67 protein-coding genes, 1 tRNA gene, 1 riboswitch and 1 other annotated feature (1 of these 70 only partly in view) are annotated in these 56889 nt (G+C 37.6%); of the genes, 16 read left to right on the top strand and 52 right to left on the bottom strand.

Annotation, left to right across the window (positions count from 1 at the left end; translation table 11 throughout):
• The 6 genes from mraY to IGI87_RS03990 all read right to left on the bottom strand — a co-directional run.
• A protein-coding gene (mraY, locus tag IGI87_RS04015) for a phospho-N-acetylmuramoyl-pentapeptide-transferase (protein ID WP_002368238.1) crosses the window boundary here: on the bottom strand, positions 1–191 show its 5' portion. It extends 775 nt beyond the left edge of the window; 191 of the gene's 966 nt are visible here — the first part of the coding sequence; the start codon lies at positions 189–191; its stop codon lies beyond the left edge, outside the window.
• A 27-nt stretch (positions 192–218) separates the two neighbouring features.
• The gene (locus tag IGI87_RS04010) at positions 219–2447 is read right to left on the bottom strand and encodes a penicillin-binding protein (RefSeq protein ID WP_113795023.1); all 2229 of its coding nucleotides are present in this window, start codon (positions 2445–2447) and stop codon (positions 219–221) included.
• Positions 2447–2854, bottom strand: a complete 408-nt coding sequence (ftsL, locus tag IGI87_RS04005; protein WP_438736298.1) for a cell division protein FtsL — start codon at positions 2852–2854, stop codon at positions 2447–2449. The genes IGI87_RS04010 and ftsL overlap by 1 nt, the downstream gene beginning before the upstream one ends.
• Positions 2855–2870: 16 nt before the next feature.
• The gene (rsmH, locus tag IGI87_RS04000; RefSeq protein WP_010710705.1) at positions 2871–3827 is read right to left on the bottom strand and encodes a 16S rRNA (cytosine(1402)-N(4))-methyltransferase RsmH; all 957 of its coding nucleotides are present in this window, start codon (positions 3825–3827) and stop codon (positions 2871–2873) included.
• Between the two features lie 14 nt (positions 3828–3841).
• Entirely contained in the window at positions 3842–4327 is a 486-nt protein-coding gene (gene mraZ / locus IGI87_RS03995; protein WP_002383402.1) for a division/cell wall cluster transcriptional repressor MraZ, read from the bottom strand.
• 233 nt (positions 4328–4560) lie between these two features.
• Positions 4561–4953: a DUF3397 domain-containing protein gene (locus IGI87_RS03990; RefSeq protein WP_002383401.1), complete on the bottom strand. Its 393-nt coding sequence runs from the start codon at positions 4951–4953 to the stop codon at positions 4561–4563.
• A 245-nt stretch (positions 4954–5198) separates the two neighbouring features.
• On the opposite strand from IGI87_RS03990, the gene IGI87_RS03985 reads away from it, so the two are divergent.
• Together IGI87_RS03985 and IGI87_RS03980 are read left to right on the top strand one after the other, a co-directional pair.
• Positions 5199–6164, top strand: a complete 966-nt coding sequence (locus IGI87_RS03985; RefSeq protein WP_113795022.1) for a magnesium transporter CorA family protein — start codon at positions 5199–5201, stop codon at positions 6162–6164.
• 67 nt (positions 6165–6231) lie between these two features.
• The gene (locus IGI87_RS03980; protein WP_002383399.1) at positions 6232–6342 is read left to right on the top strand and encodes a DUF4044 domain-containing protein; all 111 of its coding nucleotides are present in this window, start codon (positions 6232–6234) and stop codon (positions 6340–6342) included.
• A gap of 90 nt (positions 6343–6432) precedes the next feature.
• Here the strand turns inward: IGI87_RS03980 and recN are convergent, their stop codons facing one another.
• From recN to IGI87_RS03915, 13 genes are all read right to left on the bottom strand, one after another.
• Positions 6433–8106, bottom strand: a complete 1674-nt coding sequence (gene recN / locus IGI87_RS03975) for a DNA repair protein RecN (protein WP_438736297.1) — start codon at positions 8104–8106, stop codon at positions 6433–6435.
• 17 nt (positions 8107–8123) lie between these two features.
• Entirely contained in the window at positions 8124–8573 is a 450-nt protein-coding gene (locus tag IGI87_RS03970; protein WP_002358881.1) for an arginine repressor, read from the bottom strand.
• 131 nt (positions 8574–8704) lie between these two features.
• On the bottom strand, positions 8705–9505 hold the full coding sequence (locus IGI87_RS03965) for a hypothetical protein (protein ID WP_113795019.1): 801 nt from the start codon (positions 9503–9505) through the stop codon (positions 8705–8707).
• Between the two features lie 63 nt (positions 9506–9568).
• Positions 9569–10078, bottom strand: coding sequence for a matrixin family metalloprotease (locus IGI87_RS03960; RefSeq protein WP_438736296.1), 510 nt, complete (start codon positions 10076–10078; stop codon positions 9569–9571).
• A gap of 411 nt (positions 10079–10489) precedes the next feature.
• Complete coding sequence (locus IGI87_RS03955; protein ID WP_438736295.1) at positions 10490–11305, bottom strand: TlyA family RNA methyltransferase; 816 nt, start codon at positions 11303–11305, stop codon at positions 10490–10492.
• A 13-nt stretch (positions 11306–11318) separates the two neighbouring features.
• Positions 11319–12200, bottom strand: coding sequence for a polyprenyl synthetase family protein (locus IGI87_RS03950; RefSeq protein WP_317095592.1), 882 nt, complete (start codon positions 12198–12200; stop codon positions 11319–11321).
• Positions 12200–12430: an exodeoxyribonuclease VII small subunit gene (locus IGI87_RS03945; RefSeq protein ID WP_002355878.1), complete on the bottom strand. Its 231-nt coding sequence runs from the start codon at positions 12428–12430 to the stop codon at positions 12200–12202. Before IGI87_RS03945 ends, IGI87_RS03950 begins: the two co-directional genes overlap by 1 nt.
• A gap of 1 nt (position 12431) precedes the next feature.
• On the bottom strand, positions 12432–13778 hold the full coding sequence (xseA, locus tag IGI87_RS03940; RefSeq protein WP_002355877.1) for an exodeoxyribonuclease VII large subunit: 1347 nt from the start codon (positions 13776–13778) through the stop codon (positions 12432–12434).
• Between the two features lie 9 nt (positions 13779–13787).
• A complete protein-coding gene (locus IGI87_RS03935; protein ID WP_104854501.1) occupies positions 13788–14633 on the bottom strand; it encodes a bifunctional methylenetetrahydrofolate dehydrogenase/methenyltetrahydrofolate cyclohydrolase in 846 nt (281 codons plus the stop codon).
• Between the two features lie 103 nt (positions 14634–14736).
• A complete protein-coding gene (gene nusB / locus IGI87_RS03930) occupies positions 14737–15189 on the bottom strand; it encodes a transcription antitermination factor NusB (protein WP_162782643.1) in 453 nt (150 codons plus the stop codon).
• On the bottom strand, positions 15182–15613 hold the full coding sequence (locus IGI87_RS03925; RefSeq protein ID WP_113795017.1) for an Asp23/Gls24 family envelope stress response protein: 432 nt from the start codon (positions 15611–15613) through the stop codon (positions 15182–15184). Before IGI87_RS03925 ends, nusB begins: the two co-directional genes overlap by 8 nt.
• A gap of 332 nt (positions 15614–15945) precedes the next feature.
• Entirely contained in the window at positions 15946–16266 is a 321-nt protein-coding gene (locus IGI87_RS03920) for a MazG nucleotide pyrophosphohydrolase domain-containing protein (protein WP_104854503.1), read from the bottom strand.
• Positions 16267–16279: 13 nt separating this feature from the next.
• Positions 16280–17344, bottom strand: coding sequence for a M24 family metallopeptidase (locus IGI87_RS03915; RefSeq protein ID WP_002390179.1), 1065 nt, complete (start codon positions 17342–17344; stop codon positions 16280–16282).
• A gap of 171 nt (positions 17345–17515) precedes the next feature.
• Here IGI87_RS03915 and IGI87_RS03910 point away from each other — a divergent pair, with 171 nt between their 5' ends.
• Positions 17516–18331, top strand: coding sequence for a metallophosphoesterase (locus tag IGI87_RS03910; protein WP_113795015.1), 816 nt, complete (start codon positions 17516–17518; stop codon positions 18329–18331).
• 71 nt (positions 18332–18402) lie between these two features.
• On the opposite strand, the gene psiE is transcribed toward IGI87_RS03910, so the two are convergent.
• The 4 genes from psiE to rplU all read right to left on the bottom strand — a co-directional run bounded on the left by psiE (position 18403) and on the right by rplU (position 20040).
• Positions 18403–18855, bottom strand: a complete 453-nt coding sequence (gene psiE, locus IGI87_RS03905; RefSeq protein ID WP_002355869.1) for a phosphate-starvation-inducible protein PsiE — start codon at positions 18853–18855, stop codon at positions 18403–18405.
• Between the two features lie 199 nt (positions 18856–19054).
• Entirely contained in the window at positions 19055–19342 is a 288-nt protein-coding gene (gene rpmA / locus IGI87_RS03900) for a 50S ribosomal protein L27 (protein ID WP_002355868.1), read from the bottom strand.
• Between the two features lie 12 nt (positions 19343–19354).
• Positions 19355–19699 (bottom strand): ribosomal-processing cysteine protease Prp, encoded by a 345-nt coding sequence (locus IGI87_RS03895; RefSeq protein WP_002355867.1) that lies wholly within the window; start codon positions 19697–19699, stop codon positions 19355–19357.
• A 32-nt stretch (positions 19700–19731) separates the two neighbouring features.
• Positions 19732–20040, bottom strand: coding sequence for a 50S ribosomal protein L21 (rplU, locus tag IGI87_RS03890; protein ID WP_002355866.1), 309 nt, complete (start codon positions 20038–20040; stop codon positions 19732–19734).
• Between the two features lie 19 nt (positions 20041–20059).
• Positions 20060–20135, bottom strand: a sequence feature (ribosomal protein L21 leader region).
• Positions 20136–20307: 172 nt separating this feature from the next.
• Here rplU and IGI87_RS03885 point away from each other — a divergent pair.
• Positions 20308–20381 (top strand) — tRNA-Arg (locus IGI87_RS03885).
• 48 nt (positions 20382–20429) lie between these two features.
• Here the strand turns inward: IGI87_RS03885 and IGI87_RS03880 are convergent.
• From IGI87_RS03880 to IGI87_RS03825, 12 genes are all read right to left on the bottom strand, one after another.
• Positions 20430–20735, bottom strand: coding sequence for a hypothetical protein (locus tag IGI87_RS03880; RefSeq protein ID WP_085442986.1), 306 nt, complete (start codon positions 20733–20735; stop codon positions 20430–20432).
• Between the two features lie 7 nt (positions 20736–20742).
• Positions 20743–21027: a hypothetical protein gene (locus IGI87_RS03875; RefSeq protein ID WP_438736293.1), complete on the bottom strand. Its 285-nt coding sequence runs from the start codon at positions 21025–21027 to the stop codon at positions 20743–20745.
• 19 nt (positions 21028–21046) lie between these two features.
• Positions 21047–22603 (bottom strand): cutinase family protein, encoded by a 1557-nt coding sequence (locus tag IGI87_RS03870; protein ID WP_438736292.1) that lies wholly within the window; start codon positions 22601–22603, stop codon positions 21047–21049.
• Positions 22590–22988, bottom strand: coding sequence for a hypothetical protein (locus IGI87_RS03865; protein WP_438736291.1), 399 nt, complete (start codon positions 22986–22988; stop codon positions 22590–22592). The genes IGI87_RS03870 and IGI87_RS03865 overlap by 14 nt, the downstream gene beginning before the upstream one ends.
• Before the next feature lie 63 nt (positions 22989–23051).
• Complete coding sequence (locus tag IGI87_RS03860) at positions 23052–23336, bottom strand: hypothetical protein (protein ID WP_438736290.1); 285 nt, start codon at positions 23334–23336, stop codon at positions 23052–23054.
• Positions 23337–23360: 24 nt separating this feature from the next.
• Positions 23361–23756 carry a hypothetical protein gene (locus tag IGI87_RS03855; RefSeq protein WP_048738194.1) on the bottom strand — a complete coding sequence of 132 codons (396 nt, stop codon included), beginning with the start codon at positions 23754–23756 and terminating at the stop codon, positions 23361–23363.
• 35 nt (positions 23757–23791) lie between these two features.
• The gene (locus IGI87_RS03850; RefSeq protein ID WP_438737392.1) at positions 23792–24007 is read right to left on the bottom strand and encodes a hypothetical protein; all 216 of its coding nucleotides are present in this window, start codon (positions 24005–24007) and stop codon (positions 23792–23794) included.
• Positions 24008–24052: 45 nt separating this feature from the next.
• Entirely contained in the window at positions 24053–24436 is a 384-nt protein-coding gene (locus IGI87_RS03845; protein WP_438736289.1) for a hypothetical protein, read from the bottom strand.
• A 306-nt stretch (positions 24437–24742) separates the two neighbouring features.
• On the bottom strand, positions 24743–25174 hold the full coding sequence (locus IGI87_RS03840) for a VOC family protein (protein WP_202524493.1): 432 nt from the start codon (positions 25172–25174) through the stop codon (positions 24743–24745).
• 144 nt (positions 25175–25318) lie between these two features.
• The gene (locus IGI87_RS03835; protein WP_240214336.1) at positions 25319–25636 is read right to left on the bottom strand and encodes a nucleotide pyrophosphohydrolase; all 318 of its coding nucleotides are present in this window, start codon (positions 25634–25636) and stop codon (positions 25319–25321) included.
• The gene (locus tag IGI87_RS03830) at positions 25629–25928 is read right to left on the bottom strand and encodes a hypothetical protein (protein WP_438736287.1); all 300 of its coding nucleotides are present in this window, start codon (positions 25926–25928) and stop codon (positions 25629–25631) included. Before IGI87_RS03830 ends, IGI87_RS03835 begins: the two co-directional genes overlap by 8 nt.
• Complete coding sequence (locus tag IGI87_RS03825) at positions 25909–26871, bottom strand: helix-turn-helix domain-containing protein (protein WP_438736285.1); 963 nt, start codon at positions 26869–26871, stop codon at positions 25909–25911. Before IGI87_RS03825 ends, IGI87_RS03830 begins: the two co-directional genes overlap by 20 nt.
• A gap of 125 nt (positions 26872–26996) precedes the next feature.
• Here IGI87_RS03825 and proC point away from each other — a divergent pair, with 125 nt between their 5' ends.
• Positions 26997–27812, top strand: a complete 816-nt coding sequence (proC, locus tag IGI87_RS03820) for a pyrroline-5-carboxylate reductase (RefSeq protein ID WP_438736284.1) — start codon at positions 26997–26999, stop codon at positions 27810–27812.
• A 59-nt stretch (positions 27813–27871) separates the two neighbouring features.
• Here proC and mapP read toward each other — a convergent pair whose 3' ends face one another.
• Entirely contained in the window at positions 27872–28696 is an 825-nt protein-coding gene (gene mapP / locus IGI87_RS03815) for a maltose 6'-phosphate phosphatase (protein WP_113795010.1), read from the bottom strand.
• 71 nt (positions 28697–28767) lie between these two features.
• A complete protein-coding gene (locus IGI87_RS03810; protein ID WP_113795009.1) occupies positions 28768–30936 on the bottom strand; it encodes a PTS transporter subunit IIBC in 2169 nt (722 codons plus the stop codon).
• A gap of 280 nt (positions 30937–31216) precedes the next feature.
• Between IGI87_RS03810 and IGI87_RS03805 the strand changes: the two genes are divergently transcribed.
• Genes IGI87_RS03805 through bopD form a run of 4 tightly spaced genes read left to right on the top strand, consistent with a single transcriptional unit; the run spans position 31217 to position 36203 of the window.
• Positions 31217–33511 carry a glycoside hydrolase family 65 protein gene (locus IGI87_RS03805; protein ID WP_438736283.1) on the top strand — a complete coding sequence of 765 codons (2295 nt, stop codon included), beginning with the start codon at positions 31217–31219 and terminating at the stop codon, positions 33509–33511.
• Complete coding sequence (gene pgmB / locus IGI87_RS03800) at positions 33504–34172, top strand: beta-phosphoglucomutase (RefSeq protein WP_438736282.1); 669 nt, start codon at positions 33504–33506, stop codon at positions 34170–34172. The genes IGI87_RS03805 and pgmB overlap by 8 nt, the downstream gene beginning before the upstream one ends.
• Entirely contained in the window at positions 34162–35169 is a 1008-nt protein-coding gene (locus IGI87_RS03795) for an aldose epimerase family protein (protein WP_438736281.1), read from the top strand. The genes pgmB and IGI87_RS03795 overlap by 11 nt, the downstream gene beginning before the upstream one ends.
• A gap of 23 nt (positions 35170–35192) precedes the next feature.
• Positions 35193–36203, top strand: a complete 1011-nt coding sequence (gene bopD / locus IGI87_RS03790) for a LacI family transcriptional regulator BopD (protein WP_438736280.1) — start codon at positions 35193–35195, stop codon at positions 36201–36203.
• Positions 36204–36276: 73 nt separating this feature from the next.
• Here bopD and IGI87_RS03785 read toward each other — a convergent pair whose 3' ends face one another.
• The 5 genes from IGI87_RS03785 to IGI87_RS03765 form a co-directional block, all read right to left on the bottom strand.
• Positions 36277–36486, bottom strand: a complete 210-nt coding sequence (locus IGI87_RS03785; RefSeq protein ID WP_002355840.1) for a hypothetical protein — start codon at positions 36484–36486, stop codon at positions 36277–36279.
• A 169-nt stretch (positions 36487–36655) separates the two neighbouring features.
• Positions 36656–37177: a GNAT family N-acetyltransferase gene (locus IGI87_RS03780; protein ID WP_104854524.1), complete on the bottom strand. Its 522-nt coding sequence runs from the start codon at positions 37175–37177 to the stop codon at positions 36656–36658.
• Positions 37170–37664 (bottom strand): tRNA (adenosine(37)-N6)-threonylcarbamoyltransferase complex ATPase subunit type 1 TsaE, encoded by a 495-nt coding sequence (gene tsaE / locus IGI87_RS03775; RefSeq protein WP_162782641.1) that lies wholly within the window; start codon positions 37662–37664, stop codon positions 37170–37172. Before tsaE ends, IGI87_RS03780 begins: the two co-directional genes overlap by 8 nt.
• Positions 37665–37805: 141 nt before the next feature.
• Positions 37806–38789 (bottom strand): phosphate acetyltransferase, encoded by a 984-nt coding sequence (gene pta / locus IGI87_RS03770; protein WP_002355836.1) that lies wholly within the window; start codon positions 38787–38789, stop codon positions 37806–37808.
• A 155-nt stretch (positions 38790–38944) separates the two neighbouring features.
• Positions 38945–39625: a uracil-DNA glycosylase gene (locus tag IGI87_RS03765; protein ID WP_104854527.1), complete on the bottom strand. Its 681-nt coding sequence runs from the start codon at positions 39623–39625 to the stop codon at positions 38945–38947.
• Positions 39626–39758: 133 nt separating this feature from the next.
• On the opposite strand from IGI87_RS03765, the gene IGI87_RS03760 reads away from it, so the two are divergent.
• Together IGI87_RS03760 and IGI87_RS03755 are read left to right on the top strand one after the other, a co-directional pair.
• A complete protein-coding gene (locus tag IGI87_RS03760; protein WP_438736279.1) occupies positions 39759–40628 on the top strand; it encodes a Cof-type HAD-IIB family hydrolase in 870 nt (289 codons plus the stop codon).
• A 51-nt stretch (positions 40629–40679) separates the two neighbouring features.
• Positions 40680–41204, top strand: coding sequence for an LURP-one-related/scramblase family protein (locus IGI87_RS03755; protein WP_280211917.1), 525 nt, complete (start codon positions 40680–40682; stop codon positions 41202–41204).
• Between the two features lie 45 nt (positions 41205–41249).
• Here the strand turns inward: IGI87_RS03755 and IGI87_RS03750 are convergent, their stop codons facing one another.
• The 3 genes from IGI87_RS03750 to IGI87_RS03740 all read right to left on the bottom strand — a co-directional run bounded on the left by IGI87_RS03750 (position 41250) and on the right by IGI87_RS03740 (position 44146).
• Entirely contained in the window at positions 41250–41813 is a 564-nt protein-coding gene (locus IGI87_RS03750; RefSeq protein ID WP_002355832.1) for a GNAT family N-acetyltransferase, read from the bottom strand.
• A gap of 96 nt (positions 41814–41909) precedes the next feature.
• On the bottom strand, positions 41910–43130 hold the full coding sequence (locus IGI87_RS03745; protein ID WP_438736278.1) for a 3D domain-containing protein: 1221 nt from the start codon (positions 43128–43130) through the stop codon (positions 41910–41912).
• Between the two features lie 248 nt (positions 43131–43378).
• On the bottom strand, positions 43379–44146 hold the full coding sequence (locus IGI87_RS03740; RefSeq protein ID WP_164982959.1) for a putative ABC transporter permease: 768 nt from the start codon (positions 44144–44146) through the stop codon (positions 43379–43381).
• Positions 44147–44271: 125 nt separating this feature from the next.
• On the opposite strand from IGI87_RS03740, the gene IGI87_RS03735 reads away from it, so the two are divergent.
• Both IGI87_RS03735 and IGI87_RS03730 read left to right on the top strand, forming a co-directional pair.
• Positions 44272–45999, top strand: a complete 1728-nt coding sequence (locus tag IGI87_RS03735) for an ABC transporter ATP-binding protein (protein WP_002397937.1) — start codon at positions 44272–44274, stop codon at positions 45997–45999.
• Positions 45989–47755, top strand: coding sequence for an ABC transporter ATP-binding protein (locus IGI87_RS03730; protein WP_129317367.1), 1767 nt, complete (start codon positions 45989–45991; stop codon positions 47753–47755). The genes IGI87_RS03735 and IGI87_RS03730 overlap by 11 nt, the downstream gene beginning before the upstream one ends.
• 51 nt (positions 47756–47806) lie before the next feature.
• On the opposite strand, the gene IGI87_RS03725 is transcribed toward IGI87_RS03730, so the two are convergent.
• Positions 47807–48355, bottom strand: a complete 549-nt coding sequence (locus IGI87_RS03725) for a folate family ECF transporter S component (RefSeq protein ID WP_438736277.1) — start codon at positions 48353–48355, stop codon at positions 47807–47809.
• Positions 48356–48385: 30 nt separating this feature from the next.
• Positions 48386–48553, bottom strand: a riboswitch (THF riboswitch).
• A 66-nt stretch (positions 48554–48619) separates the two neighbouring features.
• Positions 48620–49042 (bottom strand): methylglyoxal synthase, encoded by a 423-nt coding sequence (gene mgsA, locus IGI87_RS03720; RefSeq protein ID WP_113795002.1) that lies wholly within the window; start codon positions 49040–49042, stop codon positions 48620–48622.
• Positions 49043–49227: 185 nt separating this feature from the next.
• Here mgsA and IGI87_RS03715 point away from each other — a divergent pair, with 185 nt between their 5' ends.
• A complete protein-coding gene (locus IGI87_RS03715) occupies positions 49228–50331 on the top strand; it encodes an ABC transporter ATP-binding protein (RefSeq protein ID WP_002355822.1) in 1104 nt (367 codons plus the stop codon).
• 50 nt (positions 50332–50381) lie between these two features.
• On the opposite strand, the gene IGI87_RS03710 is transcribed toward IGI87_RS03715, so the two are convergent.
• The 4 genes from IGI87_RS03710 to IGI87_RS03695 all read right to left on the bottom strand — a co-directional run bounded on the left by IGI87_RS03710 (position 50382) and on the right by IGI87_RS03695 (position 53384).
• Positions 50382–50999 (bottom strand): hypothetical protein, encoded by a 618-nt coding sequence (locus IGI87_RS03710; protein ID WP_002355821.1) that lies wholly within the window; start codon positions 50997–50999, stop codon positions 50382–50384.
• 127 nt (positions 51000–51126) lie between these two features.
• A complete protein-coding gene (gene rsmA, locus IGI87_RS03705; protein ID WP_438736275.1) occupies positions 51127–52014 on the bottom strand; it encodes a 16S rRNA (adenine(1518)-N(6)/adenine(1519)-N(6))-dimethyltransferase RsmA in 888 nt (295 codons plus the stop codon).
• An 18-nt stretch (positions 52015–52032) separates the two neighbouring features.
• The gene (rnmV, locus tag IGI87_RS03700; RefSeq protein WP_438736274.1) at positions 52033–52617 is read right to left on the bottom strand and encodes a ribonuclease M5; all 585 of its coding nucleotides are present in this window, start codon (positions 52615–52617) and stop codon (positions 52033–52035) included.
• Positions 52614–53384 (bottom strand): TatD family hydrolase, encoded by a 771-nt coding sequence (locus IGI87_RS03695; RefSeq protein WP_104854537.1) that lies wholly within the window; start codon positions 53382–53384, stop codon positions 52614–52616. The genes rnmV and IGI87_RS03695 overlap by 4 nt, the downstream gene beginning before the upstream one ends.
• Before the next feature lie 134 nt (positions 53385–53518).
• Here IGI87_RS03695 and IGI87_RS03690 point away from each other — a divergent pair, with 134 nt between their 5' ends.
• Together IGI87_RS03690 and IGI87_RS03685 are read left to right on the top strand one after the other, a co-directional pair.
• On the top strand, positions 53519–55738 hold the full coding sequence (locus tag IGI87_RS03690) for a HelD family protein (protein WP_438736273.1): 2220 nt from the start codon (positions 53519–53521) through the stop codon (positions 55736–55738).
• Between the two features lie 120 nt (positions 55739–55858).
• A complete protein-coding gene (locus tag IGI87_RS03685; RefSeq protein WP_438736271.1) occupies positions 55859–56464 on the top strand; it encodes a hypothetical protein in 606 nt (201 codons plus the stop codon).
• Positions 56465–56521: 57 nt separating this feature from the next.
• On the opposite strand, the gene IGI87_RS03680 is transcribed toward IGI87_RS03685, so the two are convergent.
• On the bottom strand, positions 56522–56797 hold the full coding sequence (locus tag IGI87_RS03680; RefSeq protein ID WP_104854540.1) for a hypothetical protein: 276 nt from the start codon (positions 56795–56797) through the stop codon (positions 56522–56524).
• Positions 56798–56889 lie beyond the last annotated feature (92 nt).

Genomic DNA, 56889 nt, shown 5'->3' with positions numbered 1-56889 from the left:
AAGCTTGCTACAAGGAAAACGACTCCCCCCATTGTAGGGGTACCTGTTTTCACACTATGCCAAGTTGGGCCATCTTCACGAGTAACCTGTCCTTGTTTTTTCATTTGAAAATAGCCAATGAATAGTGGCATTACGCTCACTGTAATGGCAAAACTCACCACTATGGGAATAAAAATCTGTGTCCACTCCATGTTATCTCTCCTAATTATTCTACGTTATTATTCTGTGCCTTCTAAAGTCACGGTTAATTTTTTCTCCGTAATTTCAGTTTCAGCAGCGATACTTTGTTTCGTCACATAGCCTTCACCTTTAAACTCGACAGTCAAACCTAATAGATTGCCAAGCTTGGTGACATCGCTCTTCGACCAGCCGGTTAAATCAGGCATATAGTTCGTTCCATTTGTGATCAAAATCAATTTCTGATTAGGCATTAATGTTTGACCAGACGGCGTTGATTGTTTCTTGATTTTTTCACCATCGCCGATAATCACAGGATCCACCCCGTTCACTTTGGCATTGGCCAACGCTTCCGCTGGTGTCATGTTTTTATAATCAGCAACCGTGACTTTATCAGAAGCTACTTTCGTTGTTTCCGGATCTGTCTCTTTAATGTCTAACGCTAATTTCATTAATGGGTTTGCAATTGCCGCCATTGCTTCTGAAGGCGAACCTGTTTTTGCTTGTCTAAGTGTAATATACAAAACATATTTAGGATTATCCGCTGGGACCATTTCCACTACAGAAGACAAGACTTGACTTGCTCCATCAACGTACCCTTTACCATCTGAAATCTCGGCAGTCCCTGTTTTGGCAGCAACATGATAGCCTGGTACTTTATAAATATCATACGCAATCCCGTAAGTTGGGTCTTCAACGGTATCAATCATGTACGTACGAATCTGTTGAGCTGTTTGCGCTTTGATTGGGGTTCCTACGATTTGTGGTTCCGTAATCGTTTCTTTCCCTGTATTTTTGTCAACAAGTTTGCTGATGTAATGAGGTTGCAACATTGAACCATCATTCGCAATGGCTGAAAAACCTTTCATCATTTGGAAATTAGTAACCGTAATTCCTTGTCCAAAGGCTGAATTGGCCCGAGCCACAATATTATTATCTGGCAGCTTGCCTGTATTTTCTGAAAACAAACCCGAATGTGTACTTGAACCAAACCCAAATTTTTTCAAATATTCGACCCACTTGTCGCCACCCATTCGTTGTTCCAAGTTCACCATTCCGATATTACTGGACCAAGAAATAGCTTGACGATAAGTTAAAGACGTTTTGTCTTTTAAATTGCCGACATCATGGTCGTTAATTGTCCTATCACCAACAGTGATGCCACCTACGCGGTTAAATGATTCATTTGGGTTAAACAATCCTTGCTCAATGGCCGCCGCCGACGTAAATAATTTAAGCGTTGAACCAGGTTCATATGGACTTTCGACCAATAGATTCTGCCACGTGCCATTATTGTCTAATCCTTGTTTCGTTTCAGGATTAAATGTTGGCCGTTGAGACATGGCTACAATTTCGCCTGTTTTTGCTTCCATTAACATAGCAGTCATAGAAACTGGTTCATATTTTTCATTAACTTGCGTCATCAAATCTTCTAAGGTATTTTGCAAGCGACTATCTAACGTTGTGTAAATATCTTGACCATCCACTGCCTTTTTCTCTTCCGCCACAGTCCCTGGTAAGGCATTGCCGTAAATATCTTTTTCAAAATACACACGGCCATCGGTTCCACTTAAAATATCATTATAGGCCTGTTCTAGTCCCATCGCGCCTACTAAGCCTTCTTTATCATCATCTGGATTGGCTGCTTTTGTATAGCCAATAAAGTGAGAAGCAAATTGACCATTGGGATATAGTCTGGCTGGATGTTCATTGAAATAAACGCCAGAGATTTTTTTCTTCTTCAAATCTGCTTCAATTTTTTGGCGCGTTTCCAAGGTGATGTTTTGACCACCCGCACCAAACTCCACTTGATATTGTGTTGACCCATCTTCATGGATCCCATTATTCAAGTATTTCAATGCTGTTTTTTTATCTAGTTTGGTATATTTCGCTAAAATTTCAGCAATATCATCGAAGTCTTTTTTCTCCGCATATAGTTTTTCATTATTTTGTCCCGTATATTTTTTTGATAATACGACATACAGCGAATAGGAGGTAGCATCTTCTGCGATTGGGTTACCATATCGATCTAAAATTGATCCTCGCTTAGCTTTTACCACTTTGCTTCCTTCATATAAAGAAGCTGTTTTTTCCTTTAGTGATACACCGGCTACTTTGCCTGTTGCCACAATGTATGTCGTTCTAAAGGCAAATAAAAAGAACAATCCAATACTCGTAGCGAATAAAATGATGCCTACTTTTTTACGATTGTTCATCGGATTTAAGTTTTTCTTTTTCATGAATTGTTTAAATTTATGTCTTTTACTCATTATTTAACAGTCCTAACATTGTCGCCATTATTTTCTAGTCCTTGTTTTTTAGCGACATCTTTGATTCGATCTGATTTAGAAAGTTCGCTTCTTTCTTGTTCCAATTTCAAAGCGTTATCTTCCTTTTCTTTAATGACTGCTTGTGTTTCTGTAATATCGTTCATGGTTTGGACAATTGTCGTTCTTACTTGAATTGTCGCAATTGCAATACCAATCGTTGCACAAACTAACACAACACCGATTAATTTTTCTAGTAAAGAGACATTTTTTAGTTTCTTTTTGGGTAATAGAGTGGGGACAGGTAGCGTTTCCTCTTGCATTTTTCTGTCTTGCTCTGTTGCCACAGTTGGCTGATCCATTTCTAGTGCTTCATAATGGAAATCATTTATTTTCTTCAATTCAGCCATGTGTCTACCCCTCTCTCTAACTAGATTTTATTTTTTCGGCAATGCGTAACTTCGCACTTCGTGAACGATTATTCTCAGATAACTCACTGTCACTTGGTAAAATTGGTTTTCTCGTAATTACTTTTAATTCTGGTTGAAATTCTTCTGGTACGACTGGAATGCCTGGTGGCAAGTCTTGTACCGTACTGTACTCTTTAAACATTGTTTTAACGATCCGATCTTCTAACGAATGGAACGTAATCACACTGATTCTGCCATTTTTCGCTAGCAAATCAATTGCTTGTTCTAGCGATTCTTCAACTGCCCCTAATTCATCATTAACAGCAATGCGAATTGCTTGGAAAATCCGTTTTGCGGGATGTCCACCTTTGCGTCTTGCTGGAGCGGGAATCGCCGTCTTAATAATCTCAACGAGTTCGCCTGTTGTTTCAATTGGCTGCTTTTCGCGAACACGTTCAATTTCTCGAGCAATCTGTTTCGAAAACTTTTCTTCCCCATAACGAAAGAAAATTTTGACTAACTCACCATAGCTATACGTATTCACCACTTCGCGAGCCGTTAAGGGTGCGTCTTGATCCATGCGCATATCTAAGGGCGCGTCTTGATGGTAACTAAAACCACGTTCTGCTTCATCTAATTGTGGTGAAGAAACACCTAAATCGTATAGAATCCCATCGACATGGAACACCCCATGTTCTGCTAATTCTTCTTTAATATTTCTAAAATTTGATTTGATGAAGGTCACTTGACCTTTGTCTACATATTTCTGCAAACGAGTCTTAGCATGTGCCAACGCTTTTTGGTCTTGATCAAACGCATATAAATGACCGTGCTCATTCAATTGTGTCAGTAAGTATTCACTATGTCCGGCACCACCGAGTGTGCAATCTACGTATACGCCATCCGGCTTCACTTGTAATCCATCCACTGTTTCTTTTAAAAGAACGGTGTAATGGCGAAATTCTTCAGTCATCATTTGCCTCATTCCTAAAATCCAAAATCAATCATTGTTTCTGCTAATTCATCAAAGTTTTCTTCAGCTTCATCAGAGAATGCATGCCAACGTTCGTCACTCCAAATTTCAATTCGGTTAGAGACGCCGATAACAACACAGCCTTTTTCTAAACTGGCATGTGTCCGTAAATTCGCAGGAATATTAATACGACCTTGTTTATCAATCTCACATTCTGTTGCAGCGGAATAAAAGAATCGTACAAAGGTACGTGCATCTTTCTTAGCTAAGGGCATTTCTTGAAGTTTTGCTTCAAGTTGTGACCATTCATTTAAAGGATAACCAAATAAACAGCCATCCATCCCTCTCGTTACCACAAATTTTTCACCAAGTTCCTCACGAAACTTTGATGGAACGATTAGGCGGCCTTTGGCATCGATATTATGTTGGTATTCACCCATAAGCATAGCCAATACACCCGCTTTTCCACTTGATAGAACAAGTCTACCACATCCCACCACTTTCTACCACTATAAATCTAAAAACTTCTATTTTTTAACTGTTATTTAAAATTTCTGTAATATTTACAGGGTTTTATGTAACAAGAATCACCGAGCAAAAAATGTTATTATAACAAGGTTTTTACTATGTTTTTTATCAAATAAACCCACAAATAACAAAAAAACCCCACGGAGTGGGGAGTTGTGGGGGACATTTTCCCACAGCGTATTTCCCCTATTGTTTCTACGCTTTATTACAGTAGATAATGACTGATATTAAGCAAGATAAGCAACACATACAATACAAACGTTAGTAAAAACGTCAACCGCCAAAACATCTTGAAATATCGTCTATATAAAATCTCTCCATAATAATAAGCTTGAAACAGGGCAACAGCGACTCCTAATAACAAAATAGAAATCACAAAATACGGCATAATCGATTCATCATAACTATCTTTGGATAACTCATGGATCCCTATGAATAAAAACGGAATGGCTAAATCCGGTGCTTTTATTTTCCAACGTTCCGTTAGGGAAAAAGTGGACACGAGAAAATTGCACGCAAAGAGCACAATTACCGGAAAAATATACCAAAATAACATTATTGCCGAAAACGACACCATTCTCTCAACAAATCCTTTCATTCCACCTGCTATAACTATACTTCATCAACGTTACACAGATGTTTCATTTCGTTTAAATATATGTGCTAAAAGCCCTTCTTGCTTGCTTTTTCATATAAAAAACGGATTACTTATCAAACAATTTTCAAAACGAGGCTTCACTTATCGTGGCCACTTATTTTTTGAATGTTTTTTATAAGCTTTTCTTCTCGTATTGTGTCATACTTCTATTATAATGGATTTAGAACAAAAAATGTTGATTCGGGGTGAATCTTTTGATTAATTATTTATTATTGAAAAATGACTATTTTGAACCTTGTTCACCAGACGATGAAGCGCTAAGTTGGATTTCGATAGAATCCCCTTCGGAAGAAGAAATCGAGCGTCTTGTGAATCAATACCATTTACCAACAGATTATCTTACCGGCGTTTTAGATGATGAAGAAAATGCTCGAGTGGAAGGTTTTCGCCACGAAAAATTACAAACGCCTACGTTACTTTTGTTTCGTTATCCCAAAGCTAGCATCAGTCCTAGTGGCTATCTGCAAGTAGAAACGGTACCGATTGCTTTAATCGCAACTGTCGATAACAAATTAATTACTGTTAGCAACGGGCCTAACGATATCGTTCATGGGATTCAAAAAGAGGCTTTCACGCATCAAGATCTTTCTATCGAAAAGGCCTTAATTTTAGCCCTTTCATGGAAGATGGCCCTTTCCTTCAATAAAAACTTACAAGCACTTATCCAACAAACCAACAAACTTGAAGGAGAGCTCCAAGTAGCCACAGAAAATAGTCAATTGTATCAGATTATGGACATTCAAAAAAGTCTGGTTTATTTTGAAGCAGCTTTAACGGATAATTTAAAAGTATTAAAACGTTTATATAGCGCTGAAATTTTTAATCATCCAGAAAAACATTTGCCATTTTTAAGGGATATTTTAATCGAACTAGAACAAGGACTGAATACGACTAAAATACAACTAAAATTAGTTGATAACATTAGTAATACTTTTTCAGCAATCGTTTCAAATAACTTAAATAATGTCATGAAAATTTTAACATCCTTAACAATTGTCCTGACCATCCCGACCATCATCGGAGGAATTTACGGCATGAATGTGAAACTCCCTTTTGCAGAACATGAATATTCTTTTTGGATTATTTTTGCTGTCACTACCTTAATCTGCGTAATTAGTATCCGAATTTTAAAGAAAAAGAATCTCTTATAACTTTAGGTTGCTGTTTTCAGAAAAAGGTTGTACACTATTAGCAGAAATTAAAAAGGACGTGTCATTTATGAACGACAAAGAACAAAGTCGCTTTTCAAAAATCACGAAAGTCGTGGTTTGGCTAATGCTGATCGCAATTGTAGGTTCAACTGTTTTAACAGCAATTCTTAGTCTTTAAACTGGAGAACTTCTTCACACATTAAAAGTAAAAAAACAGCCCCTTCTATCAATTGAAGAGGCTGTTTTTTTACTTGCTCAAATAGAGCGGCTATTTTTTCGCCATCGCCAACAGCTCTTGTGCATGTTCAATGGTTAATTTCGTAATTTCACTTCCTGCGAGCATACGCGCAATTTCGTTTACTCGCTCTTTTTCAGATAAAATTCGGACGCTTGTTTCTGTCCGACCCGCCACGATTTCTTTTTCAATAAAATAATGTTCATCGGCAACGGCCGCCACTTGTGGCAAGTGCGTGATACACAACACCTGCGAATTTTCTGAAATTTGATAAATTTTATCGGCAATCGCCTGTGCTACTCGGCCACTGACTCCTGTATCCACTTCATCAAAAACAATACTAGTGATCCCTTGCGTTTGAGAAAAGATTGTTTTCATAGCCAGCATCACTCGCGAAAGTTCTCCGCCAGAAGCCACCCGAACTAACGGTTTTAATGGTTCCCCTGGGTTAGTAGTAATATAAAATTCTACTCCGTCTAAGCCATTTTCTTGTAAATGCTCAAGTTCTGTAAAGCGGACTTCAAATTCAGTTCGCTCCAAATATAGTTCTTTTAATTCGGTTAAAATTTGTTGTTCGAGCTCTTTGGCTAGGCGCTTGCGTTCTTTTCGTAAAGCTAACGCTTGTTGATGAGCGGCTTGTTGTTTCTCTGCAAGCAACGCTTCTAAGTCACCTGTGCCACCTTCCAAAAAATCAGCCTCTGCTAACTCTTTGGTGATTTCTTCATAGTAAGATAAAATTGTTTCGATCGAATCGCCATATTTACGCTTCATTTGACGGATTAATTCCAAACGATTTTCTACTTCATTCAAGCGGCCTTCATCTAGTTCTAAGCCATCAATCAACCTAGAAAGATCTCCACTGGCTTCTTGTAGTAAATAGTAAGCATTTTGAACAGTATCTGACAATGATTTATATTCTGGATCAAGGGATTCAATCGAAGCGAGTTCATTCATACTTGTGCCGATTTTATCCAAACTACTATCATCTTCACCATTTAGCGCGGCATAACTAATCGTCAGTGCAGCAGCAATCTTTTGAAAATTGTTCAGTTTATTGCGTTCTTCTAGCAATTGTTCTTCTTCGCCAGCGACTAACCGTGCACTAGCAATTTCATCACTTTGAAAATGAAGCATGTCCATTCTTTGGGCAAATTCTTTTTCATTTTTTTGTCGCTTTCTGACTTTGGCTTCGAGTGCGCGATACTCTTGATATGCCCGTGTATATTTTTCTTTGACTGCTAAAAGTTTTTTCCCACCAAATTCATCTAACATATCAATATGGCGTTCACTTTGCATCAATTCTTGATGTTCATTTTGGCCATGAATATCTACTAAATATTCCCCAATTCTTTTTAAATTAGTAATGTTGACAATTCGTCCGTTGACACGGCAAACATTTTTACCAGAAGCGGAAATATCTCGTTGAATCACTAAAGAATCTTCTTCTGTTTCAATACCTAATTCTTCTAATAATCGCTTTAATTCTTGACTTTTCGGCATTGAAAAAAGTCCTTCTAAGGTGCATTTATTTGCTCCTTGACGAATATAGTCACTGGAGCCACGTCCACCTGTGAGTAATCCCATTGCATCAATAATGATAGATTTCCCCGCACCCGTTTCTCCCGTTAAAACGGTCATACCCATTTGAAACTCTAATTGTAACGAAGAGATAATCGCAAAATTTTTCACGGAAAGTTCTTGTAACATCTTGTTCACCTCATTCTTTATAGATAGCTTAACAGCTCTTTATGAAGTTTTTCTGCCGCCTCCTCAGTTCGTGCAATCATGAGGACACTATCATCATCATTGATGACGGCAAAAAGTTTCTCTTGGTAATTCTTTTCGATTAAACTACCACACGCCGCCGCATTGCCAGGAATGGTTCGTAATACGACATATTTTTCCATTTGTTCTGCAGCTACAAAGGCATCTTTTAAAAGCTTTGCAAGTTTAGCACTTGTATTAGCTTGTGTTTCTAATGGAAGGCTATATCGATAGCCCCCTTCTGCAGAAGGAACTTTAATCAGTTTCATATCTTTAATGTCGCGAGAAATCGTTGCTTGCGTTACAGCTACGCCCTTTTCTTGTAAGTAGTTGACAAAATCTTCTTGCTTTTGAATATTTTTTTCAGTCAATAAACGTGTAATTAAACGGTGTCTATCTTGCTTTCTCATGGCGCCGCTCTCCTTTTCAGTTTACTCTTGCCCTCATCATAGCTTATTTTTATGCATTTTAAAAGACTAAACAAAGAAAAGAATAACAAAAAGCAAGGGAAACTCCGCTGACTTTTTGTTATTCTCTACTTCTATTCTGCTGGAAGTTCAATTCCTAATTCATCTTTTAAATAGGTAGTTAAATTAGTCGTTTCTTTGGTTGATTCATTGACAACATTCCACGTTTTGCCAATCGCTCGACGATTTCTTTTGGTTAATTCCTCAGCAGGTTGCTGCTCGTCTTCTAAACGTAAAGAACCGTATTGATAGCCCATTATTAACCCCTTATTCCATTCCGTATCCCAATAAACATAAAACAAATAGGTCTCACCAGCTGCTAAATAAAAATCTCCTTCATACTGTAATATTTCAACAAGCTGACGACTTTGCTGAATCGGTGCCATTCGTCTTGTTGCACGCCCACGATTCAATTTATCAACATTTTCTTTCGCATCATTTAAAAACATTCGCCCTTCTTCCATAATGCCACCTGGTCGCGCAAATTCAATCGTAGGTGCTAATTCGCCTTGAATATTTTTTAGTACTTGGATTTTTCCAAATGTCCATGGATAGATTTCTCCATTATAGGGACTACTAGGATCATTAGCAGGCGCATCTGCTTTATCTAAAGAAAGAACTTTGCCAATAATAATATTTGTTGACAAAGATTGGATATCTTTTGGGATTTCAGGATTATACATTAACAGTCGTTGCGATCCACCGGATTGATTAATAACCTTACTTTGGTCAATTTCATCAAGATATGAATAATATTTTCTTTCTGAAGAATCAATACTATTTTTCAAGGCTTTTTTCTTTAATGAATTGGAAGTTGTTGTTATTTTTTCAGCAGCAACTTGTTTCTTCTCTTCCTCTTTAACAAAATTAATCATTAAGAAAGCGCACACCAACAAAGAAAACGCTATCAAAAATGCTATGGAATTTTTTTCATTTTTTCACCACCCGTATATTCTTGCTAAGATATCATTATTCGCTTTATCAACAGAAAGATTTGTATTAGTACTTACAGAACGTGTCATAATGCCATTTGAATGTGCAATTCCAAGCGCATGCCCAATTTCATGTCTAGCAATAGTCCCATTTTTCATCGATGAAGCTCGTGAATACATAGTATTATAATTAATTTTAGCATAGTAATAGTTTATTCGCGGAGCTTCTCGCATCCCAGTTGCAATCATCCTATCTCTGCCATCAAAAAAATCTGTAACCCCACCTATTCCCGGATTTAACTTTGTTGAATAAAAATCAATTGATGTACCATAGTTATTCCCTTGTTTATAAATATACAAAGGATTCCCCCACGGAGTATACATCCAATTTCTAATCGCTGTATCGGTATTACCAAATGTTGCGGTTGGTCCTAACCAATAACTAATTCCATTAATTCCTCTCGATAATACGCCAGGAAACCTAGAGGCTGCAAATGTATCAACACTAGTACCCAAAACGATTGCTACAAAAAAACAGAAATTAATAACTTCATTTTTTTCATTTTTTTACCTCTCTATTCAATTACTTGGTCTTACTAAAATAGTTTGTCTGATCAGAACTATCCTTAGTTTAACATTAAAAAATACATAAATAAATTAAAATAAGATTAAATAAATTTTTGGATGTTTTTTAAATTATTATTTAAAAGATACATATTTTAAAAATGTTATTTCATCACGATAAAAAAGGACCAATAAAGTCCAATTCAACGACTATTTTTATTCAAACCCCTTTCTATCATTATTAAATGTCTCACTAATTCATTTATAAAATAAAAAAGGACCTGAGACAGCTGCACTTCTAATGACTGTCACAGATTCCTTTTTGTTTAATTGCTTAGTCTACAAACTTTGCTGTTTTTCTCATCATTCCGCTAATTTTTGATGCGCATGCGCGACAACTTCTTCAATGGATTCTGTCACTTGATAGGATCCTTCCCCTTCAACAGAAACTAAATGTGCCAAAAATTCAATGTTTCCTTCGCCACCAGTGATTGGTGAAAAATCTAAGTTTTTCACATCATAACCGTTATTCATGGCAAAGCGTGTAATTTCCTCCACAACCATTTGATGGGTTTCTGGATCACGCACGATTCCTTTTTTCCCAACAAACTCTTTGCCAGCTTCGAATTGTGGCTTAATTAACGCTACCACACTACCACCTTTTTTCAAAATATCATGGAGAGGTGGCAAAATTAAGCGTAATGAAATAAAGGAAACATCAATCGTTGCAATATCCGGCACCCCTTCGGTGAAATCTTCGGGTTTACTATAGCGAAAATTGGTACGTTCCATTACCACCACGCGTTCATCTTGTCGAATTTTCCATGCTAGTTGGTTATAGCCAACATCTAAAGCGTAACTCAAACGAGCCCCATTTTGTAAAGCGACATCGGTAAAACCACCTGTGGAGGAACCAATATCTAGCATTGTTTTGCCTTGAACGTTGATTGCAAAAACATTTAGGGCCTTCTCTAGTTTTAAGCCCCCACGAGAAACATAAGGCATTACTTGACCCTTAGTATGTAAGGGCGTCTCCACAGAAATTTTTTCCCCAGGTTTATCTAAACGTTCATTTTTATCATTGTAAACTAAACCAGCCATCACGCTGCGTTTGGCTTTTTCTCGTGTTTCAAATAGTCCTTGATTAAACGCCAAGACATCGACGCGTTCTTTTTTCATAAGTGCCTTCTTTCTATCTCAATTGTAACTGAGTTAACAAGTTTGCTAAATGTTCTTCTGAAAAGTTGGGAACATTTGCTTTGATTTTTTCTAAAACAGCGCTACCTTCTGCTAATTGATGTGTTAGCGCATCTTTCGCACCAGCAATCCCTAGAAGAGCTGGATACGTACTTTTATTCAACGCTTCATCTCGGCCTACTTTTTTACCTAAATCTGCTTCTGTACTGGTGGCATCTAATAAGTCATCACGAATTTGAAAAGCTAAGCCATAGTGATGCGCAAATTGTGTCAGTAAACCAATGACTTCTTCTGTTTGATTGGCTAATACGCCCCCTGCAATTAAGGCGAATTCAATTAGTGCTCCGGTTTTCTTTTCATGAACAGCCGCTAACTCTTCTAAAGTCAAGCTGACTTTTTCTCCTTCAATATCACCCATTTGGCCAGCAACCATGCCTTGATTCCCCGCTGCCTTTGCCAGTTGTTGCAGCAGTAAAACTTTTTCACTTAAGCCTAGTTGGCTCAAAGAAAGTAACTGAAACGCGCCTGTTAATAAGCCGTCTCCTGCTAAAATGGCAGTTGCTTCACCAAACACTTTGTGATTGGTTGGTTTGCCACGACGTAAATCATCATCATCCATTGCTGGTAAATCATCATGAATTAATGAATACGTATGAATCATCTCTAAAGAGGCAGCCACTTGATAGTCTTGTATTTCCAGCTCTTTTTGAAAAGCGGCCACTGTTGTTAACACTAATAGTGGGCGTAATCGTTTGCCACCTGCGTGTATTGAGTAGAGCATTGCTTCTTTCAAACGCTCATTTTCAGTATATTCTGCGATAAAATCGACCATGACTTTTTCAACCAACGGTAAATGCTGTTGACTAAAATTCGTCATTACGCTTCCTCGCTCTCTTCAAAAACAATTTCTTCATTGTTTTCTGTCATCATTTTCGTTAAAGTTTTTTCCGCTTTTTCCAATGTATCTTGACATTGTTTACTTAATGCCATGCCCTCTTGAAAGGCAGCTAATGCTTCTTCCAAAGGAACATCTCCTCGTTCTAAGCGCTGAACGATTTCCTCTAAGGCATTTAATGATTCTTCAAACGTTTTTTCTTTTGCTGGCATGTTAAAACTCCTCTTTTTTCGCTGTTATTGTTTCGACGTTTGCTTGAACTGTACCATCCGCATAATGAATCGTTAATTGATCTGCTGGCTGCAACTCGGTAACAGTTTTAACGACACGGTCCTCTTTTGTAGTATAACTATATCCTCGACCCATAATTTTGAGTGGGCTGAGTAAGTCTAATTGTTGAACAGCAGACGTGAATTGCTTTTGTTTGTTTAGGAACAATTGTGTCATTTGTGTTTGCAAGTTTCGTTGTAAAAACGCCAACTGTTGCTGACTTTCTCTTAATTGTCCCTTTGGTGTCTGTTGTTGCAATTGAGCGATAATTCCTTGGGCTTGACGTTGTTTTTGGTGATGAATCGTTGTCATTGCTTGGAAAAGACGTTGCGTCATTCGATCTAGTTTAATCGTTTGACCTTCATAAAGTCGCTCAGGTTGCTTAAACACATAAGAGTTTTGTAGTCGTTGGAAACGTTCTGTTCGTTGTTGTAAGAGATATAAAAAGCTTTGTTCTAAACGACTACGCCGTTCACTAATTCTTAATAGTTCTTCATTTAAAACTGGTACCGCCAGTTCCGCTGCTGCCGTTGGCGTTGCCGCACGAACATCTGCTACCATATCGGCAATTGTTACATCTGTTTCGTGACCAACCGATGAAATAATCGGTGTGGTGGCAGCATGAATGGCTCGAGCCACTTTTTCTTCATTAAATGGCCATAAATCCTCGATTGAACCACCGCCACGGCCGATGATCATCGTATCAAAATCACCTTGCGCATCGGCTCGCTGAATGTTCCGCACAATATCATCCGCCGCTTGCTCGCCTTGGACCAAGGTGGGAAAAAGGACCAGCTGTGCAATTGGGTAGCGTCTTTTGACTGTCGTAATGATATCCCGAATGACAGCACCACTAGGACTTGTAACCACAGCGATTCGTTTGGGATAACGAGGCAACTGTTGCTTAGGGCCTTCAAAAAGTCCTTCTTTTCCTAGTTTTTCTCTTAATTCTGCCAATGCTTGATAAAGTGCACCGACACCATCTGGTTCCATATGTTCAATATAAATTTGATAGGAGCCGCTGTTTTCATAAAGCGAAATCCGCCCCACCACCATGACTTTCATGCCTTCTTTTGGTTGAAACTTCAATTTTTGAAAGGCTGATTTAAACATAATTGCAGAAATCTTCGCATGGTCATCTTTTAAACTGAAGTACTGATGCGCGTTCGCTCGGAAGCGAAAGTTCGAAATTTCCCCTGTTAAATAGACACGTCCTAAGTAAGGGTCTGCATCAAATTTACGTTTTAAATACTTCGTTAAGGCTGTTACTGTTAAATACTGTTGCGTCATTTTTTCACCTTACTTTTGTTTTTTTGCTGCCTCGACTGTTTGATACATTAACATGGTAATCGTCATTGGGCCGACACCTTTGGGAACTGGTGTGATATAGCTTGCAATTTCAGAAACTTCATCGAATGCTACATCACCAATCAGTTTTCCTTCTTGATTGCGATTCATCCCCACATCAATCACTACCGCACCTGGTTTCACAAACTCTCTGGTGACAAAATGCCCACGTCCAATTGCTACAACTAAAATATCCGCTTCTTTTGCAACTTCTGCTAAATGTTCAGTTTTAGAATGGGCTATCGTCACAGTCGCATTTTTCATTAACAATAATTGTGCCATTGGCTTACCAACAATATTGCTTCGACCAATAACCACCGCGCGTTTACCTGTTAAATCAATATCATAGGCTTCAAACATCTTCATAATTCCATACGGCGTGCAAGGAATCATTTCAGGTTTGCCTACAAACAAACGGCCTAAATTCATTGGATGGAATCCATCTACATCTTTTTTGGGATCAATCGCTAATAAAATCTTTTCTTCATCAATATGTTTTGGCAAAGGTAGTTGTACAAGAATGCCATGAAAGCGTGAATCTTGATTATATTTGTCAATCTCAGCCAATAATTCTTCTTCTGAAATAGTTTCTGGTAGTTTTTCGACCTTTGACAGAATGCCAATTTTGGCTGCTGCACGTTCTTTATTTCTCACATACGTTTGGCTGGCAGGATTTTCCCCAACTAATAAAACAACTAATCCTGGTTGGATGCCTTGTTGTGTCATCTTTTCTACATCTTTTTGAATCTCTGCCTGCATTTGATCTGCTAATTCACGACCGTTAATTACTGTACTCATTCCTTCGCTCCCTCTATTGTTTCTTTACTTCTTTAATAGTATTTATTTTAGCATATAACCCAGTATCTTAACACCAGTTAGATAGTAAAAAAAGATTCAGAGCTTACGCCTCTGAATCAATTTCTTTCATTACATTTGATAACACACCATTAACAAATTTACGCGAACGGTCGTCGCTGTATTTTTTACTTAACTCAACAGCTTCATTTAATGCCACAATGTTTGGCACATCTGAAACGTATAGCATTTCAAAAATAGCTAAGCGTAAAATAACAATATCTATTTTTGCTAAGCGTTGCATAGACCAGTTATTACCTAAATGGTTCGTAATCACTTCGTCTAATTCTACTTTGCGGCTACACACACCGCCGACAAGTAAATCTAAATACGTAGGGACTAAATCTTCGCCATCTTCACTGACGATTTCCCGATTATCATAAGCCAATGCATAATCAATGGCATCTTGTTTGGTTAAATCAGCATTAAAATCTAAAGGAAAAAGGGCTTGGAGCGCTTTTTCACGAATCTCGTGACGGGTTAATTCTGTTTTACTCATTCTCTTCTCCATCTTCATCTTCTGGGAATAATTCATTTAAGTCTGGTTGAGGGAGTTTTTCAGGTACTACCGCTACAACATGAATATTCACTTCAACTAAATCAATATCTGTCATAAATAAGACTTGTTGTTTCACACGGTCTTGCATTTCTAAAGCAACTTTTGGCACAGAAACACCGTAGTTAAAGTAACAATAGATATCGACTTTTAAGCCTTCTTCTTCTGTTCGTAAATATACACCTTTACCGTGTGCTGCACGGCCTAATAATTCATTCACGTTATTGGCGAACGTGCCACGCATCCCATAAACGCCCTCTACTTTTGAAGCAGCGATTCCGATAATTACTTCAATAACTTCTGGAGCAATCACGATTTCTCCTAAAGAATCGTTTGCATTGATTACAAGATTTTTTTCTTCTGACATTTGGTTGTCCTCCTTATCTATTACGCACAAAATCGTTAAATAAACGATTTATTTGATGAATCACTAAGTCTCTTAAGGATTCTCTTTTAAGCAACGGATGATTCTTAAAAATTAAAACAACACTGGTTTCTTCAGTTGGTTGTGAAAGAACGTCCAAATTTTGCTTATCAATACTCGTTCTTAGTTTATCATTAATTAGCCTATTTCGCTACCAGAAAAGCTAAGTTCTGACTAAAAGAACAGATAATTTCTTGTCATAAATTTCTAATCTAAGCCTTTAGACGTAAAAATAAGAAAGACCAAGTAATTTTGGCTTTCTTATTTTTGCGTCTTTATTCTTCAGCATAACGTTCCATTAATTTCGTCCGATGCTTTTGCATAATCATTTCTAAAGAGATGTCATATTTATCGGCTAAAATAAATAAATTATCCAACACATCGCCTAACTCTTCCGTTAAATTTTCCAGATTCTCTTCATCCGCCAAAACTGTTTCATCAGGTCGATCACGGCCAATTTCAATTGTCCGAATGGCCCGACAAACTTCGCCGACTTCTTCTGTTAAAAAGTTGGAACGAATAAACGGATCATATTGATACCAGTTACGTTTTTTATAAAACGCGCTAATAAACCGCTGATACTCTTGGATATCCATGTTCTCCCAACCTTTATAAAATGATTAATTCTTTTGGCGCATGTGTTAATACACGATTACCTTCAGCAGTAATTAATAAATCGTCCTCAATGCGCACGCCACCAATTCCTGGCAAATAAATTCCAGGTTCGTCCGTAATGACATTTCCTGGTACAAACTGTTTATCTGCTCGGAATGAAACATTTGGTCCTTCATGAATTTCTAACCCAATGCCATGACCAGTACTGTGGCCAAACGCATCGCCATAGCCATAGGAAGCAATATGATCCCGTGCAATCGCATCTAATTGAATGCCCGTCAACCCAGGTTTAGCTTCTGCTAACACTTTTAATTGTGCTTCTAAAACAATATCATAAATTTCTTTTAGTTTTGGCTGAATACTACCAATAGCGAATGTCCGTGTCATATCAGAAACATAGCCTTCATAATAACAACCGAAATCCAAAGTGATTAAATCACCTTTTTCGATGACTTTATGGCTAGCAACGCCATGTGGCATCGCCGAACGTAGACCGCTGGCCACAATTGTCTCAAAAGAAACACCGCTGGCTCCTTTTGAACGCATGAAGAAATCTAATTGATTAGCCACTTCGATCTCTGTCATTCCAGGTTTAATCATCTCTAAAACAAAGGCAAATCCTTGATCAGCGATGGCACAAGCTTTTTCAATAATCGCTACTTCTTCTTCATCTTTTACTTCTCTTAATTCTTCAATCAAACCCATTACCGGAACTAATTCACATGGTAAAATTTCTTCCAATAAGCTATAATCAGCGAAACTAACTTGCGTTTCTTCAAAAGCTAAATTATCTAATTGCAAACGTTCAGCTAAATCGGCTACTTCGTCAAAAATATGTCCTGTGTTTTTAACGATAGTAAAACCCGTTGCTTGTTCCGCGGCTTGTTCCGTATAACGAAAATCCGTTACAAAAAAAGCTTTATCTAATGTAATCATTGCCAAGCCTGTTGTCCCAGTAAAATTGGTTAAATAACGTAAATTATACGGACTTGTCACTAAAAATCCTTGTAGATTATTTTCTTTCATTAACTCCCGTAGCTTTTCGACTCTTGCCATCATTGGTTCGACCTTCTTTCTTTTTTCTCATTTTTCATTATAGCAAATTTGCTTCAGAAAAGCATGAATCACCAAACAACTTCATCGAGAAAGTTTACTGAAAATTTTACCTTTCCTTATTTTTTACTTAACACTTTTATAGTAAACTAATTTAGCGTCTTCAAGGAGGAAATTATGAACGTTTATTTATTTCTGGCATTATTTTTCATTATTATTGGCATTTTAAGCTATAGTTTTTTTATTGAACCTAAATGCTTAGTCATACACAAAAATCAAATTAAAGTTACGGAATCAGGGAAAACCTTACGAATTGTTCAACTCTCTGATATTCATTTAAAAAAGAATTATTCTGTGAAGGCCTTAAAACAGATTGTTGAAAAAACAAATACATTGCAACCAGACATAGTTGTTTTTACAGGAGACTTATTTGATGATTATGCCCGTTACGGTATCGAAATTCAGGATGAAGTGAGTCAACTTTTCCGTAAAATTAACGCCCCTTATGGCAAATTCGCTATTTATGGCAACCACGAGTATAGCGGGTTAGATACCAATTTTTACGAAACAATCTTAGAAGCTGCCGACTTTACCGTACTAAAAAACACGGGTAAATTACTGCCTGTCTCACACCGTATCTCCTTGTACGTCGCTGGTTTAGAAGATTCGTTATATGGACAAACCGACTTAGCTGCGGCTTTAGTCAACCGTCCTACTGGAACCCCCACTCTGCTATTAACCCATGAGCCAGATGTCGCAGACTCAGCAGTCAACAAAAACATTGACCTCATTTTAGCAGGACATAGTCACGGCGGACAGATTCGCTTACCTTTTTTCACTTACAAAAATCAACTTGCCAAAAAATATACACATGGGCTTTATCATTTAGAAGATGAAACACCGTTAATTGTTCACCCAGGAATCGGAACCACTAAAATCAGCGCACGCTTCGGTGTTTTACCAACGATTGAACTGATTGAGCTAACTATTTAACTATGTATTAAAAAAGACCGCCTCACGTTAGAGAAAAATTCTCACGTTGGACGGTCTTTGATTATGTTCGATTAATGATGAAAATCTTGCTCGTGATCTTCTTCTACTTTCGCTTTTCCTAGCGTATAAAATTTGCTGCCATTTAACCCGAGAATAAATAGCACAACCACTAGTAAAAGAATTGATAAAGATAACAATAAAGTCTGCAAGCCATCGCCATGTGCAACCATTAATTGACGTAAAATTGCGGTTAAACAAATTAAAATCAAATAACGAATCGGAATATGGTGTCCTTCTTGAATATAGCGAAGAATCATCATAATAAACTCAAATAACATAAAGAATGAAATAATTTCTTGCATGATAACTGAAAAATTATCCGGCGTCATTGGCTTCATGAGATATGTAGCGAGGTCAACTAAATAACTAGCCATAAATACTAATAAGAAAACTCCTAAAATCCCTAATACAATATCCAAAATCAAATTCACGTACTTCTTTACTACACTAAAATTCTTCTGCATAATACCCTTCTTTCTTTTGACTCAATTATTTTATAACATGCTTGTTATTACATTAAATATATCATCAATTAACCTTGTCAGACAAGCAGTTAAACCCAATGTGAGATTTTTTTTATTTTGAGATCTTCCTCTATTTTCCGTCCAACCCTTTATACAAAACAAAAAAAGCTGAATCCGCAGATTCAGCTTTTTAATCGTATTAGTTAGCTACTGGATAAACTGATACTTGTTTTTTGTCACGGCCTTTACGTTCGAAACGTACCACACCGTCAACTTTTGCAAATAACGTATCATCGCCACCGATTCCAACGTTCACACCTGGATAAATTTTAGTTCCGCGTTGACGGTATAAAATTGAACCACCTGTAACTGTTTGGCCATCAGCACTTTTAGCGCCTAATCGTTTAGATTCAGAGTCACGGCCGTTTGATGTAGAACCGCCACCTTTTTTATGGGCAAATAATTGTAAATTCATAGTCAATAACATAGTCTGCACCTCCTATTTCTCAGTGATTGTTTTTATTTGAATAAATTCAGTATTTTCGTTCTCTATTGATTGTAAACCTAATAAAAGATTTTCTAATAGAATTTGGGCAATATTTTTTTGTTCCTGATTGACAGTTGTTAACATTTCGACATAAAGGTAGCCACCTTCTACATCGTCAACTTCCACAATCGGTTCAAAACCTGCTAAGGCATCAATTCCATTGACTGTGCTAATTGCTAAGGCAGAAACTGCCGCGCAAACCACATCGCTGCCATAAGGACCTGCTTCAGCATGCCCGGTTAATTCGAATGAAACGATTCGGCCGGAGCCTGTTCGTTTAAAAGAACCTTTAATCATTGATAGGCCTTCTTTCCTGTCAACAAGAGAGATTAAGCGTTGATTGCTTCGATCATAACTTTTGTATACGGTTGACGGTGACCTTGTTTACGGTGAGAGTGTTTTTTAGGTTTGTATTGGAAAGTCACGACTTTCTTTTGTTTGCCGTGTTTTTCAACAGTTCCTTCAACAGTTGCGCCTGCAACAGTTGGCGCACCAACTTTTGTAGATTCGCCACCTACTAAGATAACTTCGTCAAAAACAACTTTCTCGCCAGCCTCAACGTTTAATTTTTCAACGTAGATTGCTTGACCTACTTCAACTTTCACTTGTTTACCACCAGTTTTGATAATTGCGTACATGCTATACAGCACCTCCTTCTTCTAGACTTAGACTCGCCATCCCAAGTGATGATTGCTCATGCTTAAAAACTTGTTCTGTGCGGTTGTAGCTGTGGAGACCACAATTACAACACTAACTATAATAACAGAACCAGAAAACCTCGTCAATATAAACTCTCTATTTTCTTCACTTTCTCTCTCCAAAAAAACTTCTTCTGTTATTTAAATTTCCGATTGACTTTCTATCACTACTTCCATTATAATTAGCTTTGTTGTGTTACAACTATTGTCATAGTAGCTCAGCAGGATAGAGCATCCGCCTTCTAAGCGGACGGTCGGGGGTTCGAATCCCTCCTGTGACGTAACAGACTGACAAAGACAGCGTTACCTTTAGGGGTGACGCTGTTTTTTTAGAGTTTATCCAATTCTTTTCGATATGTCCTCGTCCATTCACGTTCTTTTTCCTCTAATTGTTGTCTATAACGATTTCCTTCTTGACGTATCAAGTAATCACTTTGTTCCATTGCATGGTAAAATTGCTGTTTATGCCATTGATCATTTTTCGTTAAATAATTGACTTTATCTACCAATTGTCCAGTTTCTCTTCTAAAGTTTACTAATTGATTACTCAGCACTTCTTGTTGGCGGTGAATTTTATTTTTTTCTTCATAATATTGTTCTTCTAAATATTGCCGTTTTCTTCGCTGTTCCTCCATTTGTCGGTCACTCTCCCTTGACAGGTGTTTTTAAATTTGGTCTCTGGCTTCCTTTTAAAAATTTTTCTGCTGATTCTGCACTTTTCCCCTTCAAAGCTCCGTTCAAGGCGTTAGGTAGGGCACTATTTGTTTGTTGAAACATGGCTTCTGAAAGTTCTTTCAAACTTGCGGTTGTGTTTTGTTTGGTTGTAATAATTCGTGTTTTTTTAGCAGTAATTACTGTCTGGATTGCTACTCGTTCACGAGCTTTTTGTTCTACTTCTAATTTTTCTTGAAATTCTCTTTCACTCATAGGAAAACCCTTTCATTTATTATTTTTGAAATAAACTACTTCTTGCTTGTTGATCGTATGCTTGAATATTTTTAGCAACAGTTGTTAATTTTCCGCTAAAATCAGTTAATTTTTGCTTGTATTGCTTGGCTTGGTTGCTAGTATTTGTTGCTTCAGCGCTATCCCAAAGACGACTTTTTTCGTAAGGAGCAATCATTGCTTGAACTTCTGCATAGGATAGATACTGTCGGATACTCATTGCACTTTCACGAATTTCCTTTGAAACTGTCTGGACTTCATCTTCTGCTTCTTGGAGGATATTTTTCACAAGTAGTTCGTATTCTTTTCCAGCTTGCTGCGCTTGTTTTGCAACTAGTTCTGCTAATTCACTACGTAATTCAATCTTTTGACTACCTGAAGCACTGGCTAAACTTTTCTGAATACGACTCACTTTCCCTTGCCATTGGCTGGCAATTTTTGCTTCGTGAATGATTTTTTCATATTCTTTGATGATTTTCTGGCGATTTTCTTCAGATAGCAGACTTAACAAAAATTGGAGACTGTTTTTAGCTAAGGATTCACCTGAAGCATCCATGATTTTCCCTAAATATTTATCAATAAGTTTGGAAACTTTTACTCCTGCCGCAAAAATATAGCCATGTTCCTTTAGATTGGCTTCTTTGGGAGTACCATCAGGATTTAATTGATACTGACCAAAATCATGACTAGAACCGTATTTGTCCGTCAGATCAAAAGTAGTGGTGAACGTTTTCGGTAATAGATAATGCACCCGACCAATTTCATCTACCCCTTTTTTATTTCGATTCAACATGGAGACAATATCAAAAGCATTTACATAATAATCAATTTTCCCTTGTTCTTCTAATTGTTGAATATTTTCCTGAGCTTGTTGAGACATTTTATTAATGCTTTCTCGCGCATCAGGCCCTTGAAACAATACTACTTTATCAATTTTAGCGAGATCTGCTTGGGGGAGATTGGCCACCGCTTGAATAGAAATCATGGTTCCTAAAGAATGACCTGTAATCGACATAGTCGCATTAGGGGCTTTAGCACTCATCTCCATTATCTTTTGATGCATAGCTTCATTGGCTAATTTTGCTTGAGGCAAATAGGCATTGAATAATGTAAAGGATCCATTATTATTGACCCAGTCATTCAAATTATTCCCTGACCAACCTTTTTTCACGTCCATTGAAACGCCGTCACTACCGCGAGTGGTAAAATATGTATGCTGCGTTTTTGGACTCAAGGTCGGCGTATCTGTTACATAATAAGAATTATAACCAGCTTTCTCATCTGTTAATAACCCTTTTTTATAAACCTTTTCCCTGCCTACCCAGTTTTTTTCTTTGATTGTTTTTACAGTGTTGTCGGGTTGGAGAAAGACAGTACTGGCGTCATTTCCGTGGGCGTCTTTGGCGTTGGGAAAATGGAATTTGACAGATCTTCCTTCCTCAAGCCTTATTCTCTGTTTCTTTGTAAGAAAATCATTGCTAAAATTTATAGGTCTCTTAATATATGAAGCTTCTGATAAACTCACATACAAATTATAATAATTATCAAGATTTTTCATGGATAGCTTCTCCTTGTTTCCAATTTACTAAAAATAGTCCTTTTATTTCATCCAGTTTTTTTACATCTACGTCAATCACTAGAGAATAGGTATCTGTTTCTAAATCATCTTTACTTTTTATTTCAACACGTAATGATAGATTTTCTTTTGTAAATACGCTACTAGATGACTTTTCTGTAGTATCCCAAAGATAATTTATATTCTTAATATTTGATGATTTCGATTTTACATACTTTGTCATTTCTTCTTCATGCTCCTTCAAAAAAGCAATTTGTTTTTCTTTTTCTGTTGGTTCGTTCATTTTTTTCACTCCAATCGTGCCGATTATGACTACTGATATTACTGCGATTAAGATACCAAATTTTATTCGCTTTCTGTTTTTCACTTTTTCACCTCCTTAATATGTATGGGGAAGAATTACTATGTGATTTTTTTTGATTGACTTTTCCTATGTTAATAACCCTTTTTTATAAACCGTTTCCCTACCTACCCAGTTTTTTTCTTTGATTGTTTTTACAGTGTTGTCGGGTTGGAGGTAGACAGTACTGGCGTCATTTCCGTGGGCGTCTTTGGCGTTGGGAAAACGGAATGTAGTATGCTTTTTGGTTTCTATTTCTTTTTTCTTTTCAAGTGTTAATCGGTCATGAGGAAAAGAGTATTTTTGAGGTCTTCCATTATAAGCTCCTTGAGCTAAATCGGCATAGATATTAAAATATTCCTTTAAATTAGCCATTGTTGTCACTCCTTACTTAAATATTTAGTATCTTTCAAAATTTAATATTTTTGTCGGCTTCTTTAATGAGTCAACATCAATTAACAGTTCAAAGATTTCTGTATCATTATACAAACCAGTAATATCAATCGTATAAACTTCATAAGGAATTCCACCAGCATCTCGTTGATACGTACTATAGTTTTCATAGTCAAAACTCACTTTTTTTACTTCAGGTTGTACTTTTTTATTTTCTGAAGTAATATAGAATTCCTGAGATTTAATGTACTCCGTCATTTCCTCCTCGTGCTCCTTCAAAAAAGCAATTTGTTTTTCTTTTTCTGTTGGTTCGTTCATTTTTTTCACTCCAATCATTCCAATTATGGCTACTGATATTACTGCGATTAAGATACCAAATTTTATTTGCTTTCTATTTTTCACTTTTTCACCTCCTTATTATGTATAGAAAAGAGTTTCTATATGCTTTTTCCGATTTGAATTGTTTTTACAGTATTATCAGGTTGGAGATAGACCGTGCTAGCATCGTTTCCATAGGCGTCTTTGGCGTTGGGGAAATGGAATGTAGCATGTTCATTTAGCTTAAGATCTTCTTTTTGAACTTGTGTCAATTTAGCAAACATCAACCCTTCTTTTCGACCGATGTATGCTCCTTGAGCTAAATCAGCATAAATATTAGTATACTTTTCTAAATTTGCCGTTAAATTTCATCTCCTTAACTATGCAATATTTTTTATCTCAGTCGGATTTTTTACATTATCTGGAAGCACATATATTTCAAACCCATCTAATTTTTTACCAGTACCATCAAAAATAGATACTTCAACAGCTATAGTTTTTGGGCTAAAAGCCATACTTTGAACTTCAATCACTGATTGCCAATTATACGTAACTTCTTTAACATCATATTTTTTTAAAAGTACATGTTCACTGTCATGCTTTACATACTCCGTCATCTCTTCTTCATGCTCTTTCAAAAAAGCAATTTGTCTTTCTTTTTCTGTTGGTTCATTCATCTTCTTCACTCCAATCGTTCCGATTATAACTATTGCTATTATTGTTGCGATTAATATACCAAATTTTATCCGCTTTTTGTTTTTCATTCATTTAGTCTCCCTTTGTATCTACATACAAGAATTAATCTTTCGCTTTCTCCTTTTATTCCATTGTTTTATCAAGATTTTTACAGCCAGTTTTTCTTTGTTTACAGTTTATCAAAAATCAATCTGGCATTTTCTCAATTTTTTTAACGTTAGATTAATTATTAGAGAATATTGCTGTATTTCTATGACACACTGACTTTCTATCTCCAATTTTTTACTGTCTTGTTGATCACTACAGGATCATTGGTATTTTACTTCTATTGTAAAATAAAAAAAGTGGTACTCATCTCTGAGAACCACTCCTTACTACATTTCTTTTTCTAAAATTTCTGTTCGCTCTTCAAAATTTAGTTCTTGGTTAATTTGATGTACCATCCACATGTAACCAAATGGATCAACAAATAACGAATTTTGAATAGCTCCTTCCATCATTTCTGTAACTGGTTGCATCTCAATGCACTTATTTTCTAAGGCTTTTTTATGAGTTTGCACAATATCTGCTACCGTGATATTGAACCAAATTGTATTGGGATGTTCTGAATCTGGTGCTTTTAAACCAAATTCTTCATTAGCATCTAACATATGGAACCGAGTATCATATAAGTTAAACACTACTTCATTCCTTCCAACAGGATACTTTGTCGCTTCAACTACATGGACCTCAAAGATTTCTTTATATAAAGCTAATGCCTTTAAACTATCACTAACAATAAAATCAATTTCTGTGCCTGTAATCATTGATTGTTCCTCCTTAAAATTTTTTGCAGCAGAAAGCTACTTTTTATTTCTGTTTTCCGCAAACCCTTCAGAATTTCTTAATACTGGCTATTTTCCACTTCGTTATTCTTTTTTAGAAGTTCTTCGATTCATTTGTTTCAACACTTATTTTTCTGGCACTGGATATTTCACCGCATTTTTCTTCAACTTTTCTTCGATAATTTCGTCCAAATCAAACCCTAAATTATCAGCCATCATGTAGGAGTAAATGAGAACATCAGCCAATTCTTCTTTGATTCGTTCTTCTTGTTTGATGCCTTCTTTTGCTGTTTTCCATTGAAAAAGTTCTAACAATTCTGCCGCTTCTAAACAAATTGAAAGCGCCAAATCTTTTTCATTATGGTGGGGGCGCCAATTTCTTTCATCACGAAATTGATTAATTTTTGCCATTGTATCCATCTGTTCTCCTGCTTTCTTATTCATTTGGTGGCAACTGAAACCCATCGAACGTTTCACCATCATAGTATTTTAATAACTGTTCTGTAGACAATAATGAGGAGGTTATTTCTTCCTCTTCAACAACTGCTTGATTCTCCTCTCTATACAACAAATAAGCCTGTAAAAGCTGTTGATATAGTTTTTTTCGTGAAGAGGCTTCCGCTGAAAGAAACGTTAATTCTTTTAAATGTCCGCGATAGACAGGCAAATCATCAACGAATTCGATTGGTAATTCTACTACAGTTAACTGAAATTCTTCAAAGACTTCTTCGTACATCTGCCACTCCTTCTTTCTGTCGATATTGTTTAGGGGTCATGCCCATTTCTTCTTTAAAACGTTTATAAAAAAAGGCTTTGTCTTGATAGCCGATTCGTTCAACAATCGTTTGAATCGATAAATCTGTTTGCTTCAAGTAATTTTTCGCCAATTGGATTCGGTAGGCTAAGACAATTTCCGTAAACGTTTTGTTTGTTTTTTCTTTTAAAAAATTCGATAAGTAATTCGGATGAAAATGAAATTTAGCGGCGACTTCTGCTAAAGTGACATGCGCAATCTGTTGCTCAATATACGCTAAAATCACCTCAACACGTTGATGATTCGACAAATAATCATCTTGCATCTTTAAAGATTCTCTAGGCAGTTGACCTAGTTCCACCACTAGCAAAACAAAGGCCGCTTTGGTCACTTTATTATTAAAATAGGCCATTTTCACAATTTGTTTCAGCAATAATAGCGAATAGACGTGAACATCCGAATTTGGCTGGCTGGCAAAAACGAAATATCGAGGAATGTTTTCAAATTCACTGCTAGCAATTTCTGTAAAAAAACGATACATGACTGGTTCTTCCGCCAGCTGATTTAAGAGCGTATCAAGAAAATAGTGCTTTTTAAAATAAAATATAATCATAGACATTCCCTGCCCCTGATAGCTAACCGAGGTTGCCTCATTGACAATCATGACTTGGCCAGCCGAAAACGAACACCTTTGTTGATCCAAATAAGCATTGCCATCTTGTTCTAAACAATACAGCATCCGAATAAATCCTTTCGGAACGTCAATCGTTTCCGAAGATGCCAGCATGAAGCCCGCAATTTCTCGATGCGGATTTTCCTTAAATTGCGCTACTTCATTTTCAAGAGCACTAGTAGTGGTTAAATAACAATCTAAGGTCTCTAAAAACTGATAAAATGCTGCATATTGCTCTTCTTTGCTTGCCAATTAATCACCTCATAATCCAACACTTTTTACTTTACTCCCTCTATTTTTTTCTTTGGCGTTTCCTTCTATACTAGATACATGGTAACACGAAAAAAGAAATTCAACAGTTTTTAGGAGGAATTTTTATGAAAATTAGTTTTATCGGTGCTGGAAATATGGCATCCGCCATTGCCAAAGGTGCGCTAAAAAAGCAATTTATTGCCGCAGAAAACCTTTATTTTTATGATATTCAAGTCGAAAAAACCGCCGCTTTTGCACAAGAAATTGGTGCACATGCGGTCGCTTCGCCACAAGAAGCCATTGCAGTAGCTGACTTAGTTATTTTAGCGGTAAAACCGCAATTCGTTCAAGCAGCTTTACTTGAAGCAAAAGAAGCAATTTTAGACAAGCAACCGTTAATTGTTTCCATTGCAGCAGGTACGACTATTGCAGAATTGTATCAACTGTTTGAGACCACTCAATCGCTTCGTCTTGTTCGTGTGATGCCTAATATGAATGCACTGATTGGCGCAGGCGCAGCAGCTGTTTGTGGCAATGCTTTTACATCCACTGAAGACATCCAGACTGTTTTATCGTTGTTTCGATCAGTTGGCCAAGCTTGGGAATTAGAGGAACAGTATTTTTCGATTTTTACTGCTATTGCAGGTAGCACTCCTGCGTATTCTTTCTTATTTATTGATTCGATTGCCCGAGCAGCCGTTAAAAATGGCATGAACAAAGAGTTAGCCTTAGAAATTGCCACACAAGCTGTACTAGGCAGCGCTCAAACTTTGGCGAATAGTACAGAAAATCCTTGGACTTTAATCGATCAGGTCAGTTCTCCTGGTGGAACCACGGTTGCAGGGATTGTCGAATTAGAAAACAATGCGTTTATTTCAACAGTCATTAAAGGGATTGAGGCCACTATCCTTCGGGATCAAGAATTAGCCAAACAAAACTGAGAGGAATAGTTACATGAGTGAGTGAATAAGAAAAAGCGCTGAAAATTCAGCGCTTTTTCTTATTTTAATTGAATGAGTAAGCCAAAATGATCACTGACTATCGGCGTTTCCCTACCATCAAAAATTACTTCATATTTTCTCACGTGCCACTGTTTTGGAACAAATGCGTAGTCAATCCGCAAGGCTGCTTCATTTTCTTCCCAACCATCTATTTTTTTCTCTACTGTCGCTTCACCGCTTGTCTCTTCCGCTACAACAAACGCATCTTGAATCGGCAAGTAACTATTTTCTACTAATTGATAGCCAGTTGTACCAGCTGGGTTGTTTAAATCGCCTAAAATGACTAACGGTTGTTGCCGCGTCGCTAAGTATTTCTCTAATTGTAGCCATTCATAGGCAAAACCTGTACAGGGTGTTTCCCACCAAGAAAAGTGACCAGAGACAACAGTAAGCGGACCTTTTGAACTCTCTGTCTCCGCTACTAAGATTTTTCTTGTTCGATAATTCATTGGTTCTTGGCTTTCTGAAATAAGGAGAGCTTCACTAGTCAACGGACATTTCGAAAGTAGTGCATTCCCTTCTTCATAAATAGCGTAACCAATGTGGCTCATTTCCCAGCTCCAATAATAGTGTTGGCCTTTTTCAGCTAGGTATTGAACGATTAAATAAGCAAAATTATCTTCATGGATCGGTGTTTGGGTCACCACAGGACAAAAAGTAGTTAACTGTTCTAACGGCGCTTTCTTAGAAGCGACTTTCTGGTTCACTTCTTGTAAAGCAATTATTTCACTTTCAGAAGATAAAATCACCTTGGCAATCTCCTCTAATTTTTTTAACGGTTCTTCTTCTAACCAGCTATGAGTATTGATTGTTAAAAGATTCATCTTTTCACCCTCCCTTACATGCTATTAGGTCTGGCACAATCACAATTATTGATTGCGCCAGACCTAATCATTTAAATTTCAATCTGTCCGATCACAGTTCCCGCAGTGGCGGTTCCTAGTTGATTGATGACTACTTGTTGCACTTTGTCGCTGTTTGTAAAAGCGACAATAATCGTTGTTTCTTTGCCAGCTTGTTCAATCACATCTAAGTTCATTTTAGCTAGTTTCGCACCGGCTTTCAATGATTGTCCTTCTTTAACAAAAGATTCAAAAGCAGGAGTTGCCATTTCGACTGTATCAATCCCCATATGGACAAGTACTTCGATGCCTTCTTCTGTTTGTAGCCCAATCGCATGTTTACTTGGGAAAACACTTAAGACTTTCCCTGAAATTGGTGCCACTACATCTCCTTCTAGAGGCTTAACCGCAAATCCGTCCCCCATCATTTTTTGTGAAAAGACAGGATCATTGACTTGTGCCATTGGAATAACTTCCCCTGTTGCCACAGCCACGAAATCTTTTTTCTTGCCTAAGAAATTCGTCGTTGTCGCTTCTGTTGTACTTTCTGCTATAACTGGTTCTGGAATGTCAACGCCGGAAGCTAGTAAATCTTCAATATCGGATTTTAAAACATCGGCTTTTGGTCCATAAACGGCTTGAACGCCATTATCTTTCACAATCAAGCCCATTGCACCTGCCCGTTTCCACGCCTCTTCCGAACCGACTTTTTTTCGATCCTTTACACTGACACGTAAGCGTGTCATACATGCATCAACTTCTTTGATATTTTGTTTACCGCCAAGTAAGTAAACAATTTGCGCGATTTGCTGATCGACGACGCCTGAACCAGCCGCGCCAGATGCGATTTCTTCGCCGTTATCATTGTCATAGTTTCCATTTCTTCCAGGTGTTGCGTAATTAAATTTTTTAATTAAGAAATTCGCTAAGAAGTAAGTTACTACGCCAAAAACGATAACCATTAAAACAAAATTGATTAAATCGCCACCTAAACCAGCTTTTATTGCTAGCGGTGTTCTTGTTAACAATTCAATATTTCCAAACGAATGCACACGCAATGGTAAAATATCAGCCATTGCAAAAGCAGCACCTTGAATCACGGCATAAATCACATAAAGCGGCACTGCTGCAAACATAAACATGAATTCTAGCGGCTCTGTTACGCCAGTTAAGAAAACAGCTAAAGCAGCAGAAAAATACATTGATTTATATTTAGCTTTTTTATCTGCATCGACATTACGATACATAGCCAAAGCCATCCCCATTAAAATTCCTGAAGAACCAATCATTTGGCCTACTTTGAATCGAGCCGGTGTCCAATTTTCTAAAACAAACTGATACTTGCTCATGTCACCAGCGCCTTTAAGATTCACTAAGTCTGTTGCCCAAGCCAACCATAAAGGATCTTGACCAAAAACTTGTGTTCCAGCTTGTGCGCCAGATAAAATTTCATACGTTCCACCTAATTGTGTATAGTTGATTGGAATCGTCAACATATGATGTAACCCAAAAGGTAATAACAAACGTTCCAACGTTCCATATAAGAATGGCGCTAAAATAGGCGCACTGTCTTGAGATTGCGCAATCCATAACCCAAAATTATTAATCCCCGCTTGAATATTTGGCCAAATAAGTGCTAATACAATTGAGACAATTGTTGACCATAAAATAACAACAAAAGGGACAAATCGTTTACCATTAAAAAATGATAGCGCATCTGGTAATTTCCGATAATTGTAATATTTGTTGTAAGCCATCGCACCGACAAAACCAGCAATAATCCCTACAAAGACACCCATATTTAATGCCGGAGCTTCTAAGACACTTGTAAAGAATCCCTTGACCATAATCTTGGTGCCAAATAAGGTATGCGTGAAAGCTTGTTCATCTGCCAACATTTCATTTGTTACACCAAAAATGGCTCCAGTAATCCGATTGATTAAAACAAAAGAAATCCCCGCTGCGAATGCTCCACCTGCACGATCTTTGGCCCAACTACCACCTATTGCTAACGCAAATAGTAAATGTAAGTTGCCAATAATTGCCCAACCGATACTCTCTAGAACTCCGCCTGTTGTTACTAACAAGCCTAAATTAGGATCAATTAAGGGAAGCGATTTCCCAATACTAATCATTAAACCCGCTGCGGGCATTACTGCCACAACGACCATTAAAGCTTTTCCGAATTTTTGCCAAAATTCAAAACTAAACATTTTTTTCATTCCTGCCACTCCTTATGCAATCGGTTTCGTTATGTTGCCATTATATACCCCTGTTTCCTTTTTGTAAATGCTTTAATTTCAAAAATATTGCGGAAAACAAATCCCTACTACTTAATCATTTTTTATTTGGTATTTTAATAAAGTAAATAAAAATCCCCCTATTCTACCTTTGTTACAGCTTTTATTCCATAAGATTAACTTTTTAAGCATTGACTATTGACTTATGCAATCGGTTGCGTTTATGATAGACCTATCAATAAAATCACTGAGGGGGATTCTCATGAAACAAATCAAACGTTTATTCCAAATTGATCCTTGGAAAATCCGTACTACACACTTAGATAAAGAAAATTTACGTTTACAAGAATCATTAACGAGCATTGGCAACGGCTATATGGGGATGCGGGGAAATTTTGAAGAGCATTATTCTGGCGACCACCATCAAGGAACCTATTTAGCAGGTGTTTGGTATCCAGACAAAACACGTGTTGGTTGGTGGAAAAATGGTTATCCTGAATATTTTGGTAAAGTGATTAACGCAATTAATTTCATCGCAATGGACTTACAAATTGATGGACAAACAATTGATTTAGCCACCACCCCTTACGAAGATTTTTCTTTAGAATTAAACATGCAAAATGGGGTTCTTTCTCGGCAATTCACCATCCAAACACCGAAGAACAAGGTGCGCTTCTCTTTTGAACGTTTTTTAAGCTTAGAAAAAAAGGAAGCAGCTTACATCCACTTAACAATTGAAATGCTTGAAGGTACAGGCACAATCACCCTGCACTCAAAATTGGATGGCGATGTTCAAAATGAAGATAGCAATTATGAAGAACATTTTTGGGAAGAAATAGCTATTGAAACACAAAAAACACTTGGCTTTGTTACGACTAAGACCATTCCTAACAACTTTGAAATAGAGCGTTTTACAGTGACTGCGGGCATGCGTCATTTCATCGATGGAGCTTCTGTTGTGCCTACATATACACAACAGCCCTTGGCTTTAACCGCAGAATTGACAGTGTCCTTAAACGAAGGTAATACGACCGCCATCACAAAAGAAGTGCTTGTCGTTACCAGCCGTGATGTGCCAGAAACGCAACAAATCGCACGAATAAACGAATTATTTGCAGAAATGACTACCTTGTACCCTGAAGCAAAAGCTGGTCAAGCTGCCGCTTGGGCCAAACGTTGGCAATTAGCTGATGTTGTTATTGAAGGAGATGACGAAGCCCAACAAGGCATTCGTTTTAATCTTTTCCAACTTTTCTCAACCTACTATGGTGAAGACGATCGTTTAAACATCGGACCAAAAGGCTTTACGGGCGAAAAATATGGCGGTGCCACATACTGGGATACTGAAGCATATGCTGTCCCACTTTACTTAGCGTTGGCTAAGCCCGAAGTTACTAAAAATCTACTGAAATATCGCCACAATCAATTGCCTCAAGCCATTCATAACGCCCAACAACAGGGGTTAAAGGGAGCCCTTTACCCAATGGTTACTTTTACTGGTGTGGAATGTCATAACGAATGGGAAATCACTTTTGAAGAGATTCACAGAAATGGCGCGATTGCTTACGCGATTTATAATTATGTCAACTATACAGGAGACGAAGACTATCTAAAAGATGCTGGGCTTGAAGTGCTTGTGGCAATTGCTCGTTTTTGGGCAGATCGGGTCCACTTCTCCCAACGTCATAAACAATATATGATTCATGGCGTAACGGGGCCAAATGAATATGAAAATAATATCAACAATAACTGGTATACCAATACAATTGCTGCGTGGGTTCTACGTTACACACGTGAGTCTTATTTAAAATTACAAGAAGAAACAACGCTCAAAATTGCAGACGACGAATTAGCTAAATGGGCAGACATTGTAGAAAATATGTACTTCCCAGTGGATAATGAATTAGGCATTTTTGTACAACATGACACTTTCTTAGATAAAGATTTAATGCCTGTTTCTGATTTACCACTTAGTGAGCTGCCTTTAAATCAACATTGGTCATGGGATAAAATTTTGCGGTCTTGTTTCATTAAACAAGCCGATGTTCTTCAAGGAATTTATTTCTTCAATGACGCCTTTTCTTTAGAAGAAAAACGCCGGAACTTTAATTTTTACGAACCAATGACTGTCCATGAATCTTCCCTTTCACCAAGCATTCATGCTGTGTTAGCTGCTGAATTAGGTATGGAAGAAAAAGCAGTGGAAATGTATCAACGAACAGCGCGCCTTGACTTAGATAATTACAATAATGATACAGAAGATGGCTTACACATTACCTCAATGACTGGTAGTTGGCTAGCGATTGTTCAAGGTTTTGCCCAAATGAAAACGGACCATCAACAACTAAAATTTGCACCCTTTTTACCAGCGACATGGACAGCCTACTCATTCCACATTAATTATCGGAATCGTTTACTATTTGTTGAAGTTGCAGCAGACCAAGTGGCCTTCACTTTACTCGACGGCCCAGCAATTCCATTAACTGTTTACGATCAAAAATACACATTAAAAGATCAATTAGTTCTACCAATCAGAAAGGAAGATACCCATGTTTAAAGGCGTTTTGTTTGATTTAGATGGCGTTATTACTGATACAGCAGAATTTCATTACCACGCTTGGAAAAAATTAGGGAACGAAATTGGGATTTCCATTGACCGTGTTTTCAACGAACAACTGAAAGGTGTAAGCCGTGAAGATTCTCTGCAGTTACTGTTAAAATACGAAAAAAAAGAAGGCACGTTTTCTTCTGAAGAATTTGCCCAGTTAGCGCAACGGAAAAACGATTATTACTTGGAAATGATCCAAGCGATTACGCCTGAAGATGTCTATCCAGGAATTCTCTCTTTATTAACGGAATTGCGTGAGGCCAATATTAAGATTGCCTTGGCTTCTGCAAGTAAAAATGGACCTTTCCTTTTAGAAAAAATGCAATTGACGCCCCTTTTTGATACCATTGCTAATCCAGCAGACGTTCAGGCGGGCAAACCTGCTCCAGATATTTTCATTTTAGCTGCGAAAGAAATCGATTTGACACCAGCAGAATGTCTTGGCATTGAAGATGCCCAAGCTGGGATTCAAGCGATTCTTGCTAGTGGAGCGCAGCCTGTTGGCGTTGGCCGCAAAGAAGATTTAGGTGAAGGGTTGCCAATCGTACCAGAGACGAGCGCTTTAACGTTTGATTACTTAAAAAAAGTGTGGCTTGATCATGAAGCATAATCGTATCACTGTAACCGATATTCCAAACACAAACTTAAAAAAAATTACTTTGAAGAACGACTTTTTAGAAGTCGTTCTTCTCAATTATGGCGCGCGCCTCCATCAACTTTTGATGCCAAACAAAAATAATCATTGGGAAAATATCCTTTTAGCGTATGATTCTTATCAAGATGTCTTAAAGGATCAAAGCTTTTTCGGCGCCACTGTTGGACCAGTTGCTGGACGCATTCGTAATGGCCATTGGCAAAATGGAACATTAGAACAAAACAGCGACGGTCATCATATCCATGGTGGCTCAAAGGGTTGGTCTTTTCAATATTGGACAGTCGAGCCCTTTGAAAAAAATGATATCATTGGCGTCGCTTTTCATTTAACCGACACCATTTCTGGTTATCCCGGACCAATTGATGCTACCATCACCTATCAGCTAGAGGATAATCGTTTACGAATGATCAGTACTGGACGGAGTAAACAGGAAACACTTTTTAATCCTACAAACCATGCCTACTTTAATTTATCTGGTGATGGAAAGTTAGATATTCTGTCACATTCGCTATCTTTGAACTGCCAAGGTATGTTAGAATTAGACGATAATAAGCTGCCTACTGGACGGATTTTGCCAGCTTCTGAACTACCCATACAGTTTAATGAACTGACACCTATCGAAACAATCCTCCAACACTATCCAACTGGGTTAGATGATGTTTTCCCCTTAGTTGGCTCTGACTTAAGACAGCCACAATTACGCTTACAAGAACCTACTTCTGGAAGAAAAATGACGATAGCAACAACGAACCAAAGTATGGTATTATTTTCTACGACTGGTTTTGAGGCTCCTTTTTCTATAAATGGACAAGCGATGCATTCAAACTATGGCTTAGTAATTGAACCACAAGAGTATCCAGACATTGTTCATCATCCTCAGTGGGGCTCTATTTTATTACCAGCTGATAATAAGCAAACCTACCAAACGGTTTATCAATTTAACCTTCTATAATCACTAAGAAAGGCGTGGCAAAAATGGCAATTACAGTAAAAGATGTCGCTAAGAAAGCGGGGGTTGCAACTTCAACCGTTTCGCGTGTCATTAACGATCATCCAAGTATTTCTGAATCGACAAAAAAGAAAGTGCGAAAAGTCATGGATGACTTAGGCTATGTGCCAAATATGACGGCACGGAATTTGGGCAAACGAATTTCAAGTGCCATTGGCGTAATTTTACCTCCTTTAGATTCGAAAGAACGGTTAGGCAATCCATTTTATTTAGAAATTATGGAAGCCATCAACGAGGAAGCCCGTCTTTACGACATGACTACTGCTATTGCAACTGCCAAAAGTTTTGATGTACTACTGGAAAACGTCAAAAGGATGCATCTTCAAAAGCAAGTGGACGGTTTTATTCTTGTGTATTCAGATAGTAAAGATCCCGTCATTGATTACTTATACCAAAACAATATTCCCTTTACTCTAATCGGTCAACCTTACCAACATGAAACGGAAATAGTTTACGTGGATAATGATAATCAATTATTAGGGAAACAAGCGACGGAATTTTTAATTGAAAACGGCCATAAAAATATTTTATTTGTGACCAATACAACGCATGAAAGTTTGTACTTTGAACGTTACTTTGGTTATCAAAAAGCCATGATGTTGCAAGGATTAACCGTTTTGCCAAGTGTTGCGTTAGAAAAACCTGAAGATTACATGGCTTTCGATGACATTCTTCATCAAAATAATGCCACTGCGTTGGTAGTGATTGATGATATCTTTGCTCTACGGACGATGCAACTTGCGCAAATCTATGGTTATCAAGTTCCTGAAACATTATCCATTATCAGTTTTAACAACTCAATCTTTTCAACATTGACACATCCTTATCTAACAAGCATTGACATCGACACGTCAGAGTTAGGTCGAATGGCGATGAAAAAATTATATGAATTAATCCACGAAGAATTGACGAATGGTGTCCGCCTCGTTATTCCTCACAAATTAATTAAGCGTGAAACAGTTATTCCTATTCATTAAAAAAGAAGCGTAAACAGTGTCGAACTGCTTACGCTTCTTTCTATGTGTACGCTCTTATTCGTATGTATTACTTTTATAAAATAACTTTTTGCGAAATTTTTTTCCAAAACGTTTCTTCTTTTGCATCAAATTGAGCTGGTTCCCCGTCAGACAATTTTTCATTTAATAATGATAATTTTTCTTGATGTTTTGCATACTCGTCTTTTTTTATTAGCTCTAAACGATACGCACGATCCAAGATTGACTCCCGGTAGTTAACATTCATTTTCGTTGCCTTCGCCATTTCTTACATTCCTTCCCAAAATAAATTTTCATTTTTTCGTTAAATTCTTCTATAATTATAACAAAAATATCAGAAAAATAAATATGAAACAAACGATAATTGCGAAAATTTTGTTTTTTCGTGCAATTATCGTTCGATTATTTAATAAATTAAAATTATTAACTAATAATTAATCAATCAGCAAACGCATTAAATGAACATCTAAAAATTCACCTTGATCTGTTTTGGCGCCCCGAGGCATAATTGCTTCTGTTTCAAACCCTAATTTTTTATAGACGTGAATCGCTCGTTGATTGCGATCCTGTACCGTTAATTCCAAACGACGAATAACATGACTTTCACGCGCCCAGCAAATAAGTTCTTCCATCAGGATACTGCCTAGTCCATAGCCCCAGTACTCTTTTAAAATACTAATGCCGATTTCACCAATATGCTCCATCCGCTTTTTAGAAGATGCAGACACAGAAGCTGTGCCAATGATCGCTTCTCCCGCTAATGCCACCAATAAAACATTATTTGGCGATTCATAGAGTGTTGCTAGATTTTCAGCCAATTCTGTTGTCGACATGGCCATTCCTCGCTCATCCATTACCAAATAGGGCGTTTCACTCCCAATTTTTGACATCACAGATAGTAATTGATCCGCATCGGTAGGAACTGCTTCTCGAATAGAAAATGTTTGTTCAATCATATTCGCGAGCCTCCCACGTTTGCAGAATCTCTGCTATTCTTTCTTCTGCCAACGGACCAGTTCCGCGGAATTCAAGAACTCTCTTGTCAGCTTCTTGAGAATCTTTATTTAAAATAATTTCTAAATAATCTTCTGGTAATTCTTCTTCAATCAAGCTGCCCCATTCTACAACGGATAGCCCATCTCCTTCAAAATACTCATCTAACCCTAATTCATCCGCACCCTCTTCAATACGGTAAACATCCATATGGTATAACGGAAGTCGTCCTTGTGGATATTCTCTGATAATCGTATAGGTGGGACTTTTAATCATTTGGGAAATGCCTAATCCTAAAGCAATCCCTTTCGTCATTGTCGTCTTACCGGCCCCTAAATCACCAGTCAGGACAATTACATCACCAGCTTGTGCCTTTTGTCCAATGATTTTAGCAATTGCTTCTGTTTCCAATGGATTGTTCAGGACAATGTTCATTTTTTTGCCTCCCATCTGCAAGAATCTATGTATGAAAGTATACCGAAAATTCAATAAGTTGACTAGTGGCAGCTTCAAAAAAATAAAGTTGAGGCCCAAGTATCCTAGGAACCTCAACTTCTACTTTACTTATTTATAATGCTTCGACATAGTTAATTAGTCGTTCATTAATGTTTGAGCAGCTGTAATGATTGATAATTTATAAACATCTTCTTCGTTTGCGCCACGTGATAAGTCAGAAACTGGTTTATTCAATCCTTGTAAGATTGGGCCAATTGCTTCAAAGTTACCTAAACGTTGAGCAATTTTGTAGCCAATATTTCCTGATTGTAAATCTGGGAATACAAAGACTGTTGCTTCCCCAGCAACTTTTGAGTTGGGCGCTTTTAATTGTGCGACAGAAGATACATAAGAAGCATCAAATTGTAATTCACCATCAATCGCATATTCAGGTGCTAATTCTTGCGCAATTTTTGTAGCTTCAGCAACTTTTGTTACTTCTGGTGCTTTTGCAGAACCTTTTGTTGAAAAACTTAACAATGAAACTTTTGGTTCAATGTCAAATAATTCAGCTGTTTTGGCACTATCAACAGCAATTTCAGCTAATTCTTGTGCAGTTGGGTTCACGTTAATCGCGCAGTCTGAGAATAAATATCTTTCTTGGTCACGACCACGAATCATTAAGAAGGCACCACTTGTACGGCTCACGCCTGGTTTTGTTTTAATAATTTGTAACGCAGGACGAACTGTATCACCTGTTGAGTGGATAGCACCACTAACCATACCATCAGCAATACCCATATAAGTTAACATAGTACCGAAATAGTTGACATCTTTTAAGATTTTTTCAGCATCTTCTTTAGTAGCTTTTCCATTACGGCGTTCAACAAATGCTTCGACCATTTCATCCCATTTTTCATAATCATTTGGGTTGATAATAATAAAGTTTGATGTGTTGATTCCACGAGCCATAGCAGCATTTGCGATATCTGTTGGATCACCAATTAAGATTGGTTCTACTAATTCATCAGATTTTAAGCGGGCAGCAGCACCTAAGATTCTAGGATCTGTTGCTTCAGGGAAAACAATTTTGATATTACGGCGTACGACTTTAAATTTTAAGCTATCGAATAATTCCACGATAAACCCTCCAGTTTTATATTTACAAAATCCATCATACACTATTCTCAATGAAAATAACAGTTTTTTCTAGCTGTATTAGTCAAAAAAACCAATAATCCGATAAACTTTTCACAAACTAACTTTTCTACACTATAACAGCCCACACTGTTGCACTACACTGTTTCAGGCAGCTGCCAATCAATCGGCGTTTCCCCTAAATGTTCTAGAGCGGTATTCGCTTGAGAAAACGGACGTGAGCCAAAAAAACCACGATGTGCTGACAATGGACTTGGGTGTGGCGATTTGATAATCACATGCCGAGTCGTATCAATCATTTTAATTTTTTCTTGAGCAGGACGACCCCATAAAATGAAAACAACAGGTTTTTCACGCTCATTCAACTTTTCGATAATGACATCTGTCAGTTGCTCCCACCCTTTGCCTCGATGGGAATAGGCTTGACCTGCCCGAACGGTCAACACAGTATTTAATAATAACACGCCTTGTTTGGCCCAGCTTTCTAAAAAGCCATGGTTGACGGGTTGGTACCCTAAATCAGCTTGTAATTCTTTGTAAATATTCGCAAGAGATGGCGGCACTTTCACACCTGGCTGGACAGAGAAACTTAGTCCGTGTGCTTGATTGGGTCCATGATATGGGTCTTGTCCCAAAATCACTACTTTTACTTCTTCAAAAGGGGTTAGTTCTAACGCTGAAAATAAATGATACATATCTGGATAAATCGTTTGTGTCTGATATTCTTTTTTCAAAAATTCCCGCAATTCTTGATAATACGGTTTTTCAAATTCAGCAGATAAAACGGTTTGCCAACTATTGTGAATAATTTCTTTCATAATGCTCACTCCTTCGCTCTCTAAGCATAACGAATTTCTCCAAACCTGACAAGAAATTTCTGGGTACTTTCTCTTGGAAAAACGTGGTAAACTATAGGTAAGCTTTAAATAGATAATGAGGTGTAGAGAATCGATGATTAAATTAATTGCTTCAGATATGGATGGAACACTTTTAGATGCAAAAATGAGCATCACAAATGATAACGCTTCAGCAATTCGCGAAGCGGAACGTTTAGGAATCGAATTTATGGTTGCTACTGGCCGCGCATATACCGAAGCGAAACCCGCGTTAGAAGAAGCTGGAATTGACTGCGCCATGATTACTTTAAACGGCGCCCAGGTGTTCGATAAAGATGGACACTCACTTTTCACGGCTGGGATCGAAAAAGAAACAGTAACAGAAGTACTAACTATTTTAAGTCAACACAATGTTTACTATGAAATCTCTACAAATAAAGGTATTTTTTCTGAACATCAAGAAAAAAGAATTGAAAACTTTGCCGCTCATATTGCAGAATCCATGCCCCATTTAACTTATAAAGTGGCGATTGCCATGGCTTCAGCCCACCTATCTTTATTGCATATTACCTATGTTGATCGTTTAGAAGACATTTTAAAAGATGATTCAATTGAAGTCCTTAAAATTCTTGGCTTCAGCATGGATGGGCCAAAAGTATTAGGTCCCGCTGGGATGGAAGTAGAAGAACTAGATGATTTGGTTGTCACCTCTTCTGCACTTAATAATATTGAAATTAACCACCGCCTAGCACAAAAAGGGATTGCGGTTGCGCGCGTCGCTAAAGAACGTGGGATTCCCGCTGAACAAGTCATGACTATTGGTGATAACTTAAATGACGTCAGCATGATTCAATGGGCCGGAGTAAGTTTTGCAATGGGCAATGCCGAACTGGAATTAAAAGAATATGCTAAATATGAAACAGCCACTAATTTAGAAAATGGTGTTGGCGAAGCCATCCTGCGTGCAATAAGAGAAAATTTGTAATCAGCACTACCAGTTACAGCACTCATTTATATATAGAAAGGAGATCGTGCCGTGTCTGAATTTTTTATTCAAGAACAACAGTTAGGAAAAGTTACGCGAACCATCGTGAAAGACCAAGCAGGCCGTTCACTTTTTCTATTAGTGGGGCGCTGGGGCACACGAGGAGATGCGCTTTCTTTATATGCAATGAACGGAGAAATTTTAGCCAGTATTAAACAAGTTTCTTGGACTTTTGGCACACGATTTGAGTTATACCAGCGTTTCGAAAAAGTGGGTACTCTACGAAAACTGTTCAATTTGAATGCTGATTTCTATTATGTTCAAGGCCTTCGCTGGGCAGTTGTTGGGGATATCAAAGCGCACCAATATTCAATTTATCAAGTCCATAAAAAAATCATGTCAATGGATAAAACCATGCTTTGTACAGGCGACTATTTTGTTTTAACTGTTGCCAATGATGCAGACGCACCGTTGTGCATCTGCATAGCAGCTGTCCTTGACTACTGGTTATATAATAAGAAAAAGCAAAAAACTTCCGATGATTTTGGATTAGATTTTGATCCTTTAACGGATTAATGAAAAATAACGAAGCTAAAGTGATTGACTTTAGCTTCGTTATTTTTACACTTCTTTCTGCATATGATTGTATAAGTGGCCACTAATAGTCATTGTTGTGACATCTTTAAAGCCTTTGCTTGCATATAACTTTCTCGCCCCTGGATTGTCAAAATCAACATTTAGACCCAAGGCTTGCTTCCCGCTAGCTTTGGCTACTTCAGGTAAAGCATCTAATAACTTAGAACCAATTCCCATTCCGCGGAAACGTTCATCCACAGAAATCGTGTCTAAATACCATTCATTAGGCAAGGTTTCTTCTTCAATAAATAGCCGAACGTCTTCTGCTAAGCCATGTTTTTTAAAGACTTCTCTTAAAGGTTCATCAATAATCTTTTCATCTTCTGCAGGATAGCCAACAGCAATCCCTGCAACTTCACCTGCATGTTCATAAACTAAAATTCGTTGATAGCCATAGCGATAGGTTGGATACGCCGTTGCCTCTGCTAACAGGTCAATCATTTGTTCTTCTGAGACTTCTTCTAAAATTGGTAACTCCATATCTTTTAAAATAACTAGGACTAGCCGAGCAATCGCTTGACCGTCTTCTTTTGTTGCCGAGCGAATCATTGTAATTCTCCTTTACATTTAACTAAAAAAGAACTGGCTACTATCATTACTGACTTAGCCAATTCCTTTTATCTTATCTTTAGTATAACAAATTTATTATTGAATTTCTACTGTAACCTGACGTCTTCCCCAAAGCCTGCATTGGTCTACTGAATCAAAATGAACATCAATAATATTTCCTTGAATAGCGCCACCTGTATCTCCAGCAATAGCAAAGCCATAACCAGAGACTTTCACTAATGACCCCAGAGGAATTACACTTGGATCAACTGCAACTACATTGCTTTGTTTACTTAAGTCAATGCCAGTAGCACTTAGATTACTTGCACCAGCTTCGCGCCAAGAATAAGCAGTTGATTCCATCTGAAGCACACGACCAGAGCCAGTTCCGGGTGTTGATGGTTCGCCTGTCGATGATTCTGTCGTTGATGACGATTCTGATGAACTAGCTGAACTTGAAGATTCAGAGCTACTGCTTTCCGTACTTGTAGAAGAGCTGGATGCTTGACTGCTTGACTCTTCAACAGTTTCGGCTTCTAGTTTAGCCGCTGCATCTGCTTGCGCTTGTTTGTCGGCAGCTGCTTGTTTCTTCGCTGCTTCTGCTTTTACAGTTTCTGCCGCACGTTTTTTCTGTGCCTCAGCTGCTGCTTTTTCGCTGACTAAGCGTTGTTGCTCTTTTTGTTTGTCTGTCGAAATTTGAGCCAATAATTCTTCATTATTCGCCATTTTTTCTTTTAAATCAGAGACTTTATTATTCATTGAAGAAGCTTCAACTTGTAATTTCTCTTCATTTTGTTTTAAAGTTGTTTGCGTATTTTCAACTTTTTCTTGTAATGCAGCTAACTTTTCTTTTTCGCTAGTTAAGCTTTCAATCTTTTCCCGTTCAAAGTTTTGTAAAACGGTCATGGCGTAGGCCCGATTAAAGAAATCTGATAAATTTTCTGCATCTAATAAGGCTTGCCAAGTACGTTGGTCGCCATTTAATTGAATATCCTTCATACGATCGCCAACAGCTTCTTTACGACGAGAAATATTTTTTTCTGTTTTTTCTATTTCCTCTTTCGAAGTTTTCAACGTATCTTCCGCTTTTGAAATTTGCGTTTTTAAACGTTCGATTTCCGCATATTTAGCATTTACATCGTCTAAGGCTGAATTGATTTCTTTACTAATTAACTCCCCAGATTGTTTCGCTTGCGCTTCTTTTTCTTGCAACGAATCAAGTGATTCTGCTGCCGCAGCGACTGGAAGTCCAAAATTGATAAGCATCATTGTTGTTAAAAATGGTATCAACTTTTTAACCTTCACTAAATCCAACACCTTTCCTAACTTATCTAAAACACCTACTCATTATACTAGTCAGGAGGGCTTGTTTTATTTCAATTATGTTACAATTTATTACAATTTAAATGCAGCTCTTTTTTTATCCTGCGTTTATTCATTAGTCCATTTCTATCTTAATTCTTTAAGAATTTCTTAAGATGCCTTAAAAACTGGCCTTTGACGATTTTTCTTTTTTTCATCCCATTAGACCATTGATTGAAATATTTTGTAATATTTTTTGTTAATTATTGAACCTTTTTCTTCAAATCTTCTAAGAGATGCCGAACTTCTTTGGAATTTTTAATGTTTTTTAAAGTTAGTTTTGGGTAATTGTTAATAAAACGACGTTGTTGGAAATTTAACCGATTTTGGAAATGCTCTTTTTTGGTTCGCTCTTTTAACTTCTGCCAATCAGCTGTAGCGATTTCCATTTTTGTGTCCAACCGTTGCTTAAATTCTTGTTGGTTCGTTTCCAACGTTTGTCCCATCTCGGTAATGAGTTTTTTGAAGCCTTGCATGTTCAGCAATGTATAAATTAAGTCAAGCCCCATTACAATCACTATGCAAAGTGCTAAGTAGTTGCCAAAGGTTGCTTGTAAAAAGCTGACAACTTTGGCGATTTCTGGTTGAATAACTTTGACAATCAAGACACAACCCAATCCCCAAAAAAGAGAAACCGGTAAAGCCACGCGACCGTTTAAATTAAAAGGTACATCATGATAATCCCACCAAGAGGCATGAAACAGTTTTTCCAAGCCATAACTAGTGACATATTCTAATATCGTCACTAAAACAGCTGAGCCGACATACAATACCAAGAGATTATTCTCAAAGGGTTCCACAAAATAGAGAACGCTTAAGATCCCAAATCCATAAATAGGACAATAGGGGCCTACCAAAAATCCTCGATAAACAAATTTTTTAGCTTTTAATGAACAATACACCGTTTCCCATAACCAGCCGATAAAGGAATAAATAAAAAATAACAGAATAACCTGACTCATTTTTTCCACGTTTCTGTCACACTCCACTTCTTTGCGCTTTTCTTCTATTTTAACAGAAGTTGAGAAAATGTAGCGAACAACTTTCTTTCATTGAAAGATTAGGCTACAATGAGAGCAGCAAAGGGAGGAATCTTATGTTTGGTTTACTGAAATACGCAAAAAATTATCGAAAACAAATTATCCTCGGTCCAGTCTTCAAATTTTTAGAAGCTTGTTTCGAGTTAGTCTTACCCTTATTCATGGCTCACTTAGTCGATGTCGGTATTCGTCAAAACGACCGACAGACTGTCATAGAAATGGCCCTCTGGATGCTCGTTATGTCGTTAGTTGGTTTATTTTTTGTTATGATTTGTCAATATTATGCTTCAGTCGCTTCACAAGGTTTTGGGACGGAGCTAAGAAATCAATTAATGAAGAAAATTAATCAGCTTTCACACAAAGAATTGAATAGTTTTGGTACAGATACCCTCATCACTCGGATCACAAACGATATCAATCAGCTTCAATTGGCTTTAGCGATGTTTATTCGTTTGGTCATTCGAACACCTTTTTTAAGTATCGGTTCTGTGGTCATGGCTTTTTACATTGATGTACAGATGGGCTTTCTTTTCCTATTACTTTTACCAATTTTTAGCCTTATTCTCTTTATTATCATTAAAGTGACTGTGCCTTTATATCAAAAAGTCCAAGAATATTTGGATCGGTTAAACCGTCAAATCAGTCAAAACTTAAGCGGCGTCCGTGTGATCCGTGCGTTTGCTAGAAAGGAAACAGAACAACGACATGTTGATAAAGCTTCAGATGATTTAGGCGATATTTACATTCGCGTATCGAATGTCTCTGCTTTATTAACGCCTTTAACCACTTTGATTATGAATGTTGGGATTTTATTTTTACTTTATTTTAGTGGCTTAAAAGTTTCTTTTGGTTCCTTGCAACAAGGGGAAGTTTTAGCGTTGATCAATTATATGAATCAAATGATGCTCGCTTTAATTGTTGCTTCTAATCTCGTGGTAATTTTTACGCGAGCCGCCGCTTCCGCAAACCGTGTCAATGCGGTTTTAACTGTAGAAAGCCAGTTAACAGATACACCAGAATCAGCAAAAACATCTCCACAATTTGGTGATATTACCTTTGACCATGTGGATTTTCGCTATGAACCAGAGGCCGGTTTGGCTTTGGAAAATATCAATTTTACGATTCCTAAAGGCTCCATTCTCGGTATCACGGGACCTACCGGCAGCGGGAAAAGTACCTTAACCCAACTCATTCCCAGATTTTATGATGTGAGTGCAGGAAACCTTTTTATTAATGGTGTAAATGTGCGCGATTGGCCGCTCTTTACTTTACGCCAACAAGTTGCAAGTGTCCCACAAACTGCCGTCTTATTTACAGGGACTATTCGAGAAAACTTACAATGGGGCAAACCAAATGCAACTGATGAAGACTGTTGGGAAGCATTAGCTATCGCCCAATGCAAAGAATTTGTTGAACAATTAGACCAAGGGTTAGACACACCTGTTAACGAAGGCGGAAAAAACTTTTCTGGTGGACAAAGACAACGGTTGACCATTGCCCGCGCCTTGATTAGAAAACCGCATTTACTTATTTTAGATGATTCCTTGAGTGCCCTCGACTATCAAACAGATTTGAATCTGCGCCGTGCTTTACAAAAAGAGCGAGCAGAGACAACTGTCATTTTAATTTCACAACGCGTGAGCTCGATTGCTACGGCGAATCAAATTTTAGTCCTAGATAGTGGAAAAGTCGCTGGCCTTGGCACCCACGAAGAATTACTTACTTCTTCTAAAGAGTATCAAGAAATCGTTGCGTCACAGGAGGAGGATACCCATGCAAACTAAAAAAATTCATTTTGGTGCCTTCTCACGTTTTAAGCCGTATTTACTACGCTATCCAAAAGAAATTATCGGCGCCTTAATCCTAGGAATTCTCAGTGGTTTTTCGACTGTCCTCATGACTTATTATATAGGTAAATCCGTTGATACAATGGTTGGGAAAGGGCAAGTCAATGCTGCGCAACTCATCAAAATTTTAGGTTTATTAGCAGGAATTTTACTCGTAACCGTTCTAAGTCAATGGCTGATTCAACGTCTCGGTAATCGCGTGTCTTATTTATCGACCACACAGCTGAGAAAAGACGCCTTTGCCCATTTAAATCAATTACCGTTAAGTTATTATGACCAAACGTCACACGGCAATATCGTCAGTCGCTTTACCAACGATATTGACAATATTTCAATGGCTTGCTCGGCCGTCTTCAACCAATTATTTTCTGGCATGGCCACCGTCGTTGTTGCCTTACTCTTTATGATTCGGCTAAGTCCCCTGCTCACATTAGTGGTTCTTATCAGTACGCCGATTATTTTTATTGTAAACTGGCTTGTCGCAAAAGCTTCACAAAAAAACTTTGCTGCTCAACAAACGATTGTTGGTGAAATTTCCGGCTTCGTTTCAGAAATGGTTGGCAACCAAAAAATTGTTAAAGCCTTTCAACAAGAACAAGCTACGCAAGAAACATTTGAAGCATTGAATCAAACGTTGTATGAAAAAGGACAGAAGGCTCAGTTTTCTTCTTCCTTAACCAACCCACTTTCTCGATTTATCGATCATTTATCTTATTTATCGATTGGATTAGTCGGTGGCTTGTTAGTTTTAAGTGGCAATCCTTTAGTCACAGTTGGTGTTATTTCCAGTTTCACCATTTACTCTAGTCAATTTTCTAAACCTTTTATTGAACTCTCAGGCATCACCAACCAAATCCAAGCAGCCTTAGCTGGATTGGAACGTACCTTTGATATGATGGATCAACCAGTTGAACGTCCTGATGCCCCGAACGCAATTGTTTTGAAAGAAGCGCGAGGCCGTGTTGAATTTAAAGACGTTGATTTTTCTTACACGCCAACGCGACCTTTAATCGAAAACTTTAATTTAATTGCTGAACCAGGAGAAACAATTGCCATTGTTGGGCGAACTGGTGCGGGTAAATCAACATTAGTGAATTTGTTAATGCGCTTTTACGAGGTAGACCGTGGCCAAATTACGGTTGATACTCACGACATTACTCAAATTACTCGGGATAGCTTACGAAAAAGTTTTGGCATGGTTCTCCAAGATACTTGGCTATTCGATAGCTCCATTCGGGAAAATTTAACGTACGGTAATCCTGAAGCCTCTGAGGAAGAAATTATAGAAGCCATGAAAAAAGCCCATATTTTTGATTTCGTCATGCGTTTGCCTCAAGGACTAGATACCGAGATTGGTTCCCAAGGCGTTAAAATTTCTGAAGGACAACGACAATTAATGACCATTGCACGCACGATGATTAGTAATCCGCCGATGCTTATTTTAGATGAAGCGACCAGTTCAGTTGATACGCTGACTGAGCAAAAAATTCAGGATGCTTTTTTACAAATGATGACTGGCCGGACCAGTTTTGTTATTGCCCATCGCTTAGCAACAATCAAAAGTGCTGAAAAAATTCTAGTTATGGATAATGGTCAAGTGGTTGAAATTGGTACCCATGACGAATTATTGCAAAAAGAACAGGGTTATTATCGTGACCTTTACGAAGCACAGTTTAATCAAAAAGCACAATAAAAAAGAGTCACTTTTCTGGGATGATGAAAAGTGACTCTTTTAATTTTAAATTTATTGATCTAATTCAGATAATGGTTTCCTAAATAAACGTTTAAAAGGAATTTTATTGCCTAAATAATAAGTGGCAATTACTTGAATGGGAAAGAAAATAACTGTTTTAACTAAGCGTGGCACCCACCAAGCAAAATTTGCTAGATTGACTCCATACATTAAACTTAACCACAAAGGAGTTAAAATGATATTAATTAAAACGGTGACCATCAATGTCGCCAAAATCACTCGTTGCCATGTCATTTCTTTCTTATAATAGAAATAACCATAAATAGCACCAGCCAAAAAGGCATTTAAAGTAAACCCAGGAAAATAGCCTGCTTTTGGAAAAAGCAACATTCCTACTACATCAGCCACCGCCGTGCCGATTCCAGCCCAAAAAGGTCCGAAAATCATCCCAATCAATGATTCTGGAATAAACGTGAAACTGATTTTTAAAAACGTTGTTTCATACGCAAAAAAGCGTGAAAAGACAACGACCACCGCAATGAGTACGCCCATTAACGCAATGGATTTTGTGCCAAATTTTTTCTTTGTCATTTTTAGCATCTCCTCTAAGAGCTGCTACATGACGAACCATGCAGCGAATGCGAAAACAAAACCGCGAACATTAAAAAGCTGAACGTGTTGTTCTGATGATAAGCAAAGTAAGAACCTTTGCTTTCTAGCAACACACTATTTATGTTCTTCGTCCAAAAGGCAACATCCCATCCTTTTAGCACTTAACGCTTTGTCTCCTACTCTGTTATTTTATTTGGACAAAAGTCCTCATAAAATATACCACAAAATAGTCAAAATAACCATTAAGGTTCTCTAAAAAGCTAACGGTCGACGATCGCCTTCATGGATGACCTCACGGAAGTCCGCAAACCCCGCCTCGACACCTCTCAAAAGAATTTCAGCACTGCCAATATTGGTCGCTAAAGGAATTTCATAGACATCACTGAGACGAATCAAAGCCGTCACATCTGGTTCATGTGGTTGTGCAGAAAGAGGATCTCTTAAAAAAATAACTAAATCAATGTTGTCTTCTGATATCATTGCGCCAATCTGTTGATCCCCACCTAATGGCCCTGATTTAAAGCAATGCACGTGTAGGCCAGTTGCTTCCATCACTTTCATGCCTGTCGTCCCGGTTGCATACAATTCATGTTTTTCTAAAATATGTTTATAAGCGGTTGCTAGTTTGATCATTAATGTTTTTTTACGATCATGAGCGATTAAAGCGATTTTCATGTTATCCAACTCCTGTCTTTGTTATATTATAACAAAAGTTTATCGATAAATCCGCTGAGAGTGTTTGTCCTTTGTCACCTTGACGAAAAAGTCTTCTTTTTCTTGTGCAATTCTCCCTTGCCGAAAGATAGCGTTTTCATTTAAACTATGAGTAACAAATCAAAAAGAAAAGAGTGACGTATCAAATGGTGGAAATGGCGCTTAGAAATGTGTATAAAAAATATGACAATGCAGAACATTATTCTGTTACAGATTTTAACTTAGAAATTACAGACCGTGAATTTATCGTCTTTGTCGGACCTTCTGGTTGCGGTAAATCAACAACATTGCGAATGATTGCTGGCTTAGAAGATATCACTGAAGGAGAATTATCAATCGGGGACAAAGTCATGAATGACGTTGCGCCAAAAGATCGTGATATTGCCATGGTTTTCCAAAACTATGCGCTTTATCCGCATATGACTGTTTTTGATAACATGGCTTTTGGTTTAAAACTAAGAAAATATGATAAAGCTGAAATTAAAAAACGGGTGGAAAATGCTGCGGATATTCTGGGCTTAACAGAGTACTTACAGCGTAAACCTGCGGCACTTTCTGGTGGGCAACGCCAACGTGTTGCACTTGGGCGGGCAATCGTCCGTGATGCCAAAGTCTTTTTAATGGATGAACCTTTATCAAACTTGGATGCAAAATTACGTGTAGCCATGCGTGCTGAAATCGCTAAACTACACCAACGTTTAGAAACTACGACAATTTATGTGACACATGACCAAACCGAAGCGATGACTATGGCTGATCGAATCGTAATTATGAAAGATGGCTTTATTCAACAAATTGGTTCACCAAAAGAAGTTTACAATACACCAAAAAACATGTTCGTAGCTGGGTTCATCGGCTCACCTGCCATGAATTTCTTCAAAGTTACCTTAAACAATGGGGTTATTTCTAACCAACATGGCTTAAAACTAGCAATTCCTGAAGGAAGAAACAAAGAGCTCGTTGAACATGGTTATGAAGGCAAAGAATTAATTTTCGGTATTCGGCCAGAAGATATTCATAGCGAACAAGTGGCTTTAACGGCAATGAAAGATGCGGTGATTAAATCTGAAGTCGTTGTTTCTGAATTATTAGGGGCTGAATCCATGCTTTATACAAAAATTGGTGATACAGAGTTTATCTCAAAAGTAGATGCTCGTGACTTCCACCATCCTGGTGAAATGATTGACTTAGCTTTTGATATTAATAAAGGACATTTCTTCGACCCTCAAACAGAAGAAGTCATTAAATAAAAAAATCTCGAGGCAGCCGTCGCAATGACGGCTGCCTCGATTGTTTCTCTTTATGCTAATTTAACCTTCTTCTTTATCACTTTGGGTTGTTTCGCTTCTGTAAAAGTTGGAATATCTACATGTTTACTTAAGGTACTTGCTAAAAAGTAGGCAATACTGAAATCCACTAAACTATGAATTAATCCACCAACGCCCATCAAAAGAAAAATAGAATACATGAAGCCGGCTGTATAATAGGTTCCTGGCAAGTTGCCCATTGTGTAAAACACAGAAACAACCACTAGCTCGGCAGCGGAATGAATCACTCCGATCCCCACGTTAAACAACTGTAATTTCCCATTTAATAAAGTAAATTTCCCCTCTTTATTAATTAAAATTTCTGGATGCTTTTGTAAAATCACTGCGCCAATGACTGCAAAAATCAAATGAGATAAGGCCCGTAAAGCAATAATCGGTGTCGCGGATAAGAAAAACCCAAAACCTGTTCCTAGACTAACCGCAATTGCCACCACTGGAGAAATAAACATGGCAATAAAAACTGGGACGTGACTTGCTAACGTAAAACTGGCTGGACCAATGGTAATTCTTGGCATAACCATTGGAATGATAATCCCCATTGCAATTAAAAGTGCTGAAATTGTTAAACGTTTTACTGAGTTTGTTTTCATTAAAACTGCCTCCTAAAGGTGTCATGACACCTTTTTGTTTTTCTCAAGTGTAGCTGAACAGCCGCAATGTGTCAAGACACATAAAAGAACTTTCTGTTATTTCTCATAAATAACAGAAAGTTCTTTTTTATACTGGTTTATTTTTTTCTAAAGTATTACTTAAACGAGCGAATTCTTCTAAAGACAATGTTTCACCACGTCTAGAAGGATCGATTTCTGCTTCAGCTAGGCTTTCTTTTAGCCAAGCCACCGTTTGTTCATCTTTCCCATAAAAATGCGTTAAGTTATTCCATAATGTTTTACGTCTTAATTGGAAACTGGCTTTGGTTAATTTGAAAAATTCTTTTTCATCGGTCACTGTCACCGCTGGTGTAGCACGGCGTGTCAATTTAATAATCGCCGAGTCAACATTGGGCTGCGGTACAAAAACTGTTTTTGGCACAATAAAGGCGACACTTGCTTCCATAAAATATTGGACAGCAATTGATAATGAGCCATAAGCTTTCGTTCCTGGTTTAGCAGCAATTCGATCAGCGACCTCTTTTTGCATCATCACAACCATTTCAGCTACATCTAAAGAAGATTCTAAAAAATGCATCATAATTGGCGTAGTAATATAGTAAGGTAGGTTCGCCACCACTTTAATCGGATACTTCTCTTGAAAAACTTGGTTGGTTGTCTCGACCAAGTCAGCTTTTAAAACATCCTGATGAACCACTGTCACATTATCATAGCGACTTAAGGTATCCGCTAAGACAGGAATCAAGCGATCATCAATCTCAAAAGCCACAACTTGGGCTGCGTTCATCGCTAATTGCTCTGTTAATGCACCAATTCCAGGCCCGACTTCGACAACATTTGTCTGCTGATTAATTCCCGCTGTTTCTACAATTTTTCTTAAAATATTAGGCTCTGTTAAAAAATTTTGACCTAAACTCTTTTTAAATGAAAATCCATGCTTTTTTAGTATTTCTTTGGTTCTGGATGGTGTGGCAATTTCTTTATAGTCCGTCACGCTTGTTCCTCCATGTAGTTATTCTTCGTTTGCAAGTTCTTTTAAAATACGTGTCATGCTTTCTTTCAATTCTGCTTCTGTAATCCGAAACATGCTTAACCGTTTGACTAACTGTTTGCTATTTGTATAGCCAATTCTTAGGTCATCTCCTAATAATTCACGGTATTTTTTGGCATTTGCTCCCGCTATTAAACCATATTCAACTAGTGTTTGTCTAGGAATTTCTTGATAGTCTTCACCAGCTTGGACAGGTGTCACGACTTTTTTTAAGGCTTCAATAATTGCTTCATCACTAGCATGTTCAACCCCTAGGCTACCGCCATTTTTTTTAGGCACTGCGACTTTTCTTGATAAAAAAGCATGCTTTGCATCAGGAACGACTTCCATTATTGTTTTACGAATTTTTTCGCCCGAATAGTCTGGATCTGTAAAAATAATTACGCCTCTCGTTTCTTGTGCGTGTTCAATTTGTGTCAAAATTTCATCATTGATAGCAGAGCCAATCGTTTCAATCGTATCCGCTTCAACTACCTCTTGAATGCGGCGTGTGTCGTCTTTTCCTTCAACGACAATGATTTCTGCAACTTTCATTTTTCCCTTCATTTATCTATCCCAAACAAGCGATGAGCGTTGACTCTCGTTTGTTCTGCCACTTCTTCAAAGGTTAGTTGTCGTAATTCAGCAATTTTTTCCACTACGTATCGTGTATAGCCTGGTTCATTCCGTTTACCACGATAAGGAACGGGAGCTAAATAGGGTGCATCTGTTTCCACCAACATTCGTTCGAGTGGTACCGCCATCGCCGCTTCTTGAACATCCAACGCCTTTTTAAACGTTACGACTCCACTAAAAGAAATATGCAGACCTAAATCTAAAAATTTCTTCATCCACTCGGCATCGCCACTGAAACTATGCATGATTCCACCAATATCTGAAATTTTTTCATCTTTTAAAATTCGATAGGTATCTTCTAATGCCTCTCTCGTATGCACACTAAACGGTAAATTCATTTCCCGAGCAATCGCAATTTGACGGCGAAAGACTTTTTCTTGCACCTCTTTAGGATCCTCCATCCAGTAATAATCAAGACCGATTTCACCTAATGCGACAATTTTTGGCAACGTTAATTGTTCTTGTAATCGTCGTTCAACCTCTGGCGTATAGCTGCCCGCTTCTGTTGGATGCCAACCAATGATACTATAAATATTGGCATATTCCTGACTAAGTAAAAGAGATTTTTCAATCGTTGGTTCATCAAAACCGACCACGGCCATCTCTGTAACACCCAATTCTTGGGCATGTGCAATCGTTTCTGGAATATCATCATTAAATTGTTCTGCATTCAAATGTGTATGTGTATCAAAAATCATTATGATTGCCTCCTTTATCTCCTCTCTACTTTATCATATTTCTTGAAAAATCTGAATGACTAGGCGACAAGATTCGCCATTTCCTCATAAACAGCGCTTGCATTTCTGATAAAAGTAACGTATACTATTCAGTCATGTTATTAAAAGGAGGAATCTCCATGACCGATGAAAAAATTTATGAACAACAGCATTTAACAACGGTTTATCATGAGCTGCAAGCGGCTAAAAAAGTTTACGAAGAGCAATTGGCGAACACAATGAAAGATGGCAAACATATGCTAGAGGAATTTGGTCGCGATTCTAAGCTGAATTTTGATAGTTATGCCGATAATCTAGAAACGTTTGCCATGTTGGAAATGAAGAACCGTGAAATTGATCAGTGGAACTTAAAAAATGAAGCAACGGCTAAAAATTTAGACAAAGTGAAACGTCTATTACAAGTTCCTTATTTTGGCAAAATTGGCGTGACTTTTGAAGACAGCCCGGAAGAGCCAGAAAACTTTTATATTGGCGTAAACGATTTTACTTCTTTAGAAGAAACGCGCATTCACGATTGGCGCTCACCGATTGCTTCGTTATTTTATGACAATGTTTTAGGGAAAACAGCCTACATGGCACATCAACAAACCATTCCTGTACAACTTGATTTGAAAAGACAGTTAATTATTGAAAAAGATCAATTAATCAACTATTTTGACACAACCATTGCGATTCAAGATGATGTGTTATTGCATTCTTTAGAAGAAGATGCTTCTCCTTACATGAAGGACATTACGACAACCATTCAACAAGAACAAAATCAAATAATTCGTGACGAAACGCAGCCACTCCTGCTAGTCAACGGGATTGCTGGTAGTGGGAAAACGTCTGCGATTATGCAACGGATTGCTTATTTACTCTATCAACATCGAGCAGAAATTACGGCGGATAATATTTTATTACTTTCACCAAATTCAACATTTATTGATTATATTTCTCAAGTTTTACCGAATTTAGGCGAACGAAATCCCTTGAATTTGACTCTTTTACAATTTTTGCGCTTTACTACCAAAGAAGCATGGCCCATGGAAGAAGAAACGGACTATTTCGAACGCATTACTCGCTCTGAGGCAACGGAGCAAGAGCACGTTATTCGTTCAAGAGAATTTGCAACGTTTCTTTTAAGCAATCCTGAAAAAGCAGTTGTGCAGCCACATTTTTTCCGTCCTTTAACTTTTAAAAAGCAGACCTTATTTACTTCAGAAACAATTTTTAAACTTTATCAAGAAACACCAGCTGACTTGAGTATTCGCCAACGAATTTCAGCCACAAAAGAAAAATTAACCAGTCTTTGGACACGGTACTTATTAAAACAAGCCCATTCTAAAAAAATGTTGGATCAATTCCAAGACTTAACAGAAGCTGAACAAGTTCGTTATTTTGGCACAGTGATTACCGAAGATAATGAAAAACATCTGGCTGATTTTGCTTTAAAACGTTTGAAGAAAAAATATCGCTCTATCACTGCCGCTATCAAAAATGATGATTGGCTAGATCAATGGGCCTTTTTTGAAACGTTTTATTCTTTATTCACTGAAAAATCGTATCAAAAAGAGACAGCTGTTTTCACAGCCGATGAAATTGTGGCCCTTATTTTGGTGAAACATGCATTTATTGAAAACCTCGTCAACCAGCAAATGGCTTTTATCCTAGTTGATGAAGTCCAAGATTATACAGAAGCCCAATTATTGTTGCTGCTGACACTTTTCCCTAAGGCTAGTTTTACTTTAGCTGGTGATGAAAATCAAGCCATCTTTAATACAGCCATTGAATTTTCTGAAGCCCACGATTTATTGGTTAAAGAAACCAGCCGTGCTGTTGGAACCTATCAATTATTAAACAGTTACCGTTCAAGTAAAGAAATTACGCGGCTCTTCCAAACATTAGGCACTCAACCAGAGCAATTAACCATTGTGCCCATCCGGCATGATGGAGAAAAGCCGACATTTATTCCTTGTGACTCTGCGTCTGACTATCTTAAAGCAATCGTCACTTCCATTGCAACTTTTGATCCGAAAGAAAGCACCGCCATTATTACTAAAACTTTTGCAGAAAAAGAACAATTAACAAAAGAACTCAGTGCTTCTCTTTCATTGGAAGAGCATCCGTCACTGCAAGTTTTATCAATTGATATGGCAAAAGGTCTAGAATTTGATAACGTAATTCTTCATAACCCAAATGTTAATCGCTATTCTGACAATAAACGAGATAAAAAAATCCTGTATACTGCTATTTCTCGTGGAATGAAACGGGTCATTTTACCATATACCGACACACTGTCTGAATGGTTTGCACCTTACTTGGCAGCCGAGTAACTGAGACTTAAGGCGGATTTTATTTTTAGAAAAACCACTTATAATAAACGAGTAGGCCCTGCTTTTTAATTAGTAGACCTACTCGTTTATTGTCTCTTAAGTTGAGAGGAGCGTGATAAGGTGAAACACTCACCTGATTTAGAGAATTTTTTAAAAACCTCTATCCAAAAAAATGTAACTATTGAGCGAAAACAACAAAACCAAACCATTTGGCACTGGCTACTGCTTATTTTATTTGGCTTGCTAACCTTTGGCTCACTGACACAGCAGTTACTCCTAATTGGCTTGTTTACACTTATTGCCGCTATTGTTAAAGGTCCCTTAATGCTCGTCTGGGGAACCATCTATTCGGCGTTAGTGGCTTTGTTTCCACCTTTTGCTTTAGTCCTATCTTTACTTTTTTTTATAATTAATTTAGGCACCGTTATGAAAAGTTGGCGGATTACTTTAACAAGTGCTTACTTTTATCTAATTCCTTTAGGTTTTAGTCTCTTGAAAACGACCGACTGGGTATCAACACCTTATTTCCTGACAGGCTTGGCTTTGTTAAGTATTTTAGGGCTGCATTTTATATTAGAGTGGCTCTATAAAAATAATAGCTTAGGCCGTTTACTCACGTGGCAAATTATCAGTGTCCCTTTTTCACTCTTACTGTTCATTTTACCAAGTCGCCTAACAAAAGGCCGTTTTGGCAAAAAACGAATACCTAAAAAAGTGAAACTCTAAAATAGAAAAGCCTAGAAAAATCGCAAATGATTTTTTCTAGGCTTTTCTTCGATTCTTTTAATTGAAAAATTCGTTGATTTTCGATTTTAGGACGTCGATAAAACTGGAGAAAGAGAGTTCACTTGTTTGTGAATATGTCCAATGAGCCAATAACAGAAAAACTAAAATAACCAGTAGCGCAACCACTAAAAAGGTTCTAATTCTTGCCCTTCTTTTTCTACGTTGAACTGTTAGCCGTGCTTGTTCCCTTACTCTCATAGCTTCTAAATAATACGGACGCCATTTAGGATCATTTTTTCGTTGCTCATAAAACTTAAATTTATGATAAGCCATCAAACTTCCCTCACATCAAATCACTTTTCTTCTAGTATACAAAAAAAGTGTGAAAGATAAAAGGTTACAATTCACCTTTTATCTTTCACACT

The organism is Enterococcus sp. DIV1444a (assembly GCF_051712125.1).
GTDB lineage: Bacteria > Bacillota > Bacilli > Lactobacillales > Enterococcaceae > Enterococcus > Enterococcus faecalis.
This window is presented reverse-complemented; position numbering and strand designations above follow the sequence as displayed.

Excerpts from the sequence above, each read along its gene's own strand:
- IGI87_RS04010 (WP_113795023.1), bottom strand. The coding sequence starts at position 2,447 with ATGAGTAAAAGACATAAATTTAAACAATTCATGAAAAAGAAAAACTTA.
- ftsL (WP_438736298.1), bottom strand. The coding sequence starts at position 2,854 with ATGGCTGAATTGAAGAAAATAAATGATTTCCATTATGAAGCACTAGAA.
- rsmH (WP_010710705.1), bottom strand. The coding sequence starts at position 3,827 with ATGACTGAAGAATTTCGCCATTACACCGTTCTTTTAAAAGAAACAGTG.
- IGI87_RS03990 (WP_002383401.1), bottom strand. The coding sequence starts at position 4,953 with ATGAAAGGATTTGTTGAGAGAATGGTGTCGTTTTCGGCAATAATGTTA.
- IGI87_RS03980 (WP_002383399.1), top strand. The coding sequence starts at position 6,232 with ATGAACGACAAAGAACAAAGTCGCTTTTCAAAAATCACGAAAGTCGTG.
- recN (WP_438736297.1), bottom strand. The coding sequence starts at position 8,106 with ATGTTACAAGAACTTTCCGTGAAAAATTTTGCGATTATCTCTTCGTTA.
- IGI87_RS03970 (WP_002358881.1), bottom strand. The coding sequence starts at position 8,573 with ATGAGAAAGCAAGATAGACACCGTTTAATTACACGTTTATTGACTGAA.
- IGI87_RS03965 (WP_113795019.1), bottom strand. The coding sequence starts at position 9,505 with ATGATTAATTTTGTTAAAGAGGAAGAGAAGAAACAAGTTGCTGCTGAA.
- IGI87_RS03955 (WP_438736295.1), bottom strand. The coding sequence starts at position 11,305 with ATGAAAAAAGAACGCGTCGATGTCTTGGCGTTTAATCAAGGACTATTT.
- IGI87_RS03950 (WP_317095592.1), bottom strand. The coding sequence starts at position 12,200 with ATGACGAATTTTAGTCAACAGCATTTACCGTTGGTTGAAAAAGTCATG.
- IGI87_RS03945 (WP_002355878.1), bottom strand. The coding sequence starts at position 12,430 with ATGCCAGCAAAAGAAAAAACGTTTGAAGAATCATTAAATGCCTTAGAG.
- xseA (WP_002355877.1), bottom strand. The coding sequence starts at position 13,778 with ATGACGCAACAGTATTTAACAGTAACAGCCTTAACGAAGTATTTAAAA.
- IGI87_RS03935 (WP_104854501.1), bottom strand. The coding sequence starts at position 14,633 with ATGAGTACAGTAATTAACGGTCGTGAATTAGCAGATCAAATGCAGGCA.
- nusB (WP_162782643.1), bottom strand. The coding sequence starts at position 15,189 with ATGAGTAAAACAGAATTAACCCGTCACGAGATTCGTGAAAAAGCGCTC.
- IGI87_RS03925 (WP_113795017.1), bottom strand. The coding sequence starts at position 15,613 with ATGTCAGAAGAAAAAAATCTTGTAATCAATGCAAACGATTCTTTAGGA.
- IGI87_RS03920 (WP_104854503.1), bottom strand. The coding sequence starts at position 16,266 with ATGGATATCCAAGAGTATCAGCGGTTTATTAGCGCGTTTTATAAAAAA.
- IGI87_RS03915 (WP_002390179.1), bottom strand. The coding sequence starts at position 17,344 with ATGATGGCAAGAGTCGAAAAGCTACGGGAGTTAATGAAAGAAAATAAT.
- IGI87_RS03910 (WP_113795015.1), top strand. The coding sequence starts at position 17,516 with ATGAACGTTTATTTATTTCTGGCATTATTTTTCATTATTATTGGCATT.
- psiE (WP_002355869.1), bottom strand. The coding sequence starts at position 18,855 with ATGCAGAAGAATTTTAGTGTAGTAAAGAAGTACGTGAATTTGATTTTG.
- rpmA (WP_002355868.1), bottom strand. The coding sequence starts at position 19,342 with ATGTTATTGACTATGAATTTACAATTATTTGCCCATAAAAAAGGTGGC.
- IGI87_RS03895 (WP_002355867.1), bottom strand. The coding sequence starts at position 19,699 with ATGATTAAAGGTTCTTTTAAACGAACAGGCTCCGGCCGAATCGTTTCA.
- rplU (WP_002355866.1), bottom strand. The coding sequence starts at position 20,040 with ATGTACGCAATTATCAAAACTGGTGGTAAACAAGTGAAAGTTGAAGTA.
- IGI87_RS03880 (WP_085442986.1), bottom strand. The coding sequence starts at position 20,735 with ATGGAGGAACAGCGAAGAAAACGGCAATATTTAGAAGAACAATATTAT.
- IGI87_RS03875 (WP_438736293.1), bottom strand. The coding sequence starts at position 21,027 with ATGAGTGAAAGAGAATTTCAAGAAAAATTAGAAGTAGAACAAAAAGCT.
- IGI87_RS03870 (WP_438736292.1), bottom strand. The coding sequence starts at position 22,603 with ATGAAAAATCTTGATAATTATTATAATTTGTATGTGAGTTTATCAGAA.
- IGI87_RS03860 (WP_438736290.1), bottom strand. The coding sequence starts at position 23,336 with ATGGCTAATTTAAAGGAATATTTTAATATCTATGCCGATTTAGCTCAA.
- IGI87_RS03845 (WP_438736289.1), bottom strand. The coding sequence starts at position 24,436 with ATGAAAAACAAAAAGCGGATAAAATTTGGTATATTAATCGCAACAATA.
- IGI87_RS03840 (WP_202524493.1), bottom strand. The coding sequence starts at position 25,174 with ATGATTACAGGCACAGAAATTGATTTTATTGTTAGTGATAGTTTAAAG.
- IGI87_RS03835 (WP_240214336.1), bottom strand. The coding sequence starts at position 25,636 with ATGAATAAGAAAGCAGGAGAACAGATGGATACAATGGCAAAAATTAAT.
- IGI87_RS03830 (WP_438736287.1), bottom strand. The coding sequence starts at position 25,928 with ATGTACGAAGAAGTCTTTGAAGAATTTCAGTTAACTGTAGTAGAATTA.
- proC (WP_438736284.1), top strand. The coding sequence starts at position 26,997 with ATGAAAATTAGTTTTATCGGTGCTGGAAATATGGCATCCGCCATTGCC.
- mapP (WP_113795010.1), bottom strand. The coding sequence starts at position 28,696 with ATGAATCTTTTAACAATCAATACTCATAGCTGGTTAGAAGAAGAACCG.
- IGI87_RS03810 (WP_113795009.1), bottom strand. The coding sequence starts at position 30,936 with ATGAAAAAAATGTTTAGTTTTGAATTTTGGCAAAAATTCGGAAAAGCT.
- IGI87_RS03805 (WP_438736283.1), top strand. The coding sequence starts at position 31,217 with ATGAAACAAATCAAACGTTTATTCCAAATTGATCCTTGGAAAATCCGT.
- pgmB (WP_438736282.1), top strand. The coding sequence starts at position 33,504 with ATGTTTAAAGGCGTTTTGTTTGATTTAGATGGCGTTATTACTGATACA.
- IGI87_RS03795 (WP_438736281.1), top strand. The coding sequence starts at position 34,162 with ATGAAGCATAATCGTATCACTGTAACCGATATTCCAAACACAAACTTA.
- bopD (WP_438736280.1), top strand. The coding sequence starts at position 35,193 with ATGGCAATTACAGTAAAAGATGTCGCTAAGAAAGCGGGGGTTGCAACT.
- IGI87_RS03785 (WP_002355840.1), bottom strand. The coding sequence starts at position 36,486 with ATGGCGAAGGCAACGAAAATGAATGTTAACTACCGGGAGTCAATCTTG.
- IGI87_RS03780 (WP_104854524.1), bottom strand. The coding sequence starts at position 37,177 with ATGATTGAACAAACATTTTCTATTCGAGAAGCAGTTCCTACCGATGCG.
- tsaE (WP_162782641.1), bottom strand. The coding sequence starts at position 37,664 with ATGGGAGGCAAAAAAATGAACATTGTCCTGAACAATCCATTGGAAACA.
- IGI87_RS03765 (WP_104854527.1), bottom strand. The coding sequence starts at position 39,625 with ATGAAAGAAATTATTCACAATAGTTGGCAAACCGTTTTATCTGCTGAA.
- IGI87_RS03760 (WP_438736279.1), top strand. The coding sequence starts at position 39,759 with ATGATTAAATTAATTGCTTCAGATATGGATGGAACACTTTTAGATGCA.
- IGI87_RS03750 (WP_002355832.1), bottom strand. The coding sequence starts at position 41,813 with ATGATTCGCTCGGCAACAAAAGAAGACGGTCAAGCGATTGCTCGGCTA.
- IGI87_RS03735 (WP_002397937.1), top strand. The coding sequence starts at position 44,272 with ATGTTTGGTTTACTGAAATACGCAAAAAATTATCGAAAACAAATTATC.
- IGI87_RS03730 (WP_129317367.1), top strand. The coding sequence starts at position 45,989 with ATGCAAACTAAAAAAATTCATTTTGGTGCCTTCTCACGTTTTAAGCCG.
- IGI87_RS03725 (WP_438736277.1), bottom strand. The coding sequence starts at position 48,355 with ATGCTAAAAATGACAAAGAAAAAATTTGGCACAAAATCCATTGCGTTA.
- mgsA (WP_113795002.1), bottom strand. The coding sequence starts at position 49,042 with ATGAAAATCGCTTTAATCGCTCATGATCGTAAAAAAACATTAATGATC.
- IGI87_RS03715 (WP_002355822.1), top strand. The coding sequence starts at position 49,228 with ATGGTGGAAATGGCGCTTAGAAATGTGTATAAAAAATATGACAATGCA.
- IGI87_RS03710 (WP_002355821.1), bottom strand. The coding sequence starts at position 50,999 with ATGAAAACAAACTCAGTAAAACGTTTAACAATTTCAGCACTTTTAATT.
- rnmV (WP_438736274.1), bottom strand. The coding sequence starts at position 52,617 with ATGAAGGGAAAAATGAAAGTTGCAGAAATCATTGTCGTTGAAGGAAAA.
- IGI87_RS03695 (WP_104854537.1), bottom strand. The coding sequence starts at position 53,384 with ATGATTTTTGATACACATACACATTTGAATGCAGAACAATTTAATGAT.
- IGI87_RS03690 (WP_438736273.1), top strand. The coding sequence starts at position 53,519 with ATGTTATTAAAAGGAGGAATCTCCATGACCGATGAAAAAATTTATGAA.
- IGI87_RS03680 (WP_104854540.1), bottom strand. The coding sequence starts at position 56,797 with ATGGCTTATCATAAATTTAAGTTTTATGAGCAACGAAAAAATGATCCT.